Source organism: Pseudoalteromonas sp. AOP31-A2-14 (assembly GCF_052378035.1).
Lineage (GTDB): Bacteria > Pseudomonadota > Gammaproteobacteria > Enterobacterales > Alteromonadaceae > Pseudoalteromonas.
In genome coordinates, this window is record NZ_JBQSXI010000001.1 from 2,176,946 (window position 1) to 2,234,616 (window position 57,671).

General features: G+C 40.4%; 51 protein-coding genes, 16 tRNA genes and 1 pseudogene (1 of these 68 cut by a window edge). 31 read left to right on the forward strand and 37 right to left on the reverse strand.

Features of this window, described 5'->3' with window-relative positions:
* The first annotated feature begins 638 nt into the window (after window positions 1–638).
* Window positions 639–1,798 (forward strand): IS3 family transposase gene (locus tag ACT3S9_RS09945; protein WP_086962489.1). Its coding sequence is split into 2 segments (ribosomal slippage): window positions 639–912 and window positions 912–1,798, totalling 1,161 coding nucleotides; the frame shifts between segments, so codons are not numbered across the junction.
* A 247-nt stretch (window positions 1,799–2,045) separates the two neighbouring features.
* On the opposite strand, the gene ACT3S9_RS09950 is transcribed toward ACT3S9_RS09945, so the two are convergent.
* From ACT3S9_RS09950 to ACT3S9_RS09960, 3 genes are all read right to left on the reverse strand, one after another.
* Window positions 2,046–2,366, reverse strand: coding sequence for a hypothetical protein (locus ACT3S9_RS09950; RefSeq protein WP_444750930.1), 321 nt, complete (start codon window positions 2,364–2,366; stop codon window positions 2,046–2,048).
* 116 nt (window positions 2,367–2,482) lie between these two features.
* Window positions 2,483–2,899 (reverse strand): nuclear transport factor 2 family protein, encoded by a 417-nt coding sequence (locus ACT3S9_RS09955; RefSeq protein ID WP_444750874.1) that lies wholly within the window; start codon window positions 2,897–2,899, stop codon window positions 2,483–2,485.
* A gap of 92 nt (window positions 2,900–2,991) precedes the next feature.
* Window positions 2,992–3,363, reverse strand: coding sequence for a hypothetical protein (locus tag ACT3S9_RS09960; RefSeq protein ID WP_444750931.1), 372 nt, complete (start codon window positions 3,361–3,363; stop codon window positions 2,992–2,994).
* Window positions 3,364–4,014: 651 nt separating this feature from the next.
* On the opposite strand from ACT3S9_RS09960, the gene ACT3S9_RS09965 reads away from it, so the two are divergent.
* The 3 genes from ACT3S9_RS09965 (at window position 4,015) to ACT3S9_RS09975 (ending at window position 5,312) form a co-directional block, all read left to right on the forward strand.
* Window positions 4,015–4,449 (forward strand): SulA-like leucine-rich domain-containing protein, encoded by a 435-nt coding sequence (locus ACT3S9_RS09965; RefSeq protein ID WP_441835472.1) that lies wholly within the window; start codon window positions 4,015–4,017, stop codon window positions 4,447–4,449.
* A gap of 37 nt (window positions 4,450–4,486) precedes the next feature.
* Window positions 4,487–4,966: a YchJ family protein gene (locus ACT3S9_RS09970; protein ID WP_441835473.1), complete on the forward strand. Its 480-nt coding sequence runs from the start codon at window positions 4,487–4,489 to the stop codon at window positions 4,964–4,966.
* 103 nt (window positions 4,967–5,069) lie between these two features.
* Window positions 5,070–5,312: a hypothetical protein gene (locus ACT3S9_RS09975; protein WP_441835474.1), complete on the forward strand. Its 243-nt coding sequence runs from the start codon at window positions 5,070–5,072 to the stop codon at window positions 5,310–5,312.
* 17 nt (window positions 5,313–5,329) lie between these two features.
* Here the strand turns inward: ACT3S9_RS09975 and ACT3S9_RS09980 are convergent, their stop codons facing one another.
* Genes ACT3S9_RS09980 through ACT3S9_RS09995 form a run of 4 tightly spaced genes read right to left on the reverse strand, consistent with a single transcriptional unit; the run spans window position 5,330 to window position 10,338 of the window.
* A complete protein-coding gene (locus ACT3S9_RS09980; RefSeq protein WP_441835475.1) occupies window positions 5,330–6,022 on the reverse strand; it encodes a tRNA (adenine(22)-N(1))-methyltransferase TrmK in 693 nt (230 codons plus the stop codon).
* A 10-nt stretch (window positions 6,023–6,032) separates the two neighbouring features.
* Window positions 6,033–6,968, reverse strand: a complete 936-nt coding sequence (locus ACT3S9_RS09985) for a class I SAM-dependent methyltransferase (protein ID WP_441835476.1) — start codon at window positions 6,966–6,968, stop codon at window positions 6,033–6,035.
* Complete coding sequence (gene uvrB, locus ACT3S9_RS09990) at window positions 6,968–8,962, reverse strand: excinuclease ABC subunit UvrB (RefSeq protein WP_441835477.1); 1,995 nt, start codon at window positions 8,960–8,962, stop codon at window positions 6,968–6,970. The genes ACT3S9_RS09985 and uvrB overlap by 1 nt, the downstream gene beginning before the upstream one ends.
* A complete protein-coding gene (locus ACT3S9_RS09995) occupies window positions 8,962–10,338 on the reverse strand; it encodes an MATE family efflux transporter (RefSeq protein ID WP_441835478.1) in 1,377 nt (458 codons plus the stop codon). Before ACT3S9_RS09995 ends, uvrB begins: the two co-directional genes overlap by 1 nt.
* A gap of 609 nt (window positions 10,339–10,947) precedes the next feature.
* On the opposite strand from ACT3S9_RS09995, the gene ACT3S9_RS10000 reads away from it, so the two are divergent.
* The 14 genes from ACT3S9_RS10000 to gloA all read left to right on the forward strand — a co-directional run bounded on the left by ACT3S9_RS10000 (window position 10,948) and on the right by gloA (window position 21,943).
* Window positions 10,948–11,649, forward strand: a complete 702-nt coding sequence (locus ACT3S9_RS10000) for an IS1 family transposase (protein ID WP_443489204.1) — start codon at window positions 10,948–10,950, stop codon at window positions 11,647–11,649.
* 574 nt (window positions 11,650–12,223) lie between these two features.
* A tRNA-Asn gene (locus ACT3S9_RS10005) sits at window positions 12,224–12,300 on the forward strand.
* Between the two features lie 21 nt (window positions 12,301–12,321).
* Window positions 12,322–12,398: transfer RNA gene (locus ACT3S9_RS10010), tRNA-Asn, on the forward strand.
* Window positions 12,399–12,417: 19 nt separating this feature from the next.
* Window positions 12,418–12,494: transfer RNA gene (locus ACT3S9_RS10015), tRNA-Asn, on the forward strand.
* Between the two features lie 29 nt (window positions 12,495–12,523).
* Window positions 12,524–12,600, forward strand: a tRNA-Asn gene (locus ACT3S9_RS10020).
* A gap of 142 nt (window positions 12,601–12,742) precedes the next feature.
* Complete coding sequence (locus tag ACT3S9_RS10025) at window positions 12,743–14,686, forward strand: EAL domain-containing protein (protein WP_441835479.1); 1,944 nt, start codon at window positions 12,743–12,745, stop codon at window positions 14,684–14,686.
* A 154-nt stretch (window positions 14,687–14,840) separates the two neighbouring features.
* On the forward strand, window positions 14,841–15,422 hold the full coding sequence (gene rsxA / locus ACT3S9_RS10030) for an electron transport complex subunit RsxA (protein WP_441835480.1): 582 nt from the start codon (window positions 14,841–14,843) through the stop codon (window positions 15,420–15,422).
* A gap of 1 nt (window position 15,423) precedes the next feature.
* Window positions 15,424–15,978, forward strand: coding sequence for an electron transport complex subunit RsxB (rsxB, locus tag ACT3S9_RS10035; RefSeq protein ID WP_441835481.1), 555 nt, complete (start codon window positions 15,424–15,426; stop codon window positions 15,976–15,978).
* A gap of 8 nt (window positions 15,979–15,986) precedes the next feature.
* Window positions 15,987–18,482: an electron transport complex subunit RsxC gene (gene rsxC, locus ACT3S9_RS10040; protein WP_444750932.1), complete on the forward strand. Its 2,496-nt coding sequence runs from the start codon at window positions 15,987–15,989 to the stop codon at window positions 18,480–18,482.
* Window positions 18,479–19,537, forward strand: coding sequence for an electron transport complex subunit RsxD (rsxD, locus tag ACT3S9_RS10045; RefSeq protein WP_441835483.1), 1,059 nt, complete (start codon window positions 18,479–18,481; stop codon window positions 19,535–19,537). Before rsxC ends, rsxD begins: the two co-directional genes overlap by 4 nt.
* Window positions 19,534–20,172, forward strand: a complete 639-nt coding sequence (rsxG, locus tag ACT3S9_RS10050) for an electron transport complex subunit RsxG (protein ID WP_441835484.1) — start codon at window positions 19,534–19,536, stop codon at window positions 20,170–20,172. The genes rsxD and rsxG overlap by 4 nt, the downstream gene beginning before the upstream one ends.
* Window positions 20,169–20,867 carry an electron transport complex subunit E gene (locus ACT3S9_RS10055; RefSeq protein ID WP_441835485.1) on the forward strand — a complete coding sequence of 233 codons (699 nt, stop codon included), beginning with the start codon at window positions 20,169–20,171 and terminating at the stop codon, window positions 20,865–20,867. The genes rsxG and ACT3S9_RS10055 overlap by 4 nt, the downstream gene beginning before the upstream one ends.
* A gap of 38 nt (window positions 20,868–20,905) precedes the next feature.
* Window positions 20,906–21,544, forward strand: a complete 639-nt coding sequence (gene nth / locus ACT3S9_RS10060; RefSeq protein ID WP_444750933.1) for an endonuclease III — start codon at window positions 20,906–20,908, stop codon at window positions 21,542–21,544.
* Window positions 21,545–21,943 carry a lactoylglutathione lyase gene (gene gloA / locus ACT3S9_RS10065; RefSeq protein WP_441835487.1) on the forward strand — a complete coding sequence of 133 codons (399 nt, stop codon included), beginning with the start codon at window positions 21,545–21,547 and terminating at the stop codon, window positions 21,941–21,943.
* Between the two features lie 67 nt (window positions 21,944–22,010).
* Here gloA and ACT3S9_RS10070 read toward each other — a convergent pair whose 3' ends face one another.
* From ACT3S9_RS10070 to ACT3S9_RS10105, 8 genes are all read right to left on the reverse strand, one after another.
* Window positions 22,011–24,848: a M16 family metallopeptidase gene (locus ACT3S9_RS10070; RefSeq protein ID WP_441835488.1), complete on the reverse strand. Its 2,838-nt coding sequence runs from the start codon at window positions 24,846–24,848 to the stop codon at window positions 22,011–22,013.
* Window positions 24,849–24,850: 2 nt separating this feature from the next.
* On the reverse strand, window positions 24,851–25,987 hold the full coding sequence (locus ACT3S9_RS10075; protein WP_008466968.1) for an ISAs1 family transposase: 1,137 nt from the start codon (window positions 25,985–25,987) through the stop codon (window positions 24,851–24,853).
* A gap of 435 nt (window positions 25,988–26,422) precedes the next feature.
* Window positions 26,423–26,498: transfer RNA gene (locus ACT3S9_RS10080), tRNA-Glu, on the reverse strand.
* A gap of 118 nt (window positions 26,499–26,616) precedes the next feature.
* Window positions 26,617–26,692: transfer RNA gene (locus ACT3S9_RS10085), tRNA-Glu, on the reverse strand.
* Between the two features lie 118 nt (window positions 26,693–26,810).
* A tRNA-Glu gene (locus ACT3S9_RS10090) sits at window positions 26,811–26,886 on the reverse strand.
* A 116-nt stretch (window positions 26,887–27,002) separates the two neighbouring features.
* Window positions 27,003–27,078: transfer RNA gene (locus ACT3S9_RS10095), tRNA-Glu, on the reverse strand.
* 259 nt (window positions 27,079–27,337) lie between these two features.
* Window positions 27,338–27,413 (reverse strand) — tRNA-Glu (locus ACT3S9_RS10100).
* Window positions 27,414–27,450: 37 nt separating this feature from the next.
* Window positions 27,451–27,526, reverse strand: a tRNA-Ala gene (locus ACT3S9_RS10105).
* 703 nt (window positions 27,527–28,229) lie between these two features.
* Here ACT3S9_RS10105 and ACT3S9_RS10110 point away from each other — a divergent pair.
* From ACT3S9_RS10110 to ACT3S9_RS10140, 7 genes and pseudogenes are all read left to right on the forward strand, one after another.
* A tRNA-Val gene (locus tag ACT3S9_RS10110) sits at window positions 28,230–28,305 on the forward strand.
* 136 nt (window positions 28,306–28,441) lie between these two features.
* Window positions 28,442–28,517 (forward strand) — tRNA-Val (locus tag ACT3S9_RS10115).
* A gap of 28 nt (window positions 28,518–28,545) precedes the next feature.
* Window positions 28,546–28,621 (forward strand) — tRNA-Val (locus ACT3S9_RS10120).
* 36 nt (window positions 28,622–28,657) lie between these two features.
* A tRNA-Val gene (locus tag ACT3S9_RS10125) sits at window positions 28,658–28,733 on the forward strand.
* Window positions 28,734–28,773: 40 nt separating this feature from the next.
* Window positions 28,774–28,849: transfer RNA gene (locus ACT3S9_RS10130), tRNA-Val, on the forward strand.
* Window positions 28,850–28,870: 21 nt separating this feature from the next.
* A tRNA-Val gene (locus ACT3S9_RS10135) sits at window positions 28,871–28,946 on the forward strand.
* 167 nt (window positions 28,947–29,113) lie between these two features.
* Window positions 29,114–29,536 (forward strand): annotated as a pseudogene (locus tag ACT3S9_RS10140) (response regulator); the annotation flags it as partial.
* 40 nt (window positions 29,537–29,576) lie between these two features.
* Here the strand turns inward: ACT3S9_RS10140 and ACT3S9_RS10145 are convergent.
* From ACT3S9_RS10145 to ACT3S9_RS10185, 9 genes are all read right to left on the reverse strand, one after another.
* Complete coding sequence (locus tag ACT3S9_RS10145; protein WP_086959932.1) at window positions 29,577–30,545, reverse strand: IS30 family transposase; 969 nt, start codon at window positions 30,543–30,545, stop codon at window positions 29,577–29,579.
* A 277-nt stretch (window positions 30,546–30,822) separates the two neighbouring features.
* Entirely contained in the window at window positions 30,823–31,263 is a 441-nt protein-coding gene (gene msrB, locus ACT3S9_RS10150; RefSeq protein WP_441835734.1) for a peptide-methionine (R)-S-oxide reductase MsrB, read from the reverse strand.
* A 544-nt stretch (window positions 31,264–31,807) separates the two neighbouring features.
* Window positions 31,808–32,248, reverse strand: a complete 441-nt coding sequence (locus tag ACT3S9_RS10155) for a hypothetical protein (protein WP_441835735.1) — start codon at window positions 32,246–32,248, stop codon at window positions 31,808–31,810.
* 13 nt (window positions 32,249–32,261) lie between these two features.
* Entirely contained in the window at window positions 32,262–32,753 is a 492-nt protein-coding gene (locus tag ACT3S9_RS10160; protein ID WP_441835736.1) for a DUF2919 domain-containing protein, read from the reverse strand.
* Window positions 32,750–33,094, reverse strand: coding sequence for a DUF3392 family protein (locus tag ACT3S9_RS10165; RefSeq protein WP_441835737.1), 345 nt, complete (start codon window positions 33,092–33,094; stop codon window positions 32,750–32,752). Before ACT3S9_RS10165 ends, ACT3S9_RS10160 begins: the two co-directional genes overlap by 4 nt.
* On the reverse strand, window positions 33,087–35,108 hold the full coding sequence (gene ligA / locus ACT3S9_RS10170) for an NAD-dependent DNA ligase LigA (protein WP_441835738.1): 2,022 nt from the start codon (window positions 35,106–35,108) through the stop codon (window positions 33,087–33,089). The genes ACT3S9_RS10165 and ligA overlap by 8 nt, the downstream gene beginning before the upstream one ends.
* Before the next feature lie 88 nt (window positions 35,109–35,196).
* Window positions 35,197–35,988 carry a cell division protein ZipA gene (zipA, locus tag ACT3S9_RS10175; RefSeq protein ID WP_441835739.1) on the reverse strand — a complete coding sequence of 264 codons (792 nt, stop codon included), beginning with the start codon at window positions 35,986–35,988 and terminating at the stop codon, window positions 35,197–35,199.
* Window positions 35,989–36,028: 40 nt separating this feature from the next.
* Window positions 36,029–39,439: a chromosome segregation SMC family protein gene (locus ACT3S9_RS10180; RefSeq protein ID WP_441835740.1), complete on the reverse strand. Its 3,411-nt coding sequence runs from the start codon at window positions 39,437–39,439 to the stop codon at window positions 36,029–36,031.
* Window positions 39,440–39,503: 64 nt separating this feature from the next.
* Complete coding sequence (locus ACT3S9_RS10185; RefSeq protein WP_441835741.1) at window positions 39,504–40,235, reverse strand: RNA methyltransferase; 732 nt, start codon at window positions 40,233–40,235, stop codon at window positions 39,504–39,506.
* A 432-nt stretch (window positions 40,236–40,667) separates the two neighbouring features.
* Here ACT3S9_RS10185 and ACT3S9_RS10190 point away from each other — a divergent pair, with 432 nt between their 5' ends.
* On the forward strand, window positions 40,668–41,168 hold the full coding sequence (locus ACT3S9_RS10190; RefSeq protein ID WP_441835742.1) for a hypothetical protein: 501 nt from the start codon (window positions 40,668–40,670) through the stop codon (window positions 41,166–41,168).
* A gap of 398 nt (window positions 41,169–41,566) precedes the next feature.
* On the opposite strand, the gene ACT3S9_RS10195 is transcribed toward ACT3S9_RS10190, so the two are convergent.
* Together ACT3S9_RS10195 and ACT3S9_RS10200 are read right to left on the reverse strand one after the other, a co-directional pair.
* Window positions 41,567–42,034 (reverse strand): GNAT family N-acetyltransferase, encoded by a 468-nt coding sequence (locus tag ACT3S9_RS10195; RefSeq protein WP_441835743.1) that lies wholly within the window; start codon window positions 42,032–42,034, stop codon window positions 41,567–41,569.
* Window positions 42,035–42,240: 206 nt separating this feature from the next.
* A complete protein-coding gene (locus tag ACT3S9_RS10200; RefSeq protein ID WP_441835744.1) occupies window positions 42,241–42,861 on the reverse strand; it encodes a sulfotransferase in 621 nt (206 codons plus the stop codon).
* A gap of 268 nt (window positions 42,862–43,129) precedes the next feature.
* Here ACT3S9_RS10200 and cysZ point away from each other — a divergent pair, with 268 nt between their 5' ends.
* Window positions 43,130–43,840, forward strand: a complete 711-nt coding sequence (gene cysZ, locus ACT3S9_RS10205; protein WP_441992721.1) for a sulfate transporter CysZ — start codon at window positions 43,130–43,132, stop codon at window positions 43,838–43,840.
* Between the two features lie 63 nt (window positions 43,841–43,903).
* Here the strand turns inward: cysZ and rlmM are convergent, their stop codons facing one another.
* The 11 genes from rlmM to hemA all read right to left on the reverse strand — a co-directional run bounded on the left by rlmM (window position 43,904) and on the right by hemA (window position 54,460).
* Complete coding sequence (rlmM, locus tag ACT3S9_RS10210; protein ID WP_441836357.1) at window positions 43,904–45,001, reverse strand: 23S rRNA (cytidine(2498)-2'-O)-methyltransferase RlmM; 1,098 nt, start codon at window positions 44,999–45,001, stop codon at window positions 43,904–43,906.
* A 13-nt stretch (window positions 45,002–45,014) separates the two neighbouring features.
* The gene (locus ACT3S9_RS10215) at window positions 45,015–45,383 is read right to left on the reverse strand and encodes a DUF423 domain-containing protein (protein WP_441836356.1); all 369 of its coding nucleotides are present in this window, start codon (window positions 45,381–45,383) and stop codon (window positions 45,015–45,017) included.
* Window positions 45,384–45,394: 11 nt separating this feature from the next.
* On the reverse strand, window positions 45,395–46,027 hold the full coding sequence (locus ACT3S9_RS10220) for an alpha/beta family hydrolase (protein WP_441836355.1): 633 nt from the start codon (window positions 46,025–46,027) through the stop codon (window positions 45,395–45,397).
* Between the two features lie 16 nt (window positions 46,028–46,043).
* Window positions 46,044–46,940 (reverse strand): transcriptional regulator GcvA, encoded by an 897-nt coding sequence (locus ACT3S9_RS10225; RefSeq protein WP_441836354.1) that lies wholly within the window; start codon window positions 46,938–46,940, stop codon window positions 46,044–46,046.
* A gap of 357 nt (window positions 46,941–47,297) precedes the next feature.
* Entirely contained in the window at window positions 47,298–48,152 is an 855-nt protein-coding gene (gene kdsA, locus ACT3S9_RS10230; protein ID WP_441836353.1) for a 3-deoxy-8-phosphooctulonate synthase, read from the reverse strand.
* 9 nt (window positions 48,153–48,161) lie between these two features.
* A complete protein-coding gene (locus tag ACT3S9_RS10235; protein ID WP_441836352.1) occupies window positions 48,162–49,415 on the reverse strand; it encodes a DUF819 family protein in 1,254 nt (417 codons plus the stop codon).
* Between the two features lie 14 nt (window positions 49,416–49,429).
* Window positions 49,430–50,248: a tetratricopeptide repeat protein gene (locus ACT3S9_RS10240; protein ID WP_441836351.1), complete on the reverse strand. Its 819-nt coding sequence runs from the start codon at window positions 50,246–50,248 to the stop codon at window positions 49,430–49,432.
* Window positions 50,249–50,372: 124 nt separating this feature from the next.
* On the reverse strand, window positions 50,373–50,747 hold the full coding sequence (locus ACT3S9_RS10245) for a SirB2 family protein (protein WP_441992719.1): 375 nt from the start codon (window positions 50,745–50,747) through the stop codon (window positions 50,373–50,375).
* A 518-nt stretch (window positions 50,748–51,265) separates the two neighbouring features.
* Window positions 51,266–52,108: a peptide chain release factor N(5)-glutamine methyltransferase gene (gene prmC / locus ACT3S9_RS10250; RefSeq protein WP_441834270.1), complete on the reverse strand. Its 843-nt coding sequence runs from the start codon at window positions 52,106–52,108 to the stop codon at window positions 51,266–51,268.
* A 2-nt stretch (window positions 52,109–52,110) separates the two neighbouring features.
* Entirely contained in the window at window positions 52,111–53,196 is a 1,086-nt protein-coding gene (gene prfA, locus ACT3S9_RS10255) for a peptide chain release factor 1 (RefSeq protein ID WP_441834271.1), read from the reverse strand.
* 7 nt (window positions 53,197–53,203) lie between these two features.
* The gene (gene hemA, locus ACT3S9_RS10260) at window positions 53,204–54,460 is read right to left on the reverse strand and encodes a glutamyl-tRNA reductase (protein WP_441834272.1); all 1,257 of its coding nucleotides are present in this window, start codon (window positions 54,458–54,460) and stop codon (window positions 53,204–53,206) included.
* An 82-nt stretch (window positions 54,461–54,542) separates the two neighbouring features.
* On the opposite strand from hemA, the gene lolB reads away from it, so the two are divergent.
* The 4 genes from lolB to ACT3S9_RS10280 form a co-directional block, all read left to right on the forward strand.
* The gene (lolB, locus tag ACT3S9_RS10265; RefSeq protein ID WP_441834273.1) at window positions 54,543–55,130 is read left to right on the forward strand and encodes a lipoprotein insertase outer membrane protein LolB; all 588 of its coding nucleotides are present in this window, start codon (window positions 54,543–54,545) and stop codon (window positions 55,128–55,130) included.
* A gap of 1 nt (window position 55,131) precedes the next feature.
* On the forward strand, window positions 55,132–55,995 hold the full coding sequence (gene ispE / locus ACT3S9_RS10270) for a 4-(cytidine 5'-diphospho)-2-C-methyl-D-erythritol kinase (RefSeq protein ID WP_441834274.1): 864 nt from the start codon (window positions 55,132–55,134) through the stop codon (window positions 55,993–55,995).
* 85 nt (window positions 55,996–56,080) lie between these two features.
* Window positions 56,081–57,028: a ribose-phosphate pyrophosphokinase gene (locus ACT3S9_RS10275; RefSeq protein WP_441834275.1), complete on the forward strand. Its 948-nt coding sequence runs from the start codon at window positions 56,081–56,083 to the stop codon at window positions 57,026–57,028.
* Window positions 57,029–57,182: 154 nt separating this feature from the next.
* On the forward strand, window positions 57,183–57,671 hold the 5' portion of the coding sequence (locus ACT3S9_RS10280) for a 50S ribosomal protein L25/general stress protein Ctc (RefSeq protein WP_441834276.1). It continues 129 nt past the right edge of the window; only the first 489 of its 618 coding nucleotides appear in the window; it begins with the start codon at window positions 57,183–57,185; its stop codon lies beyond the right edge, outside the window.

Sequence of the window (57,671 nt, forward strand, 5' to 3'; positions counted from 1 at the left end):
CGTTGCCGTGCCATCATGACATTCTAAAAGTCTTATGTGCCTTTACACTTTAAAACCACAGACTTGATTTAGTGTACTCGTTCATTGTTTTACAAACGGTTCGCGGATCCTTTGTAACCATTGAACATCTTGTTGTTCAACGGCTTTAATTGAGATAAAACAAACTATTGCTCTAAGTGACGCTTCAGCAATAGTCAGAGCATCATTAGCGTCATTTTTATTACCAATAAGAAAAGGTGGGGTGACTTTACATTATGGCTGAGCTTTTCAATTCAGCGTCCCACGGATTAACACCACTGAGAGAGATTTGGATACATATTCATCACATTACAAGAGATGTCCCCCCATCGCAGTTCCTGTTCATAAAAAGCACATGATCGGTGGTGTGGGGGCTGGAAGTTAGAGACCTCCGGCTACCCGATTATGTGATAGCTGCTCACTCTGGCAGCCCCTCGAATTCTGGCACAGAATCTAAACCTTTATCCCAAAAAGCTTTGCTAGATGCAAAGATGTGAGCTGTTGGTGACATAGAGACCTCTGTATCCAAACACCCGGCGGGAATGCTGAGCAGATGTAATGGTCTAATGAAACTGGACAGGTTTATAGCGTAAAATGAGCTAAACCCAAAAGGTATCACTATGACCAGAAAATCAAAAGTAACACTCAGTGCACAACAAAAACTTGAATATGCCAAATTAATGGTAGAAGAAGGTTATACCAATAAGCAAATTGAAGAGATGTCTGGCGCAGGAAAGTCAGCAGTATCACGTTGGAAGCAACAATATCTATCTGAGCTAGATGGTAAGAGCCCGGGAAATGTACAAGCACTCACACCAGAACAGCAACGTATTCAATTGCTAGAGAAGCAGCTACAGCGAGCTTTAAGGGATAATGATATATTAAAAAAAGCCACCGCTTTCTTCATTCGCGACAATCAAAATTTAAAGTAATTAAAGCGTTGAAGAAAGCGACCCCAAGCTATACGGTATCTGAGTTGTGTCGTGCTTTAGAAGTCAGTACAAGTAGTTATTACTATGCGCCCGTCGCGCCAAATAAGTCAGAGCAGGCACTGCTGGAGTTAATTAAATCTATCGCTGACGATTCTGGTTATACGTATGGTAGACGCAGAGTGAACGTTGAACTGAATGCGTTAAATCATACGATTGGAATATATAAAACAGCGGCACTGATGAAAAAGTTGAATATAAAAGCCATCAGGCCGAAGAAAAAACATTACTACCCTAACTCAGGTGATGAACATAAGTACGCACAGAACCTCTTAAAACGAGAGTTTAACCCTGATTCACATAACACGCATTGGGTCGGTGATATTACCTATATCAGGAACCATCAAGGGTGGAGCTACTTGGCCTGTGTGTTAGACTTATCAACGAGGGAAGTTGTAGGGTATGCCTTATCAACAAGCCCAAATGCTGAATTGGCTATAGCAGCATTGAATAATGCTATTAAGCGTCAACAGCCGGTTCTTAATCAACTGATGTTTCATTCCGATCAGGGGTGTCAGTATTCTGCGGCCTCGTTTAGAGCTCGGTTATCACAACTAACTATAACGCAAAGTATGAGTCGTCGAGGTAATTGTTGGGATAATGCAGTAATGGAGCGATTTTTTAGAAGTTTAAAAACAGAGCGACTGAATCGCCTGTCATTTATAAATCATCATTCAGTTATAAGTGAGGTGGACAATTATATTCAGTTTTACAATTACAAACGTAGGCATTCTACGCTTAATTATATGACGCCACATCAGAAATATAATGAATTAAAAAATGCCGCTTAGAATCTCTACAGAATTTGTTGACCATTACATATAGACTTTCGTCTAGCACCGGCATTAAGCATTGCAGCAAACTCTTCCATCCTATCTTTATTCGACACCCAAGACGGATATAGTGCATCGCCTCCTTTGCATAACTCTCTTTCAACTCGAAGTTTGTTGGCGTAATGAATTCGTGCCCTAGCTTTTAGATACGACCATCCCAAGAACACAACAATTAATCCTATTATTATTTCCATATTTTATTATCTTACCTTAGGCTATTGAATGTACCGCGAAGAAGTTGCCTTTCTTCTTCATTTTGGATGTGGTATCCAGAAAGGCTTTCGAAACCTTTGAATTTTACCATCATAAACATTTTAATTTTCACACAAGTTAAATAGTCTGGGTTTTCTGGGCACTCCATCACAACTCGCCATTTACCCTGACAAAGCAAGTTAATATGTGGCCCATAATGATGTTTTTTCCCACAAGCACAGTCGTAGTCTCCGTCGTATAGCGAGAGATCCATTCTTACTCTCATAGCTACACCAATTGATTCCAGAAAGGCATCCATATTGTTACTTTTCATCGCTTATCCTCAAGTATTACTAACAGTTTGAAAGATGACTAGCACCTAACGCCTGAATTCAGCCGCCGGCCGCTGGCGCAGCCAGTGGACGGTCGGCTGGAATGAATTGTTAGCCATCAACTCGAATTCTTCTTTAGAGCAGACGCTATTAGTTGGCTACAACCGAACCAACCCCAATAGATTCTATGGTTCATGATTTTGTAGTCAGAAATCTGCATGACTTCGAGAATGTCGATTTGATCGCCTTCAGGAGTTTCCCTCGGGTACTCCCAAATAAGGGTGTCACCGTTGATGAAGTATTTGCCTGTTCGATGCCAACGAACTAGATCATTGGGTCTTCGCTTAGTACCCTCCTCCAAGAAGCGAACAATCTCCTGCCGCCCCCGAAGAACGCCAGAGTCTTGATCTAGGATGGCTGGCACAAGCGGGCTTTCGAAGACAGCATCTTCAGCGTACAGATTGATGAGGGATGGAACATCCCGACCCTTGGCATATTCGTGCCATTTCTCATAGATGGTTTCAAACTCGTTCATATCTCTCCCATGAAGGCTAACGCCGCCAGCACGCGCGGCTTTGTAGTGGAGGCGAAGCCGCAACGAAAAAGCCGTCGCTGTGCCTGGCCTTGTTAGCTGTGTGCATTCTGCCGCACCGCACTGATAAATAAGATAAAAATACCCACAGCCACGAGTACCGATGTTGCAAGGCCTACCTTGTCAAAGTGATAGTGAGTGACACCGGTCTGGACGCTCATGACAGGAATTAAGATACCCACAAGATTTAATTTCCAGAAAATGGTGCTACATTTTTTCTGCCCGCTCAAATAGAAAAACCATATGGTTGTGATTAATACCAATGGAGCGGTAACAACCAAGTGCATAAGCAACTGCATGCCACTTGGCTCATGCACCACCAACCAGCCATGGAGTGATAAGTAGATTATGGCTGCGTAAATCAGATTAGCTAATGTCAGTATTACTGCTGATGCAAGATTTAACATGGCTTTCCCTACCGTACAGCTAACAATTTAATAGTGCGCTCATCGCGCATATTTCTACCGACTGCACGCTCATTTATCTACATTATGTATGTTTTAACAAATAACCTAAAGCATTACTGCCAATAAGTTTTCTATAACTTTAAAGAAAACTTAAATAGAACAATATGCGCGCAGCGCTCATTTTCATGAATATATGCGCAAAGACCAGCTTGACCAATCAATTAACTATTATATTTTAGCTAACCTCATAACCGCCTTACTACATTTTTTGCGTCAATAGCCTTGTCCGAAGATCCCCTGCTTTTAATAAGAGGTGCAACAATAAACCGCTATCCATACAGTATTAAATCAAAAAAGATAAAGTATGAAATTTTAAATTGGAATCTGTGTTTGATGTTTTAATTAGTTTAAGCCTAAAAACCAAATTCCACACTTTATGATAAAGACCTAAATAAGGAACAGCAACACCATCGCTGCAAGCCCTGCCACATATGGCTCTTCATTCCAGATGTGTGACAAACTATTCCAAAACCGAATGAGAAAGAACATAACTGAACAATCGTTTAAAAAAATAGCAAAAGAAACCTTGCACACTAGCACTGTATGAACTACTGTATACAAGTACTGTATAAACAACCAGTGAGCAAAATTATGTTACAGGCTATTACCGTAAGAACAGTTAAAAGTTATCAACAAGATAACCAAAGTTCATCTGTCAACTTAATTCAGATTGAAGATGAGATCTCTGCAACCTTTGAATTACTGAAAGTTTTACACCATTATAATAATCAAAGCGCTTGGACATTACTGATTGCACCGGACCATGTTCCTAGTAAAGCATTACTCGACTCATGCTCAATTGATACCAGCAAACTACTCGTTATACGTCAAAAACACTTAGTCAATTTAGAGTATGTTTTAAATTCAGCATTACATAACGGTAACTTTGCCGCCGTAATAACGTGGACTGGTATCATCAAAGATAAACAAATTACTGACTTATCACTAAACCTAGAACAAGCCAGTGCCAAGCTTTATTGCTTTACTAAAGCAGCGCAAACACCTGAGATAGCATTTGCGCAATAAGCTGGTAAAATACGCTTTTTATTAAAAAGTTGTTTTTATGATCCAACCCACTAACGGCGCGTGTCTATGCGGTAGTTTACAAAATTATAAAGATTGCTGCGAGCCGCTGCACTCAGGAAAAAGTTCAGCACTAACGCCTGAGCAATTAATGCGCTCTCGTTATGTTGCCTATGCGCTAAAAAATGCCACTTACATTCACAAAACTTATGCACAAGAAAAGCAAGCCCAAAACCCAATAAAAGAAATTGCTGACTTTGCTAATAGCTGCCGCTTTAGCGAACTTAAAATAATTGCCAGCTCAAGTGAGGAACAAACTGGTATTGTTGAATTTTGCGTTAGTTACTTTTACCAAAACTTGTATTGCCAACTACATGAGAAATCGTCATTTATTAAAGAAGATGGGAATTGGCGCTATCTAGATGGCGAAATTTACCCAATAGCTGACATAAAAGTCGGGCGTAATGATGAGTGTCCCTGCTTAAGTGGAAAAAAATATAAAAAGTGCCATAGTGTTTAAGAAAGTTAAAATCTACTTTTTGTAACTAAACTGTGGTCATGCCCTAATATTTAATTTCCGCTATATATTAGGGCTACATCACTTAAATAATTAAGGAAGGATTATGTCGGGCATGACTATGGTGGTATTAATTGTATTAATCTCTGTTGGTTCGGGGGTTATTTACGATATGTATAAAAAGTACCTAGAATTTAAAAGGCGCACATTCCTTGATAATAAAGAATCAAACGGGCAAATTGCCGCGATGGCGGATGAAATATTAGCACTTAAAGAACGTGTACAGACTTTAGAAGCTATTGTCACTGACTCAAGCTATAAAGTTAAACAAGATATTAATAATTTATAACCGTCTGAATTTAAGCTTTAGAGAAGATTGTTATACTGCGTTATCACATCAGCATAATAGGCTGCATTTTTATTTTGCATTTGCTGATAATGCTTTATCAGCTTTGTGTGATATTGCTTATGTGAAGGTTGGTTAAAATCCCACATTTCACCGGTAGCCGTTATTTCTGTTTTTGCGGACTGGCTAAGATGTAATACTTCATAAAATCTTTTATTTTCAGTAACTATTGATTCGTACTTTAACCCAAGCCCCAGTTCATTCAATCCTGAGCGTAAGGTGTAAGCATGGTGCACAGGGCAAACTATAAACTCTAATGGCTGAACTTGCGCTTTAGTAAACGATAAAGTTGCCTGAGTATAATAAGCTATTATTTGTTGCACCAACCAAAGTAGTAGTTCACCACCGACACCTGCAATAATAATAATATTTTTCTGTGAAGGGCTCACATTAATAGCGGCCACATCTTGGCAATAAACTTGCCAATGCGGCTCATTCTGCCAAGGGCTAAACTGACTCAACTTACTCTCAAGTTCGTCCATTAAGCTTGGCACAATATCAACAAAGTTCACCATAGGTGCAGCTTTGCGTTTTAACAGCTCGATGCCCAGTAACCCATGATCGCAGCAGCAGTCCCAAATCACATCATAATATTTATCACCACGCACATCGATAAGTGCATCAATTTCAAATAAACGTCTACTAAGCGCCATAGACTAAAGCTTATTCACTTACCGCACTTTCGTACACGAGCGCTTTTAAGCTACGATCAGCGTCTACTTCAATAAAACCCGCTGTTGCATCAAGTCGCTGTTTAAAGACAATACTACCTTGTGTGTGCTCGTTAATCAGATCTTTAAATGCTTGTTCAGATAACTCAGGACTATTAGCACAAAGCAATATTTTAGTTTGACTATTTAACAGTTCAGGTAAACGGCGCAACACCTTTTGATAGTCTTTAGTTAATATAAAGCTCCCCTTTTGAAAGCTAGGCGGATCAATAATGATCAAATCAAACGGAGCTGCTTTTTTTAACTTACCAAATGACTTTAAAATATCGTGAGGTAAAAAGCTTACTCCGCGGTCAAAATTATTTAACTGGTGATTTTGTTTTCCAGTTCTAAGTACACCTTTATTCATATCCATATTCATTACAGAATCTGCACCACCATGCATTGCAGCCACCGAAAAACCGCAGGTATATGCGAATAAATTAAGTACCTTGGCATCACGACTATGGTCCATAATAAACTCACGGCCACTTCGCATATCAGGAAATATCCCGGTGTTTTGGCGGCTTAATAAGTCAACATGAAATGCAATGCCGTTTTCTTGTACTGTATGTTTTTCGGGTAAATGGCCGAAAACTAACTTATTAACTGTATTTTGTCCTGCGCGCTGTTGATAAATTAATGCAGTAACAAGTTCAGGGGCATTTTTTGCTATCCAACTTTCTACTTGTTCAGTCAACTGATTAAGTTCATCATCAGCGATTTCTTGATACGACACTAAAAACAAAGCAGGTGGATAAAAATCTATATTTAGATGACTCAGACTTTCAACACTATGTCCTCGACCATGAAACACTCTACATAATTCGTTAGCTGAGAGAGGCGCCTTATCTAAAGCTGATAATATTTCTGTAAAATTGCTTGTCATTAGTTGATCAACTGTTGTTGTAGTTCATGTATTTGGTCACGTATTGAGGCGGCTTTCTCAAACTCTAAATCGCTTGCGTAGGCATGCATTTTTCCATCAAGCTCTTTAATTTGGCTAGCAATCTCTTTTGCACTAAGTACCTTATTTGACTCTTTTCGGATAAGTCTAAGGTTATCTTTAGGCTGCGCGTCTTCACCTACATCCATTATATCAGTAATGCGTTTCACAAGTGCTTGCGGCTCGATGCCGTGCTTTAAATTGTGCGCATGCTGTATGGTTCGACGACGCTCAGTTTCATCAATCGCTTTGGCCATTGATTTAGTAACACGGTCGCCATATAAAATAGCGAGGCCATTTAAGTGACGGGCAGCACGACCTATGGTTTGAATAAGTGCACGTGCGGAACGTAAAAAACCTTCTTTATCTGCATCGAGTATTGCAACTAATGATACTTCAGGCATATCTAAGCCTTCACGTAATAAGTTTATACCCACTAGCACATCAAATACACCGGCTCGTAAATCGCGAATAATCTCAACTCGCTCCACGGTATCTATATCTGAATGTAGGTAACGCACTTTGACACCATGCTCACTCAGGTAATCACTTAAATCCTCAGACATACGCTTGGTTAAGGTGGTGACTAGCACTCGCTCATTTACGGCTACTCGTTTATAAATTTCAGAGAGTAAATCATCTACTTGGCTTGCAACTGGACGAACTTCTATTTGCGGGTCAAGTAACCCGGTTGGGCGAATAATCTGCTCGGCCACCTCACCATTTGAACGTTCTAACTCAAAATCTCCTGGTGTCGCTGAAACATAAATTGTTTGTGGAGCAATCGCCTCAAACTCTTCAAATCGTAGTGGTCTATTATCAAGCGCCGATGGCATTCTAAAGCCATATTCAACTAAGTTTTCTTTTCGGCTTCTATCGCCTTTGTACATGGCACCAATTTGCGACACAGTGACATGAGACTCATCGATAATCATTAACGCATCATCAGGCAAGTAGTCGAGTAATGTCGGCGGAGGATCTCCCGGTGTACGTCCCGACAAATAACGACTGTAGTTTTCTATTCCTGAGCAATAGCCCAACTCTGTCATCATTTCAATATCGTACTGCGTACGCTGCGCTATACGTTGCTCTTCAACCAATTTATTTGCACTGAGTAATTGCGCTCGACGCTCTTTTAATTCATCTTTTATTTTTTCTATAGCGTCGAGTATTTTTTCACGTGGGGTTACGTAATGTGTTTTTGGGTAAATGGTGGTACGCACGAGGTGTTTTTCGACGGCCCCGGTTAGGGGATCAAATATACTTAAACGTTCAATTTCATCATCAAACATTTCTACCCGAACTGCATAAGTGTCAGACTCAGCGGGAAAGATATCAACCACTTCGCCGCGTACCCGGTATGTACCTCGGCTAAACTCTATATCATTACGGGTATATTGTATTTCTGCTAAACGGCGCAACATGTCGCGTTGATCTATTTTTTCGCCTACTTTAAGTAGCAACATCATCCTCATATATGATTTGGGATCGCCCAAACCATAAATAGCCGATACTGAGGCCACAATAATGGTATCTCGGCGCTCGAGTAACGCTTTGGTGGCGCTTAAACGCATCTGCTCAATATGCTCGTTAATCGAGGCATCTTTTTCAATGAATGTGTCACTGGAAACCACGTAAGCTTCTGGCTGATAATAATCATAGTAAGAAACAAAATACTCAACCGCATTATTTGGGAAAAACTCTTTCATCTCTCCGTAAAGCTGCGCCGCAAGCGTTTTATTGTGCGCCATGATGATAGTCGGGCGATTCAAATCATGAATAATATTGGCCATAGTAAAGGTTTTACCTGTACCCGTTGCCCCCAATAATGTTTGCTGTGCCAGCCCTGCTTCAAGCCCTTCACAAAGCTGTGCAATCGCAGTGGGCTGGTCGCCTGCCGGTTTAAAATCAGAAACCAACTGAAAATGGTCACTCATTAATGACACTCCTGTAAAGATTGATTACTTAACTTTTCAAGTTCTTTCATAAACCACTTATACGCAACAAGCGCAGTAAATAGATTACCTATGGCTGCGCCAATAAATAACCCGGTGAGGCCTGCAATTTCATTGCCAAAATAGGCAAATGGTACATAAAATACAAATAATCTAACGACACTCAAAATCAATGCATTCATCGGCTTATGCAAAGCATTAAAAGATGAGTTAGATAAAATAATAATACCTTGAAAGCCGTAACTAAGGGGCAGTATATAAATAAACAATTTAATCACTTCAACCACAGCTTGCTCTTTTGCAAATATTTCACTAATAAAACCAGCGCTCGCAATTAATACTAAATAAATAATAAATTGCCACACCATGACAAATTTTAAGGTGGTGGAGTAAGCTTCTTTTACGCGACAAAATTTCGCAGCACCAAAATTTTGGCTGATAAAAGGCGGCAATGTCATAGACAGTGCTAACACCACTAAGCTTGCAATTGATTCAATTCGACTACCAACACCAAATGCTGCAACCGCCTCTGGTCCGTGGCGAGCCACTAACGCGGTCATCACTGCCATAGCCACTGGGGTAAGCATATTAGCGCCTGCTGCTGGCAAGCCTATTTTTAAAATCTTTCTAATCGCCCCAGTTACGGTTTGATTATTTGCTTGTAAACTTAATAAACCTTTTTTTACGGCTAAAATATATAAAATAATCACCACAGCTACAGACCAAGCAATAACACTTGCAATAGCGGCCCCTTTAATACCCATCGCCGGTATTGGTCCAAAACCAAATATGAGCATCGGGTCTAAAAACGCATTAATCAGTCCAGCCCCACCCATAACAACACTCGGGGTTGTGGTATCACCACTGGCCCGTAGCACAGAATTCCCGACCATTGGGGTAATTAAAAAAATGCTGCCAATAAACCAAATGCTCATATAGTCATGAATTAATGGCAGAACTTGCTCCCCTGCCCCGAGCAATTTAAAAATAGGCTCAATAAATAGGTAACCGCTAAATGATAATATGCACACCATCACAATAGCTATCATCAGTGCAATACTGCCATCAAAGCGAGCTTCATCTAACTTATTACTACCAAGCGCTCTGCCAATAACTGCCGAAGTACCAATGCCCAACCCAATAGCTAAACTTATTACTGTAAAGGTAACCGGAAAAGTAAAGCTTACGGCGGCCAGAGGCTTTGTACCTAATAAACCAATAAAAAAAGTATCTACTAGATTAAACATCATTAAAGTAATCATGCCGAAGATCATCGGTATCGTCATTTTTTTTAGGGTCGGCAGTATAGGATCGTTTAAAAGGTCGGTATTTGAATGTGTCTGCAAGGTTGCGCGCATAGGAATAAATTAGCCTTCTTCAAATGAACCGATTATTTTAAAGCATCACGGCTGTTCTAGCCATGCATTTATGAACTGATCGAGAATTATAGTGATAATAATGAAGAAAAGTGTGCTTTTAGCCTCTTAAGCTTAAATTATAAACGAATACGTCATAAAACAATAAAAATACATTTTAATTACGTTAATTACACAAAAATAGCGTATCCAGGCTTATTTTTACACAATAATTGCGCCTTTCTAATCGTAACGAATAAACTTTCTCATCAAACTAGAAGCAAACAAAATGAAAACATAACCAATTGTTTTTAAATAAGTAAAAAAAAACATTTGAAATGCTTGAAATCCTTGTAGCGCCCTAAAAACCTAGCGTTGCCAAGGTTCTTAAAGTTTCATAAACAGAGTTATCCACAGAAACCGTGGATAACTCATCCAACCGCCCATTTATAAAGGCTTAGCAGAGTGCTAATTTTTCTTGAGCAGTTTGAATATTGGTAAATACTTACTTTATTTAATTTAACACAACTCAGTGAATAGGTGGTGTGTCAGAAAGTATGCTGAAGAAATAAAGGAGGGTGACAGCCAAAGCAAGATGATATATTTGAGGTTATGAAGACACAAATAGATATCAGCTGCCCCGACTGTCACAGTCCCAGTTTAAAGAAAAACGGCATAAAAAGCTATGGCAAGCAGAACTACCAATGCAAGGACTGCAAACGTCAATTCATTGGTGACCATGCCTTAACTTATAAGGGCTGTCACTCTAAAATAGAAGACATCATACGGCTAATGACGGTGAGAGGTTGCGGTGTTAGAGACATAGCTATTATAGCCTCAGTCAGTATCGGTAAAGTATTGGGCACCATAGGCTCATCTGTTTATAAGATCGCGCCTAAGAAGCGCTACTATGAACGCTTAGAGGTTGATGAGTTCTGGACTTACGTGTATCGCAAGAAGCGTAAAGTCTGGCTCATCTACGCTTATGACCGTGCTACTAATGAGATTGTCGCTTATGTCTGGGGCAAACGTGACTTAAAAACAGCTAAGAAGCTAAGAGCACGTTTAAAGCAACTTAAAGTAAGCTATGGCTCTATCAGTATGGACAACTGGGATAGCTTTAAAACCGCCTTTAAAGGTGATCACAAACAGGTTGGCAAACAGCATACCATAGGTATAGAGGGTAATAACTGTCGCCTTAGACACCGATTAAGACGAGCGGTTAGAAAGACTTGTTGCTTCTCAAAAAAGCTTGATAATCATTTTAAAGTGTTTGATTTGGTGTTCTTTTACATCAATTATGGCTACGTCTGATGCCAGCATACTTTTTAGAACACCACCAGTGAATAAACTCCCAATACTTCAGTAAAGGTTCTATCATCACCTAGGACAGATTTTACACTCCCGACAGATTACCGCCTAAGTAACTGATAAAATAGGACTATTAATTTAATTCTCCATTATGACCTGGCAATAAATAGCTCACATGTATTATTTTTACATACTGCGACCAAGCTTAACTATATCTACACATTGCCAATTTAAATATAAGCGATACAGTGCAAAAATTATTTATATGACGCTGTAATGCTAAATATCAAAAAATTATAAGATCTATTCTTTTTAAACCTAAAAGCTAAAAAGTGTAATTTTTAATTTATTTAGTCTTTTCCTCACTCAATTTGGTGGTCATTAATCACTCAAAATAAATTGCTTGAGCTTTTAGATGCCTTTATTTTTAGCTTAATTTTATAAATAAAGAGCAATCAAGCACTCAGATTGAGCATAAAAACAACGAATAAGCTATTTTTTTAAGTTTATGAAGTTTATATGTTGACACTTGGCGGCGCGGTCATTAATATTTCGCCCCGTTGAAAGGCATGACGCTTCCCCCTTAGCTCAGTTGGTTAGAGCGACGGACTGTTAATCCGCAGGTCCCCCGTTCGAGTCGGGGAGGGGGAGCCAAGTTTTTCAGCCATAAACGATTCCCCCTTAGCTCAGCTGGTTAGAGCGACGGACTGTTAATCCGCAGGTCCCCTGTTCGAGTCGGGGAGGGGGAGCCAAGTTTATGAATATGATTGTTCCCCCTTAGCTCAGCTGGTTAGAGCGACGGACTGTTAATCCGCAGGTCCCCTGTTCGAGTCGGGGAGGGGGAGCCAAATCATATAATCTGCAACACTCAATTTGTTCCCCCTTAGCTCAGCTGGTTAGAGCGACGGACTGTTAATCCGCAGGTCCCCTGTTCGAGTCGGGGAGGGGGAGCCAAATTAAACAATCCATTAGACTTTATTCTGTTACTACACTACCCTAACAAGCAATGATTATATTTTAGACTTGCACTAGTTTAAATTCTATAATCGTGATCATGGATCCGAGCTTTCCCTTTGCTTAAGAATAAGAACTAAACATGGCTGGCTTTAAAAAACTCATATTTATACAATTAATATCTTGGTTGTTATTTGCAACGCTCGGTGCCTACTTTATTGCAGTGGGGTTTAATTCAGCAGTGAGTAATGCACAAAAAAAAGCGCAACTAGTGGTCAATAATTATATTAATAGCCATACGATTGAAGAAATTTCTCCTAAAAACATTCAACATGCCCTATCAGACGGTACCGTATTTTCAAGCTTTATAGTTCGTAATCATGACGACATTGAAGTCGTCAATGTGCAATCCCCTACTTCCTTATCTGCTGTTGCACAGTTAGTTGAGTCGGCTTTCGACTCAATTAGACCACAATTTGCGGTTAATCAAACGGCTGATATCAAAGTAGAATTTATAATAAGCGCAAACAACTTAGCAGCCTTATTACAGCAATCCCTACTCATTGTTATTTTAATCGCCGCGTTAATGGCCGTAATCCCGCTCATTTTTATGAAAGCTATACTTAGGCGCTTAAATAGAAATATAAGTATGACGGTAGCTGAAGTCATTGATGTGTATATTAATCAAAATCAAGTTAATGATAATCTTGAGTCAGCAATTGATAACACAAAAATAAAACAGTTCGGTGCTGATTTGATACCTAGCTTTAACCGCCTATCTCACTTTTTAGAATCAAAACATGAAGATATAAAAAATGCAGCTCATTCAATAAAACAAGAAGCTTACAAAGATATTGTTACCGGGTTAGGTAATCGAAATATGTTTGTTGAATATTACAAAAAGAATATTGAGAGCAGTGATAAAAGTAACTTTGGTGCTTTAGCGATGATCCGCTGTAGTGAATTGCAAGCTATAAACCAAACCCGTGGTTATCAAAAAGGTGATGAATATATTAAAGGTGTGGCTGATGTTATCAAGCATGTTAGTGGTACTTATACTGCAAGCAAGGTGTTTCGCTTAACCAGCTCTGACTTTGCCGTGGTACTTCCCAATGTACCTTTAAAAGAATCTGAACATTTTGGTGAAAACTTACAATCTCGTTTTACTCAGTATCAGCAAAACCAAGAGTTAAGCTCCGTAGCAAACACTGGTATTGTGGGCTATGAAAAAGGAAAGCCCCTTGGAGAGTTACTCTCTATTGTTGATAACGCTATGAGCCTGGCACAATCTAAACAAGCCAATGCATGGCATGTACAACGTGAAACAGATCTTATGCATAATGCTAGTGCCGGCTTTGGTAATCAAAACTGGCGTAAAGTTATTAATGAAGTTATCGAGACTGAACGGGTCCACTTGGTCATGCAAAATATAATGCCATTAAGTAAAAACGTTAAAGCTTATGCAGAAATACAAGCGCGCTTCAAAACAGCAGAAGCTCAAACCTTACCAACCGCTTCATTTTTAGCGATGGCCGAAAAGCTCGATATGGCAATGGAGATTGACCGATTAATAATTGACTCTTCCCTTGAAAAGATCAAAAACCTTAACTTCTCAGAGAAATTTTTTGGTCTGAATGTCACCCCATCAAGCGCTCATAATGATCAGTTTTTTATTTGGTTAGAACGACGATTATTAAAAGACACTAATATCGCTTCAAAGCTAGTTTTTGAAGTCAGTGAATTTGGCTTACAGCAAAATATTAAAGCAAGTAAACGTTTCATTGAGATGCTCCATCGTGTTGGTGCACGTATCACCGTTGAGCGATTTGGCGTTGGCTTAACATCATTTAAGTTTTTTCGTGACTTGAAGCCTGACTTTATCAAAATGGATGCCAGCTATACGCGTGGCCTAGAAGATGATAAAAACAATCAGTACTTTATGCGCTTGATGGTCGATCTTGCTCATCGTATAGGCGTCAGTGTTATTGCTGAGGGTGTAGAAAGCCAAAAAGAAAAGCATATAGTCGAAATACTCTGTTTAGATGGCGTACAAGGCTATTATATCGAGAAACCTAAAGCTATATAACACTTCGCTAGCTTAACAATGAACACTTACTGTTGTGCATTTACTAAGCAATGTCCCGCCTACTGCTTATTTCTTTCGACTATCCGTACAGACCTGTTGTTAAACAACCCAGAAAAAAGGATAATGTAGGCGTTTTTAATCGCGCGAGGCAAAAATGACAGAATACGTCTTGTTATTGATAGGCACAGTCCTTGTCAACAACTTTGTACTAGTACAGTTTCTTGGTTTATGCCCCTTTATGGGCGTATCGGGTAAGCTCGATACCGCTATTGGTATGTCACTGGCGACTACTTTTGTATTAACCCTTGCGTCAGTGTCGAGCTACTTAGTAAATCACTACATTTTAATCCCTCTAGATATCGGTTTTTTACGCACTATGAGCTTTATTTTAGTGATTGCCGTGGTCGTTCAATTTACTGAAATGGTAGTGAGAAAAACGAGCCCGACTCTATATCGTTTGTTGGGAATATTTTTACCGCTTATCACTACTAACTGTGCGGTACTCGGTGTTGCGATTTTAAATATCAAAGAAAATCACTCATTTTTACAATCGGCTGTTTATGGCTTTGGTGCCGCGGTTGGTTTTTCATTGGTGCTTATTTTATTTGCCGCACTACGCGAACGCTTAGCTGCAGCAGATGTACCTATGCCTTTTAAAGGCGCATCCATTGCCATGATCACTGCAGGTTTAATGTCGATGGCTTTTATGGGCTTTACCGGATTAGTGAAATTTTAATATGACCTTGATGTACGCTTTAATAGCGCTGGGTTCATTAGCGCTTATATTTGGCTTAATTTTGGGCTTTGCTGCAGTGCGCTTTCGTGTGCAAAGCAACCCGATTGTCGAACAAATTGATAATATTTTACCGCAAACACAATGCGGTCAGTGTGGTTACCCAGGCTGCCGCCCTTACGCTGAAGCGATCGCAAACGGCGATGAAATTAACAAATGCCCACCTGGTGGTGACTCCACGGTAAAAAATCTCGCTGATCTAATGGGCGTAGAGGCCAAGCCTTTAGCCGGTGGTGAACAAGCCGATCCAGTAAAAACAGTCGCTTACATTCGAGAAGACGAATGTATCGGCTGTACTAAATGTATACAAGCATGCCCAGTAGATGCCATTGTTGGTGCGACTAGGCAAATGCACACGGTGCTAATTGATGAATGCACTGGGTGTGATTTATGTGTTGAACCTTGTCCGGTTGATTGTATTGATATGTTGCCTTTAGAAACCACCAAGCAAAGTTGGAAATGGCAACTCGACGCAATTCCAGTCACCCAAATAGATTAAGGCCACGCATGGAAAAGTTAATTGAACAAATAAAACAAGGTAAAGTGTGGCCTTTTCCAGGCGGGATTCATCCGCCTCAGCAAAAATCACTGTCTAATACACATGCAATAATGCGGTTACCTTTGCCTGATAAGCTTGTAGTACCACTAAAGCAACATATAGGTGCAAACGGCAAGCTTATAGTCACTAAAGGCGAGCAGGTGTTAAAAGGGCAAGCTCTAACTAAGCCTGCGGCCAATTGGTCAGTACCTATTCACTCCCCTACTTCAGGTACTATTACTGATATTTGCCTTATGCCTTCTGCGCACCCATCAGCATTACCTGAGCTAAGCGTAATTATTACCCCGGATGGTGAAGATACTTGGTGTAAACTTTCCCCAGTTAATGATGTAACTAAACTCGACCATGATCAACTCGTCGAAATAATCCATCAAAGCGGTATCTCCGGGATGGGCGGCGCTGGTTTTCCAGCCTATGTTAAAGCCGATAGCAGAAAGCCTATCGAATATTTGTTAGTCAATGCTGTTGAATGTGAACCTTACATTACTGCCGATGACTTACTCATGCGTGAGCACGCAGAGGGTATAATTCGCGGTATTGAGTTAATGCAACAAATACTGACCCCCACGTTAACTATTGTTGGCATTGAAGATAATAAACCAGAGGCCATTGCCGCTATGCAAAATGCAGCGGCTCACAATGACCAGATTATCATTCAAACAGTACCAACGATTTATCCATCCGGTGGCGAAAAGCAACTAATAAAGCTGCTTACTAATAAAGAAGTTCCAAGTGGCGGCATTCCAGCAGATATTGGTGTACTAATGCACAATGTAGGCACTTTATTTGCTATCAATCAAGCCGTATATGAAGGCAAACCACTGATTGAGCGAGTGATCACAGTAACCGGTAATACTATTCATAACCCCGGGAATGTGTGGGCGTTAATAGGTACTGAAGTTAAGCATTTGCTCGATTGCCAAGGGTTTTCGCCTATTCCGCAGCAATGCGTAGTAATGGGTGGGCCAATGATGGGCTTTACGCTACCAACGGTCAGAATTGGCGTGATTAAAACCACTAATTGTATTTTGGCCCCTGATCACCATGAGCTTGCTGAACCAGGCGCTGAGAAAGCCTGCATTCGTTGTAGTGCCTGTGCCGACGCTTGCCCTGCATCATTATTACCACAACAACTACAATGGTTCGCCAAGTCAAAAGAATACGATAAATTAAAAGACTACAATTTATTTGATTGTATTGAATGTGGAGCCTGCGCATACGTATGCCCGAGTGAAATACCATTAGTGCAGTATTATCGCGTCGCTAAAGTTGAAATTAAAGAACAACAAGCTGAACAAATTAAAGCTGAGCGCGCAAGAGAACGTTTTGAAGCCCGAAAAGAGCGATTAGAACGTGAGAAAAAAGCAAGGCAAAATCGCCATAAGCGCAAACCTGCGAGAAAATCAGCAGATGAAAAGCAAAAAGTAACGGATGCCTTAGCTCGAGTTAAAAAAGACTCAAGCAGCGATAAAGACGATAAATCAGCAGTTGCCGCGGCCATTGCACGTGCTAAAGCTAAAAAACAAAATACTGATGCTGCTGAACTAGAGCCTGATAACAGCGAAGTTGTAGCAGAACGTGCAGCGCGTAAAGAAAAGGCGCGTCAATATAAGGCACAAAAACAAGCGCAGCAAAGCGAAACGCAAACAGATGAAGTGGATGATAAAAAGTCCGCTGTAGCTGCGGCTATTGCCCGCGCTAAAGCTAAAAAAGCAGCGAAAGAAACTGAAGCGGCACCTGAGCAACATAGCGAAGTAAGTGAAGCGCCTGCTACGGACGATAAAAAAGCCGCTGTAGCCGCCGCAATTGCTCGTGCTAAAGCTAAAAAAGCAGCAAAAGAAACTGAAGCGGCCACGGAGCAAAGTAGCCAAGCCGATGAAGCATCTGCCGCGGATGATAAAAAAGCCGCTGTAGCCGCCGCGATTGCCCGTGCTAAAGCTAAAAAAGCAGCGAAAGAAACTGAAGCAGTCACGGAGCAAAGTAGCCAAACCGATGAAGCATCTGCCGCGGATGATAAAAAAGCCGCTGTAGCCGCCGCTATTGCCCGCGCTAAAGCTAAAAAAGCAGCAAAAGAAACTGAAGCGGCCACGGAGCAAAGTAGCCAAGCCGATGAAGCATCTGCCGCGGATAATAAAAAAGCCGCTGTAGCCGCCGCGATTGCCCGCGCTAAAGCTAAAAAAGCAGCAAAAGAAACTGAAGCGGCCACGGAGCAAAGCAGCCAAGCCGATGAAGCATCTGCCGCGGATGATAAAAAAGCCGCTGTAGCCGCCGCGATTGCCCGCGCTAAAGCTAAAAAAGCAGCAAAAGAAACTAAAGCGGCCACTGAGCAAAGTAGCCAAACCGATGAAGCGTCTGCTGCGGATGATAAAAAAGCCGCTGTAGCGCGTGCTATTGCCCGCGCGAAAGCTAAAAAAAATCAACCAGAAGGAAGTGATAAGTCATGAAGCTTACCATGGCCAGTTCTCCCCATAATCACAACCATAAGTCATTAAGCCGACTGATGCTGACGGTTATTTTAGCTTGCCTACCGGGATTTATCGCACAGCTATATTTTTTCGGCTTTGGGGTATTAATACAATTAGTGATTGCCATTATTACCGTAAGTATTTGCGAAGCCGCTGTTATGCGTCTGCGTAATCGTCCTATTTGGCCTGCACTTAATGATGGCAGTGCATGGCTGACCGGCGTATTATTAGCATTAAGCATTCCTCCCCTAGCCCCTTGGTGGGTGATGGTAATTGGTTGTGCTTTTGCTATTGTAATTGTTAAACAATTATACGGCGGACTAGGCTTTAATTTATTTAATCCAGCAATGTCCGCCTATGTCTTACTATTAATTTCATTTCCTGTACAAATGACTAGTTGGCTACCTGTCAGCGAGCTCTTAGCAAACTCACTTAGCTTATCCGAGCAGCTGAGTGTTGTATTTAATGGTTTTACTAGCGCCGGTTTTAGCCTTGATCAAATCCGTGTTGGTATTGATGGGCTGACTATGGCAACCCCTCTTGATACTGTTAAAACCGATGTTGCTCACGGTTTAACGACTTCTGAAAGTATGAGTAAAGCGCAATTTAATGAATGGCTTGGACTAGGTTGGGGCTGGGTAAACTTAGGTTTTTTACTCGGGGGGCTTTACCTTCTTAAAGCCAAGCTCATAAACTGGCATATTCCAGTGAGCTTTATAGCATCATTAGCACTGTGTAGCGGCATTGGCTTTATTGCTTCACCAGGCACTGAGCCTGGAGTTGTTTTTCATTTATTCAGTGGTGCTACCATGCTTGGAGCATTTTTCATTGCCACAGATCCGGTGTCTGCTGCAACGACAAATCGAGGTCGTTTAGTTTACGGCGCCTTGATTGGTTTATTAATTTACCTTATTCGTACCTTTGGTGGCTACCCAGATGCGATTGCATTTAGCGTATTACTTATCAATATGGCTGTGCCACTGATTGATCACTATACTCAGCCCCGCACTTACGGTCATGGAGTAAGCGAATGATTTTTTCTTCAATGGCAAAAAATGGCACTATTTTAACCCTATTTGCCTTAGTTACTACAGGCTCTGTCGCAATCGTGCAGTCACTAACCAAGGATCGCATCGAAGAGCAAGCGCGTATTCAGCTATCGGCTCAACTACAAGAAGTGTTAGACCCACACTTTTATGATAATGAACTTCACAACGATTGCGCCATAATCACAAATTCATTACTTGGTCCTTATGATAATCAAGTAGTTTATCGCGCTCGTAAGAATGGAGAACCTGTTGCGTTAGTCATGCGCCACACTACTCCACGCGGTTACAGCGGCGATATAGCGTTATTAACCAGTGTATTTGAAAACGGCGAAATTACCGGCGTACGAGTAACTGAGCACGAAGAAACCCCCGGTTTAGGTGACAAAGTAGAGATACGAAAGTCTCCTTGGATCACTACATTTAAAGATAAAACCGTATTGAACGAAAACGATGAGCGCTGGGCGGTAAAAAAAGATGGCGGTAGCTTTGATCAATTTACCGGTGCAACTATCACTCCAAGAGCAGTTGTTGGCTCGGTAAAAGATGCGGTATTATTTTCAAAGCAGCAATTTCAAGTCGTATTTAATGCGCCAAATGCCTGTGCAGAGAGTAAACTATGAGCGAAGTCAAAGAGTTAATAAATCAAGGAACATGGAAAAATAATCCTGCCTTAGTACAATTGCTGGGTTTGTGCCCGTTACTTGCCGTTACCTCGACCATTACCAACGCACTAGGGTTAGGGCTGGCAACATTACTGGTATTGGTAGGCTCCAACGTCACTATATCAGCGGTTAGAAACTGGGTACCTAAAGACATTCGTATACCGGTTTTTGTTATGATAATTGCCGGTTTTGTAACTATCATTCAACTATTAATGAATGCTTACACTTTTGGTTTATACCAGTCTTTAGGAATATTTATTCCACTTATTGTCACTAACTGCGCCATTATTGGTCGCGCTGAAGCGTATGCCTCAAAAAATCCAGTTCATCTTTCTGCATTAGATGGTTTAATGATGGGCGTGGGCTTTATGCTGGTATTGGTTGTATTGGGCTCGATGCGTGAGCTTATTGGTCAAGGCACCCTATTTGATGGTGCAGATTTATTACTTGGATCATGGGCTGCTATATTACGTATTGAAGTATTCAGCTTCGATAACCAATTTTTATTAGCTGTTTTACCACCCGGGGCGTTTATTGGTTTAGGGTTATTAATTGCTGCAAAAAATATTATTGATGAACAAATAAAATCAAAGAAAACTGCACCGCCAGAAGCCGAAAAAGGCCCTCGAGCCCGTGTAACCAGCTTAACCTGAAGGAGGAGCACGCACCGTCACTGCGTGCTTTGTAGTTAATGAATAAAGAAAAACGCTACGAAATTTTATCTCGCCTGCGCGACAATAACCCGAACCCTGAAACCGAGCTTGAGTATTCAAGCCCGTTTGAGCTGTTAGTCGCGGTCACTTTATCTGCCCAAGCTACCGATGTTGGGGTTAATAAAGCCACTCGTAAAATTTTTCCAGTCGCAAATACCCCACAAGGCATATTAGACTTAGGGCTTGAAGGCTTACGAGATTACATTAAAACTATTGGTTTATTTAATTCAAAAGCTAATAACGTGTATAAGATGTGTGGCATGCTTGTCAATTTACATAACAGTATTGTGCCTGAAAACCGTGAAGCCTTAGAAGCTCTGCCAGGCGTTGGACGTAAAACAGCTAATGTAGTCCTTAACACTGCCTTCGGCTGGCCAACAATCGCTGTAGATACGCACATATTCCGTGTATCAAACCGTACAAAGCTGGCTATGGGTAAAGATGTGGTTGCGGTTGAGCAAAAACTTGAAAAAATAGTTCCCAAAGAATTTAAAGTGGATGTACACCACTGGCTTATTTTACATGGCCGCTATACTTGTGTAGCCCGTAAACCTAAATGTGGTAGCTGTATAATTGAAGATTTATGCGAATTTAAAGACAAAACAGAGGATGCTTAAATGCGCTTATTACATACAATGTTGCGAGTCGCTGATTTAGATAAATCAATTGAGTTTTATACCAAAACTCTGGGTATGAAAGAGCTACGTCGCGCTGATAATGAAGAGTATCGATATACCCTCGCCTTTGTTGGTTATGGCGACGAAAAAGATACGACTGTACTCGAACTTACATATAACTGGGATCCTAAAGATTATGATTTGGGTAATGCCTACGGCCATATCGCGATAGAATTTGATGATATCTATAAGGCCTGCGACGATATCAAAGCTGCTGGCGGTACTGTTAGTCGTGAACCCGGCCCTGTAAAAGGCGGCACAACTGAAATTGCTTTTGTTAAAGATCCTGATGGTTACTCTATCGAGTTTATTCAGAAAAAAGATTACAGTACTTTATAGCCTTTTCATTTAATAAAGCGGCTAAAATGAAGCCGTTTTATAAAGTGATAAAATTAAGTAATAAAAGTTACAAGCTGTAGTCGACAACTTTCATACCTAGCTTTTCAAGCTCAGGGCGTAATGTTTTGGCATCACCAACCACTAAATACACCATTTCTTTAGTATTTAAGTGTTTAGCAGCCAACTCATTAACCTGCTCCTTAGTAATTGTACTGACAATTTTATTGCGCTCTTTAACAAAGCTTGGCGCTAGGTCATGCTCTAAAATTTGTGCTAAAAAGCGTAATTTAGCATTAGGAGTTTCATATTTTAAAGCATCTTTTTGGTTAATCGCCTGACGCATAAACATAAGCTCTTCATCACTAATGCCATTTTTAGCATAGTTATTAAGTTCTTTGTTAAATTCAGTGATAGAAGCAACTGTCGCATCAGCACGCACAGCGGCTGATGCAGTAAAACCACCTGATGTTTCACCCCCCCAAAAACGCGTTCGAGCGCCGTAGGTATAACCTTTATCTTCACGCAGATTTAAGTTAATTCTGCTATTAAAGTTGCCCCCCAGTGCAAAGTTCATTAAGTTAGCTTTGAAAAATTCACCCGTTATGTCTTCAGCAATATCGCGCTTACCAATACGAATTTCAGACTGTGGTGCATCAGGCTTATCGACTAAATAAATAACATTCGTAGCTACTTCTGGTTCTGCAAAACTTGCCGTTGCTGCAGGCGACTGCCCTTGCCAATCATCAAGCGTACTCACGAGCTTTGGTTTTAGTTCACTTTTATCAAGATCTGAAACCACAATAACCTCAGTACCTGACGGTTTAAAGTGGCTATTGTAAAAGCCTTTGACATCATCAAGTGTGATCGCAGCAATACTGTCTAAAGTACCGCCGTTAGGAAGAGCTGCAACACTATCACCGTATAATAGTTTGCTATAAGCATTAGACGCTAAGTAACCGGCATCTTTTAATGCATGTTGAATATTTTGTAAGCTTTGTTGTTTATTGCGATTAAAATCTTCTTCATTAAACGCGGGTTTAAATAGCTTCTCTTGCACTAAAGCAAGGGTCGCATCTAAGTTTTTAGTTAGGCTTGAAACAAAAATATTAGTATGGCTATTAGCGGCTGAGATACGAATAGTGCTGCCTAACTTTTCAAGTGCATTACTCATTTCTTCAGTGCTGTAATTTTGAGTTGACTCATTAAGTAAAGCCGCGGTGACAGAGGCAAGACCAACTTTCTCGGCTTGCTCATGATACAACCCTCCTGGCACTTTGATCAGTAATGATGTGGTCGGTGTTTCTGTGCTTTGCGTACCTAAAATATCAATATTGTTAGCTGTTTTACTTTCCCAAAGACTAGGTATTTCTACCGCGGGGTTTACATCTGCTTTTGGCGTTTGACTGCGATCAAAAGTATCAACAGCTCTTCGAGCGACTAAATCGTCTGAAGTGGTTGTTGATGGACCACCAAAGTCATGAGCTACGGGAGTAAAGTTATCCTTTGCTGCAATTAGTTGAGTTTGACCTTCTGGTACTACGCTCATAATAACTGATGCTTTATCTTTAACATATTGATTAAAAACACGCATAACATCTGCTTTGGTAACCGCGTTGTAACGAGCAATATCATCTTTAATATAGCTTGGGTTTCCGGTAAACGTTTCAAAAGCGGCGAGTTGAGACACTTTGCCTGATACGCTTTGTAATCCAAAAATAGCGGCAGATTCTATTTTTGCTTTAACTTTATCCAAGTCATCTTGCGTTACACCACGCTTTTCAAACTCGCTAAATGAGTCCCGAACAATTTTTTCAATATCTGCAAGCGCTTTACCTGAGGTTGGATTTGGTAATGCGTAAATGCTTAACGAACAAGCAAGCTCACGACACGGGTGGCTAACCCCAGCTTGTACTGCTATTTGAGTTTTTACTAAGTTTTTATAAAGTATAGAGTTATTACCCCCGCCTATGATCTCAGCAAGGATATCGAGTGGAGCTTCATCTTCATGGCGCGCATAAGTCGTTGGAAAGTTCATACTTAGTAATGGTAAATGTACTTTATCTTCCATTGAAATATAGCGGTCTTCGTCAAGAGTAACGGCTACTTTGGGTGCATCAACAACCTCAGGTCCTTTAGGTATAGGCGCAAAGTATTTACTGATCAGCGGTAATACGTCTTCAGCGCTTATATCACCACCAATGGTGATTGTGGCATTATTTGGCCCGTACCAACGTAAAAAAAACGCTTTTAAGTCATTAACGTTGACGCGATTTAAGTCGTCCATATAACCAATTACAGGCCAAGAATACGGATGCCCATCAGGGTAAAGTGCTTGTGATACACGTTCATTTAAGCGGCCGTACGGACGATTATCAACTCGCTGCCCTCGTTCATTTTTAACCGTTTCACGTTGTACTTCAAATTTTTCTTGAGTAACAGCATCAAGTAAAAAACCCATTCGGTCAGCTTCTAACCAGAGCATTTTTTCTAATTGATTAACCGGGACGGTTTCAAAATAATTTGTTCTATCTGAATTAGTCGTACCATTTAGCGTGCCACCCGCTTCGGTAATAACTTTAAAGTGCTCTTCATCAGCTACATTCTCTGAGCCTTGGAACATCATATGTTCAAAAAAATGAGCAAAGCCCGATTTGCCCAGCTCTTCACGAGCCGAACCAACATGATAGGTTACATCTATATGTACTAGCGGATCAGAATGATCTTCATGAATAATAACTGTTAAGCCATTATCTAATCGATATTTTTTATAAGGAATGCTTATTTCAGCTGCATTACTATTGTTCACTGAATCAATTAAAGTAACGCCTGGAATTGTACTTTTAATACTACTAGTTGCAGAGTCAATTGTATTTGTTGTGTTATTGCTACACGCCGCAAGACCCACGGCTAGCGCATTTTAATCCCAGACTCTAGCAGGGTTGAGCGGTAATCATCGTCTAGCCCTGCCATTTTCTTTTTCCTCGCCATACTTGCTGACTTAGATGCATCTTGTTTAAAAAGCGCCATGGCTATCTTTCGCATTACATTAAACATTAATGGCCCTTGAAGTTTGCGTATTCTCGATTCATCTTCTCTGAAGTTCATATCAAGCATCCAATGCATGCTTTCAACCTGCCAGTGACTGCGTACTGCATTGAGTGCTTGCGCTGCATTTAAGTCTAATGAACTTATATACCAGCGTGTTTCAGTGGTATCCGACCCTGCCGACTTATCATGAACTTCAGCCCTGACCTTAATAATACTCGTTAAGCCAGGCCAACGATAATCCTTGCCTAGCCAGCTTTTATCTATAAGTAACTGCTGGCATGTACGTGTTTCAACACGCCCATGTCCTGAGCTTATTTCGGTATGTTCATCACAATTATGCTTAGTTAACCTTTCACGCTCGCACTTGTGCCACCACGCTTCTAGTTCCTTTTGCATGCCTGAATGATTACCTTTAAGTGCAAGAATATAATCTGCTTTTTGTTGGATGATTTGTTTTGCTATTTCTTGTTGGCATCCCATCGCATCTAACGTAATGATACTGTTTTCAATATCGAGCAGGGTGAGTAATTCTGGTATTGCGGTGATTTCATTTGTTTTATTATCAACAGCCGTCTGCCCAAGCACTAACTGGTGTTGGCAACTCCATGCACTGACCGTGTGTAAGGCACTTTTTCTGTCTTTTGTGGTAAATGAACGCCGTGCGGTTTTGCCATCGATAGCGATGATATCTGCACCTGTAGTTTCAATCAGTGATGATATCCAAGATTGAAATGCCCTTTCTATTTCATTTGCTTTTAACCGACACATGACGCGAGCAATCGTGTCATGTTTTGGAATTCCTGCGTTGAACGTGCCGTATTTTTTTAACCAATCAAGCTTTAGGTGCCCAAAGTCTTCAATATCTTCCCATCCTTCTGCACCAGAGAGTACAGCGCTAATAGCAAGGAGAAGAATATCGATAAGTTCATGCTTTTTACAACGTTCAATGCGAGGATCTGTAATTGAATTAAAATGTTTCAGAAAAGTAGTGCTCATATTTATGCGACCAAGTAATTATTATGCCTTGATCTGATCACTACTTGCTCTATAAGTTCAATTTATAATGATCTTGCCGTGCCGCAAGACCCGAGCTCAATAGCACTGCAATTGCTATTTTTGTTAATTTCATTTAGTGGTCCACTTTTTTATTATCTACTTGAGTTTAAAACTTAATAAATAAAGGGACAAGCGTAGTAATCGCTTTGCTAGTATTGATTTGTAACGAAGTATGAATAGCAGTCAAAAAATGAGGGAATAATATTTTATAAAGGGTAAATGGGTAAATAGTTCGATATTACAGGTAGATTATTTGAAGTGTATTGCATGAAGTTTTTTGAATTTAAAGTGATATGCTTAAAAAGATTTCTTTTTTACAATTATGCATAGCTAATACCGCTATACAAATACCACTATAACTTTCAATTAAGAAAGTGGCGTCCCCAAGGGGATTTGAACCCCTGTTACCGCCGTGAAAGGGCGGTGTCCTAGGCCTCTAGACGATGGGGACGCAGTATTTATTCATAAGCCTAAGCTTATTAAAACTGTGTCACTAGGACGACTGAATAGTTAAACTCGTTTCAGGCGAGTTGACTTAATAACACCCTACTCTTTTATTATAAAAAGAGTGGCGTCCCCAAGGGGATTTGAACCCCTGTTACCGCCGTGAAAGGGCGGTGTCCTAGGCCTCTAGACGATGGGGACGCAGTATTTATTCATAAGCCTAAGCTTATTAAAACTGTGTCACTAGGACGACTGAATAGTTAAACTCGTTTCAGGCGAGTTGACTTAATAACACCCTACTCTTTTATTATAAAAAGAGTGGCGTCCCCAAGGGGATTTGAACCCCTGTTACCGCCGTGAAAGGGCGGTGTCCTAGGCCTCTAGACGATGGGGACGCAGTATTTATTCATAAGCCTAAGCTTATTAAAACTGTGTCACTAGGACGACTGAATAGTTAAACTCGTTTCAGGCGAGTTGACTTAATAACACCCTACTCTTTTATTATAAAGAGTGGCGTCCCCAAGGGGATTTGAACCCCTGTTACCGCCGTGAAAGGGCGGTGTCCTAGGCCTCTAGACGATGGGGACGCAGTATTTATTCATAAGCCTAAGCTTACTAAAACTGTGTCACTAGGACGGTTGATAATTTAGACTCATATCATGAGTTTAAGGTTGTTACTTAATAATACAAATAAAGACTTGGGCTTTAATTGTTAAGCTATTTCCTCGGTATAAACCGCCTTACATTAAAAGTTAGCTAACATACTCAAGAGATTAATACTCTTAATTATGCCTTATAGAGCCCACAATGTTATGTGCATTACTCTAAATTAACTTAAAAAATAAGTGGCGTCCCCAAGGGGATTTGAACCCCTGTTACCGCCGTGAAAGGGCGGTGTCCTAGGCCTCTAGACGATGGGGACGCAGAAAACTGCAACCCTAGGACAAACACGAATGACTTGGTGGAGCTATGCGGGATCGAACCGCAGACCTCTTCGCTGCCAGCGAAGCGCTCTCCCAGCTGAGCTATAGCCCCAAATCATTTGCAAAACACCACAGGGTTAACCATGTCGTGTATCGCTGAGTGCGGGGCGCATTCTATGCAGCCGCCAAAATAAAGTCAACAGTTTTTTCCGCAACTTTATTTAAATGATTTAATTTTCAACAAACTGAACACTGAACAAGCACTCCTAACAAAAAAGACTGTAAATAAAGTATTAAATGCAGTTTTATTACACTAACTCTGTGCACTGACTCTAACTATACTCGCCCTAACCATGGAAGTTAACTAAAGCTGCTGATTACTCAGTTAGATTAACAGCTTAATATTTTCAGGCTATGAACAAGCAAAACTAATCATGCTAAACACTCACCACACTAAACAGTGATTTGGGGTATACATTTATATGCAAAATAGCTTTCTTTCACTTTCTGCCTTTCTAATCGTTCTGATACACAGTCAAAATAGTACTATCAGCAAAGATAAGCTTAGCTGACTTAATAGAAGTACAAAACGTAAGTTCACTTTATACTCCCAGTCTGTATTATAATTATTAAGTTCGATACGCAAGAAAGTAGCCTATTAACTAATTAACGCTTATAAAATAGCCTACCCGACTCTCTTTGCCTATAAAACCCGCATCTAAAACATTTTTACGCATTCAAGTATTGACACCTTTACAACTCTATCTATAATAGCGCCCCACAACAACGCAGCTATGTGTTGCTGAATTCTATATGGGTGATTAGCTCAGTTGGGAGAGCATCGCCCTTACAAGGCGAGGGTCACTGGTTCAAGTCCAGTATCACCCACCATATAGAATAAATGTAATATGGTTATAAACTCTGTTACAAAATGAGAGCATCACCGACTTTTACAAGTAATGGCGATGTTCACTGGTTAAAGTCCAGTACTGTCTATAGTGATAGTAGCGTGTTTAAGTTGTAATTTGGGTGATTAGCTCAGTTGGGAGAGCATCGCCCTTACAAGGCGAGGGTCACTGGTTCAAGTCCAGTATCACCCACCAAATTACAATAAACACAAATAATCTAAATGGGTCGTTAGCTCAGTTGGGAGAGCATCGCCCTTACAAGGCGAGGGTCACTGGTTCAAGTCCAGTACGACCCACCATTTTTAAAATGGTGTTTTCATTTAGATATTCTTTGCGGGTCGTTAGCTCAGTTGGGAGAGCATCGCCCTTACAAGGCGAGGGTCACTGGTTCAAGTCCAGTACGACCCACCATTTACTAATATAATGGTGATGCAAAGAAACAGATTATATGGGGTCGTTAGCTCAGTTGGGAGAGCATCGCCCTTACAAGGCGAGGGTCACTGGTTCAAGTCCAGTACGACCCACCATTTAATCAAAAATTTATATGTGGGTGATTAGCTCAGTTGGGAGAGCATCGCCCTTACAAGGCGAGGGTCACTGGTTCAAGTCCAGTATCACCCACCACATATAAAACCTTTTCAGTTAATTCTTCTATATAACGACCAGCTAATGCTTCGAAAAATCAGTAATATCCTATTCGAATACCCTATTCGTTAGTAACTGTAATATAAGCTTAGATTCCCTGATCGCAGACTAGACTGTTTATTATAGTCACAGTCATCTAAATTTGGTTGTTAGTTCATTGCCTACAAATTTTTTCGAAAGTAAAAATACTTATAGTTATAGTTGAGGAACAACCACTTGCTCAAAACTATATGAAACAATCCATAGAACGGGAAAGCTTTCGGCAAAAGGACAATATTTAGCCGAAAACTTTGATTTAATAGTATGCTCATTCAACCTTACTAAGCGCCAAGACGGTTATCAATTGTATGAAGAACTTCGTTTTAAACGCCTAATAAAGCACTCTACTGGCTTTATTTTTATTTCTGCCCAAACATATAACCCACTAGTACATAGCGTCTTAGAATTACAGCCAGACGACTTCCTTGTTAAACCATTCACTAATTTACTATTTAAAAGAGCGTATCGAACGAGTTTTACTTCGTGAGCGCGATTTACAACTAATTTATAACTATATTGATGATAACAACACTTAAAAGCATTCTTGAATTCAAGTATTAAGTGCAATCATTATGCAGCCACCAGAACTTCTGATTGCCCCGTAAATAATTCATGAGGGGTTTTATACCCTCTTGTTTTTCTTGGCCGATGGTTGAGCTTATCAACTGCCGCCTGTATCTCTGCTTCACTTAGCGCCATAAAGTCAGTTCCCTTGGGGAAGAAGCGTCTAAGTAAGCCGTTGGTATTCTCATTTATGCCCCGCTCCCATGATGAATAGGGATGAGCGAAATACACATCAGCTTCTAATTTTTGTGCAACATGCTCATGGTGAGCAAACTCTTTTCCATTATCTAACGTCACGGTAATAACCTTACCTTTATATGGTGTCATACACGTGATCAGCGCATCGGCTGTTATTTTCGCATGCTTGCTTTCAATTCTGTGAACGACTGTATATAACGTTTTACGTTCAACCATTGTGACAAGCGCATTTTTACGCCCTTTACCTATCACTGTATCGCCCTCCCAATCACCAATCCTAGACTTTGAATCCACAATACTTGGGCGTTCATCAATGCTGACTCGATTAACTATCTGTCCACGTTTATCATAGCTTCCATAGCGTTTTTTATACTTTTTACATGCACGAGTGAGTGTCTTATGTAGCTTGCCACCACGAGCCTTGTCTCTGTAAATATATTGATAAATTGTTTCATGATGTAAAACGACCTGTTTCTCTAAAGCTAAGCGGCCTGCCACTTGCTCAGGGGAAAGTCCGTCATGCAACAATTTATTAATCCAGTGAGTGACGTCCTCTGTTAACTTACTTGCTTTGAAAGATGACTTACGTCTTTGTTCAGCAAAGTTATTGGCTTGGTTAGGCCGATAGCCTTTAAGTCCTTTATTGCGTTTTAGCTCTCTAGAAATAGATGACGGTGAACGAGTTAGTTCTTCAGCTATCTGCTTTTGGTTATTTCCTGCTTTTATTAACGCGTAAATCTGGTATCTTTCTTCTTGTGTCAGCTGTTTATATTTCATTAAAGCAATTTCCTTTGGCGAGAAAATGGCCGAATTATAACAGCTGGCCATCTAATCTGAGAAATTGCACTTATTATCCGAATTTAGGATTAAATTTAATTAACCTCAGCCCTGAAAATAAACGCAGTACTTTTTCGTCTCAAAGGGGATGTATTACTCAGCTTAAATAAAAATGAGGACGCCAAAGCTTTTTTAGATCTGTGCTTACATTCAAAAACTCACTTGGCGTGTGTTACCCACTAATTAGCTTGGCACGTTGTAACTCGAAACCTATAAATTATAGCTTTTTTAGTGCTACCGCATTGATACAGTAACGCAAACCACTTGGCATAGGTCCATCAGGAAACACATGCCCAAGATGGGCATTACACACATTACAAACCGTTTCCACACGCTGCATAGCAAGGCTTTCATCGCTGTAATAGGCAATAGAGTTTATCTCTGCCGGCTGCGTGAAAGACGGCCAACCAGTGCCACTATCAAATTTTTCATCACCATCAAACAGTAAATTGTTACAGCAAATACAAGCATATTTGCCTAGTTCAAACAAAGTACAGCTGTCTGAGCTATGAGGTCTTTCTGTGCCATGATTACGCGTCACATAATAAGCTTCTTCGCTTAACTGTTCGCGCCACTGAGTATCTGTTTTTTCTACCTTCCTACTTGGCTCAGGGTTACCGTTACTTGCAAAATTTATAATATCATTCCAGTTCAACATGGTTGACCTCACAAAGTTAGATGAGAAAGTTTATTACTGTCTACATTATCACGATAATGCGTCAATAATTTTATAACTTAGGATTTATTCGTACCTTATAAAAAGGTTTTTGTAGGTTGCTATATTAGTGGTTTTGATACTTTCAGGTGAGCTTTTAAACTCACCAACCGGGAATGCTTGTGTATTAAGCCCTGACTGTATCAGATTTTTTAGCATTAATAGCTTGGTTTGCTCTGTGCTAAATGTATAAACCGCTGACCGGTACTTATCTGGTATGCTGTAAATAGTAATTAAATAAGTTAAATTGATGATGTCAGAGACAAAAGTGACTCTTGCGGCTTTACTAAAATCACTAACTATACCAGCAACGTAAAACCAACCTTAATCGACCGGCCCCTTCTTAAGGATGAAAATATTACTTCAGAGCCCTTCCAACACACCTATAATTTGCAGCATGAGTACGCTGTTATGCAGCCCTTAGCTCTGTTTTAATAATCAGTGTATTTAATTACTCAAACTATACCGATTAAGTCTTGTTTTTGTTTCAAACCAAGGTGATTTTTTGTAATTCTTTACGGGTAAAAAAGCGCTTTAGGTACTCTTCAAGCTCGGCTTTGCTTGCTGGTAAGTTCACTTTAAAATCACTTTCATCATGATTATAAAAACATATAAAATTATCTTTCGTCTCAATACTGTCAATACAGTCAATAACTAGGCAGTGCGGGCCGTTTTTACTATCAAAGAAGCCATTGAGGCTAAATGCTAACACATGCTGGGTATCCCGCTTTAAGAACTCACTGACCGGGTTACGCTTTTTAAAAAGTGACGTTAACCGATAACATGCAGAGCAGAAAATAAATCCCCACAGAGCAATCACAAAAATAAACCACGGTTGTTGCCATACAGGCGTAAAAACAGCGCCTAATATCAGCAGTAAACCAATAGCAAAAACCACCAGTGCGATACGCAGGTTAATATTGCTCATACATTCCCTATTTTTATTTTTCATCCGTTATTGGATCAGGCCAGTCTTTAAAAAACACCGTTAAATAACGGCTTTTCATAAGGTACAGTAACACCCATAAAACAGCGACCATTTGCAGCGCTAAAAAAAACGAAAAAACATAGTTACTATGAGCTGCTTTTATCACCAGCCAAGTTAAATCAAGTGCGGCACACAATAATAAAGGCCAACGCATAAAGCACCAAAGTTTAGCTAAGCGCGCTGCGGTCTGGGTATTTTTTTGTGGTCTTCGCAGACAAAAAACCAGTGCCGGGATAATAGCCACAGCGCCAATTGCCAACGCTTTAAAAAAATCTTCTTTGGTAGTAAAAGCCAACGACATTATATCAAGCTCAGGACGCCGGCTTAGCGCTGCAACAATCCAAATAAAATAAGCTCGCAATAATACTAATAAGCTTAAATGAAATGCTATCGGTGTGCGGTAGCTACCATGTTTATCCCAATATTCAGGGCCAAACCGCATCATAGCTGATTTTTCTTATCAGCAATAACACCTAATACTATAAAGGCCATTAATACTGTTACCCCAAGCCACTTGATACCTAGCATCATTAATAACTGACTCAAAAGTGGCGTCACAAAAACCACCATTAACCCAAAACCAAAACCGGTTACTAACACAAAACACGCTACGCGAATAATGAAGTGCCGCCTTACCACAAAGCGTTTCGTAATTTTTATTATATCATTGGCATACAATGAAATTAAACACACTACCAGCAACAACGAAATATTGTATAAATGCGGCGCTAGCCACTGCCCAAAGGCAATTGCAACCTGGCTAAATGTATTAATAATACTATCCATTATGCTTTGCCAGCAACGCGATTAAATCGGCTTCAGTTAAAATCTCAATGCCGAGACCTTGTGCTTTAGTCAACTTAGAACCGGCTTTTTCACCAGCAATTAACCCATCAGTTTTAGCCGACACACTACCTGATACTTTAGCGCCTAAGACCTGTAAGCGAGCCTTAGCATCATTACGATTAAGCTCACTTAGTGTCCCGGTAAGTACATAAGTAAGCCCTGCTAATGGCTGTGACTCTTCACTTGGGACACTTAACGCAGGCCAATGTATACCTTGTTCGATAAGAGCATTAACCACGTCCATATTATGGGCTTCATTAAAAAAACCGCATACATGAGTGGCTACGATGTCGCCTACATCACTGACTTCTATAAGTGCTTCACTGCTTGCAGTTGTTACTTTATCAAGAGTTAAAAAATGCTGAGCTAAATTTTGCGCAGTCGCCTCACCCACTTCACGAATACCTAGTGAGTATAAAAACTTTGCTAAGGTCGTTTGCTTTGCATCGTTAAGCGCGGCCACTAAGTTTTTAGCTGATTTCGGTCCCATACGCTCTAATGATTCAAAGTGGCCTTGTTTTAAAATGAATAGATCAGCGGGAGTTTTTATTAGTTCGCGATCCACTAGCTGATCAACTATTTTGTCGCCTAGGCCATCAATATCCAACGCCTTACGTGAAGCAAAATGCTTAATTGCCTGTTTACGCTGCGCTTGGCAAACAAGTCCACCAGTACAACGTGCTACAGCTTCCCCCTCAACCTTTTCTATGTGAGAGTCACAAATTGGGCAGTTTATTGGAAATACAATATTTTTAGCATCATCAGGGCGACGCTCATGCACCACTTGGATAATTTGTGGGATCACATCACCTGCACGTCGAATAATGACCGTGTCACCAATTTTAACACCAAGTCGTGCTATTTCGTCTCCATTATGCAAGGTTGCATTTGAGACCGTTACCCCCCCAACAAAAATCGGTTCTAAACGGGCTACAGGTGTTATTGCGCCTGTGCGCCCAACTTGAAATTCCACATCTAAAAGTTGTGTTATCTCTTCTTGCGCTGGGAATTTATAAGCAATTGCCCAGCGTGGCGCACGAGCCACAAAACCTAAACGTTCTTGGTGCTTTTTGTTATTTATTTTAATAACTACACCGTCTATTTCATATTTAAGCTCACTACGGCGAGTTAAAATATCTTGATAATAATCAAGTGCCGCTTGCTGGCCTTCAACTAATTTAGTTTCTGGGCAAAGGGGTAAGCCCCAATCAGTCAGTTTTGCGAGTTGCTGGTAGTGCTCACTAGGTAATTCACCATCTGTTACTACGCCAATACTGTAAGCATAAAACATCAGTGGCCGCTTAGCCGTAATTTTAGAATCTAATTGGCGCAAACTACCCGCGGCTGCATTTCTTGGGTTAACAAATACTTTTTCGCCATGTTTTTCGGCTTCAGCGTTAAGCTTGTCAAATCCACGGCTATCCATGAATACTTCACCGCGGATTTCAATTTCGCTAGGGAAATCCTCCCCCCGCAATTTAAGAGGTACGTTACGAATAGTTTTAACATTTTGCGTAATATTCTCACCAATATGGCCATCCCCACGAGTAGCTGCCTGCACTAATACGCCATTACGATATAAAATAGACACCGCTAAGCCATCTAACTTTGGCTCACAGCAAAAAGTAAGCTCATCATTATCCATTAAACGCTCTTTAATACGACGATTAAAGGCTGCGAATTCTTCTTCGCTAAAAGCATTGTCTAACGATAACATCGGCACTCGATGCGACACCTGCTCAAATTTATCCAGTGCAGCGCCCCCCACTTTTTGAGTTGGTGAGTCAGGGCTTTGAAATTCAGGGTTGGCTTGTTCAAGTTCGCTTAATTGGCGTAATAATCGGTCATACTCAGCATCAGGAATGCTGGGGGTATCGAGCACATAGTAATTATGATTATGCGTTTCAAGTACGCTACGTAACTTATTTACTTGCTCTAGAATAGGGCTGGACATGAAAACCTCAGAAATTTACATAAAAAAAGCCACTTTAACGAGTCATCATTAAGCGGCTTATTAAAAACTTAACTTTATTTAAAAATAGTTACACTGAAAAACTACGCACTTTTTCAACATACTCGCGCACACTATCGACGCTCATTTCCTGGCGCTTTGTATCTAAAATAGTTGCGCCAAATTCATCGGCTAGCTTTTTAGCTGCGCTGTGTAGCATATTAAATGCGCTAAGCCCATCACCATCACACGGCAAGGTCATAAATAGACTCACTCCTGCGGTGCTAAACTGCTCCATATTATCAACATCAAACGTGCCTGGGTTGTACATATTCACCAAACGAAACAGTACTGGCCCATGCCCTGCAGGATCTAAATGACGATTAAAAAAGCCTTCTTCTGAATATTTAAAGCCAAGAGTGTTCACCGCAGGTAATAACTTTGAGCCTTCCATGGTAAGGCCATCAGGCATCTGAATGTGTACAATAATAAAATCGCTTGGCTGAGCAGGCTCTGGGGCGTCATTAACTTCAGCACTGCTCTCATCCGCAGTATTTGTTGCGTCACTTGCTGTATCATTGTGTTCTTTTACCGCTTCACCATCGCTATTAGCATCAGCTTGAGAGACTAACGGGTCATTGTGCTCATCTTCGGCACTAAAATTAATATCGCCAAACTGCGGTTCGTCACGTTCTTGCATCATTGGTTCTGTCTTTGGTTCGCTATCATGCACCGCAGCGACAGACTCTGACGGCTCTACGCGTTCGCTATGAGATGGCATGGGCGCATCTTTTTTACGTACTGACCATAAGCCATGTATTAATAACCCACCAATGACAACTACACTGATAATGATTAAAACCCATCTTAATTCTTCGGCCATCCCCTCACCTTTTCTTATTTGATCTGCCTAAATTGTAAAATTATACGCGTGCTAATTGCACCGCTTGTTCGATATCTACCGCCACCATCCGCGATACGCCTGGCTCAGCCATAGTTACACCGGTCAACCGCCCTGCCATTTCCATAGCAATCTTATTATGACTGATATAAATAAATTGTACTGATTGTGACATTTCTTCCACTAATCGGCAAAAACGCCCAACATTCGCATCATCAAGTGGTGCATCCACTTCGTCCAGCATACAGAAAGGAGCTGGATTGAGCCTGAATATTGAAAACACTAATGATAATGCGATCAGTGCTTTTTCTCCACCACTTAACAGATGAATTGTTGAATTTTTCTTTCCCGGTGGTCTTGCCATTATACTAACACCACTTTCGAGTAAGTCATCACTGGTTAATTCAAGATACGCACTGCCACCACCAAAAACTTTAGGGAATAACTCTGAAAAGTCTTTATTAACTTGCTCGAAAGTCGTTTTAAAGCGACTTTTGGTTTCCCGATCAATTTTTTGAATAGCCCCTTCTAACGTGCTAAGTGCTTTGGTTAAATCATCTAATTGATTATCAAGATACTGGCTACGTGTTTGTGCTTGTTCAAACTCATCAATAGCGGCTAAATTAACTGCCCCTAAATCAGCTAACTGCTGAGATGTTTTATTAAGCGCACTTTGCATAGTTGCTAAATTAACTGACTCTGGGAGTGTATCAAGTACAGTTTTTAAGTTTTGTGCTAATTCTTCAAGTGGCTCAAGCGCAGCTTGCGCCTTAACCATTAAACTTTGCTCTTCAATGGCAAGCTTTTGGCTTCGCTCTTGCAACGTTATCAGCTCACCTTGAGAAGACTTAAGCGCCGCCTGTTTATTAATTAATTCTTCTTTAGCCTCGGCTAAGTCCGTTTTTAATTTACTTATAATATCTTCAAATTGCTGGTGTTCACCAAGTAATAATTCAATTTTCTCAGCGACTTCTTCTAACGGAATGACAAGATCTTCAAGTTGCGTTGTCAGATCTTGCACCGCTTCATTTGCATTGCTACTGGCACTTAAGGCATGCGCAAGTTTGGTTTCACTTAACTGACATTCACTGCGCGTTTTTTGCTCGCTTAAATTGGCTTGATGGGCCTGCGTTTTATATTGCTCTAGTTGATCACTTAACTGCTTTAATTGCTGCTCATCATGTTCTAGATCACTCTGCGCGGCTGCTAACTTAGCTGCTAACTTATCACGTTGTCCATTTTCTAAGTTTAGCTGCTCACTGTGCGTAACAATAACTTTATTAATTACTTTGCGCTCTGCCTCAAGCTGCTGCTGTTTTTGTACAAACTTGTCGTGTTGCGCTTGCCATTGTGACTGCTGCTCTTTAAGCATATCGCGTCGCGTGCTGGCTCCCGCTATTTGCTGCGCTAATTGGTGTACCGCTTCTTTATGAGTATCTAATTGCGCTAAAAAGCTATTATATGTACCTTGCTGCTGAGCTTCGCGTTGCTCTGCCTTTTTAAGTTGTGTGCTTAACTGCTCAACAAGTTCAGCACTCTCGTGAAGTTGTTTATGCTTTAGTAATAATGAATTTTCGCTGTTGGTGGCGGTCTCTTTTTGCCAGTTATGACCATAAACATTACCTTTAGAATCAATTACTGCAAGCCATTTATTATCTAACGAGTCAGTGCTTTTCACGCCCTGTTGGAAGCCAATTTTGTTTAGTAGATCAGGGTAAACACCAAGCTCGATAAGCGCCGCTACAGACCCCTTAGTCACTTTAGCATTGTTTGGCCACACACTATTATGTGCTACAGTTTTGCTTACATTTAGGTGTTCAAGCCCCAGTAAAGCTTGTTCTACTACGTGTTCATAACCACTTTTAACCTCCAACTGAGCTAAAATATTCCCTGAGCCCTTGAGATCATTTTCACCTAATGTATAGCCGTCTAATAAACTACTTAAAGCGGCTGTTTTGGCTTTGTTTTCATTTAATTGCTGTGCGATATGTTGTTTACTTTGTTGTTCTTTTTTAAGTTCACTGGTAGCAAGCTCTGCGCTAGTTTGTAACTTATTTAATGCAGTTTGCTTTGTTGCTAACTGCTGGGTTAACGTTTGCATTAGTTGCTGTTGCTGGTCTAGTTGGCGACTTACCGGACTGCTTGTCAGTTCTTCAAGCGCTTGAGTAGTTTCAGCATACTGGCTATTGATATAATGTAAATTTTGCTGTTGCTGAGTAAGCTCACTTTGTGTTTTAGCATACGTTTCATTTAATTGCTGCGAACGCTCATTCAGCTGCTGCCAATACGTAGCACTTTGCTGTTTTTTATCCTGTAAACTAGTGACTTGCTCACTCATTTCTTCAACTTGCTCATTACACACTAAGCTGTATTCTAGCGCCTCTTGTAAGACGTGTTGAAGTTCATCACAAGCACCTTGCTGAGCTAATTGCAGCTCATGATTTTGCTGCTGCAATTGCTGTTGTTTAATAAGGTTTTGATTGGCAACTTGCTGCTGCTGCTTTAAATTTATTTTCTGCTGCTCAGCGCGAGTTAGCTCGGTGTGTATGGTGTGTTGTTGTTGCTGGGCATCGTTTAGTTTTTGTTGTTGTAACTGTGCCTGGCTTTCAAGGCTAGCTAATACATCGTCGTGCCCTAAATGCGCTTGCTTAAAAAAGTCAATTTGCTCATTTAATTTTTCTATTTGGTTAGTTTTATCAGCTTGTTGTTGATGCAACTTTTGCCACTTTAACACCGCTATCTGGCCTTTAAGCGTGCGCTCGGTTGTTTTAAATTCGCGATACTTTTTAGCGTCAATCGATTGCACGGCTAATTTATCAAGCTGAGCTTGTAACTCTTTTCGTACATCTAATAAACGTTCTAGATTTTCGCGGGTACTTTTAATCCGAGTTTGGGTTTCGCGGCGTCGTTCTTTGTATTTTGAAACACCAGCGGCTTCTTCTAAGAATACGCGAAGCTCTGCGGGTTTACTTTCAATTAAACGCGAGATCATACCTTGCTCTATTATCGCGTAACTGCGAGGACCAAGCCCAGTGCCTAAAAAAATATCGGTAATATCACGCTTGCGGCATTTGCTGCCATTTAAAAAGTATAAGGATTGACCATCACGAGTGACTAACCGCTTAACGGCCACTTGGTTACGATCAGCAAATGTGCCGGGTAAATGCCCTTGGGTGTTGTCAAAAGTGAGCTCAACTGAAGCTTGGGAAATTGGTTTGCGATTAGTTGAGCCATTAAAAATAACATCGCTCATGGCATCACCACGTAAATTTTTTGCTGAGCTTTCACCTAGCACCCAGCGCACCGCATCTATCACATTAGACTTGCCGCAGCCGTTTGGGCCGACAACGCAGGTCATTTGATCTGGAAATGGGATTTTAGTCGGCTCTACAAACGATTTAAAACCAGCTAATTTTATGGTGCTTAAGCGCATCTAGTTGTTTTACCACCTTTTATTACTTTTAAGCGCTAAGCTTAACCTAATTTATGTTAAAAGGTTAAGCTTGGCGTTTAAAATTATCTAAAATGATCCCGGTCGCCATCGCAACATTAAGAGATTCTGCCATGCCATACGCTGGGATAGTTATTTTGTCACTAATAAGTGCGGCGCATTCATCGCGGATACCATGAGACTCACTTCCCATAAGTAACACGGCTTGCTGTTTAAGTGGTGTACTATGGATGCTTGTACCTGTTAAAAAAGCGCCATAAACCGGTAGTTTCAAAGCCTTTAAATAGCTTGGTAAATCCACTTGGCTCACAGCAACGCGGGCAAACGAGCCCATTGTGGCACTAATCGTTTTTGGACTGTAGGCATCGGCGCTATCATCACTAGTAACAATATGACTAATGCCATACCAGTCAGCAACACGAATAATAGTGCCGAGATTACCCGGGTCAGATACGCCATCTAGAGCTAAAATCAAACCATCAGGCGCTGGTAACTCAACATCAGACATTGTAACAATTGCAACAGCAGCATTGTTTGATACCAAGGTGCTGGCTTTTGATAAACTGGCTTCATCGGCGAAGGTGACTTTGTGGCCTTGCAGTAAAGCTTTGTTGTCATTTATAAAGTTTTCAGAGCCAAAAATTTCAACCACCGACAAACGACTATCAAGTAACTCTAGAACGTTTTTTTCACCTTGCACAAGGTATTGATTATATTGCTTGCGGTACTTTTTTTGACCTAATGCACGAATTAACTTGAGTTGGTTTTTTGAAATCATAGCAGCCTCATATTTTGACGCCCAGAGTATATACCCAAGTTACCTTAAGATGCGAGCATCGTTGGAATTAAAAGCGATTTAGGCAAAGTACTTATTATCCGAATTCAGGCTCTAAAAAATGGCTATTCCTTTATGGAATAAATAGCGATGTCGATGAATATTACTGAGCTAATTATCCAAAATTAATTAACCAAGAATATTCCATTCTTGATTTAATTTATGTTTTTGGTTAAGTTATCCTTACTTATGGACAAGGGGTAATAAACATGGAAATAACCTCTACCCAATAACAGATACGAATCCAGAATTAATCAGCGAAAATACTTACTCGTATAACAGCCGAAATGCTTTTCTCCTTCGTTTTAACGGTTATGTTCGCTTGTTGGATAAGCCACTAACGTGTTCGGTATATTACTAACATAAGGAAGTTAAATGCAAATACAAGGACAGTATTACTATCCTGCGAGCAGCAAAAGTGAAATGCGCATTGCTCATATAAACAATAACCATATTAAGCTACTTGATTTACGCGATGAGCTTAAATTCGAACAAGCTATTGCACAGCTTGCGCTATCAGCAAATTTACCGGGACTTGCCGTTGAACTTAACTTTACCGATGGTGGCCGCTTTGTGCCTGACGATCCGCAGTTTCGTTGGCCTTTTACAACGAAGCAACAAAGCTTAGCGAAGCGCATTACTAAAAATAAGCTGTTAATTGTATGCACACTCATATTTATAGCTGTTCTTGTTTGGCTCCTGCTGTATAAAGCTATGGCAAATAATGTAGTTGAACGAATGAGTGAGCAAAGCTTTTACGTTATTGAGGAAATGGTTCTTGAGCCAACTAGTATAGGTGATGAGCAACAAGAAAAATCACAATTACAATGGGCTCAGATACTAGATGCGTTAAAACTTGATGCTAAACACTTTTAAGTTGTCTATTCATAAATATAGTTATTTAGCCACAGCGCGTTTCCTTACCTCATGGTCGACTGATGCGTGATCTCCGACAATCGAAAATAAACCAGGGCCGCTGTAAGCGATTATCCCTCATGAAGTGGCCATATTCAGCATGTATTCCTATGGTCGTGTAATTTTCTAGTACAGCCGTAGTACTGGCGGTTATAGTTGCTAATTTAGAAGGTGTTGCTGGGGTAAAGTGGCGAAACCGACAGCTCTTGACGAAAAGATTTATCAACCCGCCGAAGTAAGCTAGACAGATAGAATACACAAGAAAATACAGCTTAGCTTGACTGAGCTAAGCGTTAGCGTTTTTTTATCACTGATAAAAGTACCCGAGGTTCTGCCCTACACAGAAAGCGCCGGGGTCATTAGGTGAACGACTTAAGTCCAAGTTCCATAAATACACTCTGTGGATTATCGGTATATGTACCAAAACTACCACATCGTTCAAATCCTAAGTTTTCATAAAGATTAATTGATTCAGTTTGCTTAGGGCCTGTCTCGAGTCTGATGAGTGGAATTTGCACTTCACCGGCATAATGCAGCAGAATTTGCATAATACGTCGAGACAATCCTTTACCACGATAACTTGGTTTAACATAAAGGCGGCGTATTTCACCGTATAAACAAGTATCAAACTGCTTAACTATCGCACCACAGGCAACAATACCATCTTCATTTTTTAAACCAATTGCGTAAACATCTGGGTGATTCAACTCGTCAAGCGTAAGCGACTGCGCACAGGCAACAGGATATAAAGAGTTTATAAGTCGATCTATATCAGCAAAGACATTTATTGCATCTTGGTCATTCGAATTTAAATCGACTAACTGCATAGAGTATTTCAACTTTATATTAAAAATTTGTTTCAGACTATACGCAATTGTAACAAATGAACAACCTCATTCAGCCTATTTTTTGCTTATTTAAACGTTTAAATGGGCCATACTTCTATATAGACTCCAAAAATGCTTAAAAAATGCCGCCAAATAACTATATTGACTGCTTATTACTCAACTATCGAAAGGAAACTATTTTTTATTTAAATATAATCTAAAAACTTTCGATGCTCAATGCCTGCTAAATTAGCGTTTACTTTATTAGGATGCTTGTATTCTCGCCAATTAGCGACATTGCGGCCAATATTTAATTGGGGAAAATCAACATCACCTTCTACTGACAGCCCTAAAAATTTCTTCAATACTAATAAGCTCCCCTTCTCACTAACATCAATTGATAAAAAATCATCACGTCCTGCAAAGTAGCTAAATACTGCTTGTTGATGTTTTATATAGCAATTAGTTAAATCACTCTGGGTCAAAGGATGTATTGAAGGAAAAGTATCATGAAAACTCCGCTTTAAAACAGGACTAAAGTGTCCCCCTTTAAGAGCTAGATGTGGTGCCATTTTCTCAAGCAGCATAGTAATTGAAGGAAGCCACTTTGCTAAATCCCTATTTAAATAAACAAACTTTGAACCGGGAAATAATACATCTAGCTGCCTATAATCACTAAAGCAAGGCGCATCAGATACCGCATCAGCGACCTCAAATGCTTTTTTTGTAAAGGCTGTATGTGCAACTGACAACCCCATTTCCAGCAATGCTACACTGATGCTAGTAGTGCCCGTTCTGGGCAGACCAATTATAAATACCTTAGACATCATGCAACCTATTTGAAAAGAGGAAGTATTATATACCCATATACAGGCATATACCTAGCCCACTAAAAACAACATAAATAACACTCTAAGAGCAAAAATATTAACATCTGAACTGAAGTCTGAGGCAATATTCACAATCAGTTTTTCAGTATGTCATTTTAGCTAAACACTTTGTTACGCAAAAAGTCTGTTCAAAATGATTAAGCATTTTTATAATGGCTGATATAACAAAATAATTTGAGGTGCTGACGTGCAGTTTACCCAAGGTATGGAATACTTTTTTTCTGGTTTTAAATTGATCTCGCAAAAAGGATTAAAACGTTTTGTGCTTATTCCTCTATTAATCAATATTATACTTTTTGGTAGTTCGCTATTTTTTTTATATGGTTGGCTAACAGACGGGTTTGCTTATTTAAATAGCCTACTACCTGAATGGTTAAGTTGGTTAGAGTGGTTAATGTGGCCGATCGCGGTGATGGTGATTTTATTTAGTTACAGTATGCTATTTACGGTGATCACCAACTTTCTTGCCGCTCCGTTCAATGGCCTACTCAGTGAAAAAGTAGAAATGCATTTAACGGGACAAAAAATTAATGACGATGGTTTTGCTGATCTTCTAAAAGATGTACCTCGAATGTTAGGCCGCGAGTGGACTAAACTTTGTTATTACTTGCCTCGCGCTATTGGTTTTTTTATTCTGCTTTGGATTTTACCGCTAATAGGGCAAGTCTTATGGATATTATTTACTTGCTGGATGTACGCAGTTCAGTATAAAGACTACGCCTTTGATAATCATAAAATCAGTTTTAATGAAATGAAAAATGATTTGACCGAAAAGCGCAGTTTATCGTATGGGTTTGGCTTAGCTGTAATGTTATTAACAGCTGTACCATTTGTGAACTTAATTGTAATGCCCGTCGCCGTATGCGGTGCTACACGCTTATGGGTTGATAATTATCGCTCTAAATACCGTGATTGAATAAATTTTTAAACGTGTATCTAAAAGCACACCATTACTTGATGTGCTTTTATCTGGTAGGTGCTAGCTATACAAATTTTGCGGTACTTTCGTGACATTTAAATGAACGGTGATTTCTTCTCGGTCATGATAAAGGTGCTTCGCTTGTAGCTCATAGCTAATACCATATTTATCAAGCTCTTCTCTGATCATAGTTAAACACTCATAAACACTATCGAAGCGTTTTTTCATGGGTAACTTAAGATTAAAAATAAGTTCTTTTGCATAGGCATTTACCGCCCAATCAATCATAAGGCTCGTTACTTTAGTCGGTTTTTCTACCATGTCGCATACTAACCATTGAATATTGCGTTTTTCTGGTCGGTATTTAAACCCATCGGCGCGAAAATGCTTTACTTGGCCGGTTTCCATTAAATTTGCATTCATCGGGCCATTATCAATAGCACTGACAAACATACCACGACGCACAAGCTGATATGTCCAACCACCGGGGCAAGCGCCTAAATCAACACTACGCATGCCAGGCTGAACACGTACTTCCACCTCGTTAGGCGGGATAAACACATTAAACGCCTCATCAAGTTTTAAAGTTGAACGACTTGGGCCATCACTTGGCATCCGCAAACGTAAAATCCCCATAAAAAATGGGGAGTTGTTATAGCTATAAGAATGCCCAACATACGCAGTATTATTAGCTAAAAATAATACATGCATAACAGGACGATTAGCTTTAGCCTCACCTTCTTTACTACGTAATAAAATATTTTGTTTTTCTAAAGCCTTTTTTAACGGTGTCGATATTTTTTTACAAAAAGTCAGTAGCTCTTTACCTTCATTGGTGTCGGGGGTTTCAACTCTAAGCTCTGAACATAAAGGGAAATCAGCAGCAGCACTTTTAATCGCTCCTACTCTATCTTCAATTGCCATGTTTTCAAGCAAAGTACCTGCGAACCACTGCCGTGCAAATACCATATTTTTAAAATCAACTTTTTTGATTATTTCGTCGCTGTGGGAAGCTTCAAAACACTCATAAACGACATAGCCCGTATTTGGCTTAGCTTTAACATAGCCTGCAAAACCTTGCTCTGCAGCATGAAAGGTTATTTCAGCAGCGGCATCATTTTCAAAACCACTACGACAATAAATTACTACACTCGACATATTAATAACCTATCTAAAACTTAAAACGTGCAACTTGCACGAGTAGAACTGCCCAGCCAATCACAAAACAAACACCACCAATGGGCGTAATTGGCCCAAGCCACTTGATGCCTGTAAGAGCAAGTAAATACAAACTACCACTGAATAAAAGAATACCTGCGATAAAAAAGCCTCCCGCCCAGTTAAGTGTTAGCCCCCACTTGATAAGTATCGCCACAGCAATTAGCGCAAGCCCATGAAACATTTGATATTCAGCGGCGGTTTTAAACACCCCTAAGGCATATTCTGAAATACGACTTTTTAAACCATGAGCTGCAAATGCGCCTAATACCACTGACAACATACAAAAAATACTGCCTGTCATTAGAAATAGTTTAATCATTTATTAACACCTTACTTGCTGAATAATTTTATAAATTTTGCAGCACTGTGCGCTGCGAATTGGCGATTATCACTCTCACTAACCCCACTTTTTTTGCGGGGCTTTAACGAGTGGTCGCCATCTGTTAGCCAAGTAAATGTTGGCGAATGAGTTAATTGCATTGCTGAAATTTCATCTTTAGTACCAAACGTATCGCGTTCCCCTTGAAGCACTAAAAAAGGACAAGGAATATCAACAAAGTGTTCTGTACGGAGCTTTTCTGGCTTAGCAGGTGGGTGAAACGGATAGCCAAATACCAATATTCCTTTAATCGGCTGTGTACTTTCACATGCAAGCATAGATGCCATGCGCCCGCCCATTGATTTACCACCAATAAATAACGGTAACTTAGGGTTTGCGTGTGTAAGTACTTTTTCAAAATAAGTTAGTAACTTTGGTGCGCGCTCTGGAGGCCGGCGTTTGCCTGTTTGCTTTGCTATTTGCATATATTCAAAATCAAACAAACCAACATCAATGCCTTGCTCACTTAACCGTGTTGCCATATTTTGCATAAAGTCTGAATCGCTGCCAGCCCCTGCCCCATGTGCAAATATAAACTGTGCAGCCGCTGGTTGCTGACTACTTTTAAACCACTCAATTAACATAATTCTATTACCATTATTAGTACTCTTGTTCTTGCTCAACGAGGCCAAGCATCCACTCTTTAAATGATACGATTTTACCCAGCTCAGTTTGCGATTCACGGATTACTAAATAATAGGCATTTTTACTTTCTAAACTATGGCTAAATGGTATCACTAAGCGCCCTGCATCAATATCAGGTTTAGCCAGTACGCTATTGCCAATTGCCACACCTTGGCCATGTACCGCAGCTTGCAGCACCATTGATGAGTGACTAAATATAGGGCCTTGGTTAACTTGTACATTACGAACGCCGGCGGTTTTCATCCAGGTTTTCCAGTTTTTACGAGTAGTATCGTGTAATAGTGTATGGTTAGCTAAATCACTGGGTTGGTTAAGAGGTTTAAGCCCGGTAAGTAACATAGGGCTACACAGTGGCACTAAATATTCGGTGTGTAACTTATGTGTTTGCACGCCACTCCAATGCCCACGACCATAATAAATAGCAATGTCTACATCATCGGTCAGGGAATTTTCGTCTTGATCTTGGGCTTTTATTCGCACATCAATTTCAGGATGTAACTCATTAAATAAACTAAGTCGCGGCACCATCCACTGAATAGCAAAGCTTGGCGTTAAACTTACGGTTAATGAACCTTTTGCGCCGCGTGCTAGCAGTTTATCGGTGGCATCAATTAGCTGAGTAAAAACTTCTCTAATATCTAAAAAATAACCTTGGCCTTCTTCGGTTAATAATAAAGACCTATTTTTACGTAAGAACAATTTTAAGCCTAAATGCTCTTCCAGGGTTTTTATTTGATGGCTAACTGCGGCTTGCGTTACATAAAGCTCTTCTGCGGCTTTAGTAAAACTTAAATGGCGTGCAGCTGCTTCGAACGCTTTGAGCGCATTGAGAGGAGGAAAACGTCGCGACATACACACCAAACTTAGAATTAGTTTTTCTTATGGAATGAATTATACCCAAACCATCTCAAGATGCGAGTTTCAGTTGGAATAAAAAGCGATTTAGGCAAGCAATGATTACGAGTAATAGTAGCTCTGTTGTTAAAATCAATAACCTAGTATAAATCGCTTTTAAACAACCCCTTTGAACGTTTAACAGAGACTTACTCTCATCGTTGTTACTGCTTAAAAAGACTGCCATTGTTGCAAAGTAACGTCTTGGATATTATGCCCCTGTAAAACCCTGAATTCTGCACTATGAGGTAGCTTGGATATATATTCGACATTAAAAAAGCGACCAGAGTCGCTTTTTTCAAACCTTAGTACCACTTATAAGTTATCGGCACTGGTATCAAGTGGTGCAAGACTTTTTATCAACTCATCAACCGCTTTCATTTGACTCAAGTAGCCTTCTAACTTACTAAGCGCAAGTGCACATGGGCCATCACATTTAGCTTCATTTGGGTTTGGATGCGCTTCAATAAATAAACCTGCAATCCCAAGAGCCATACCGCTTCTTGCAAGTTCAGCAGCTTGAGCACGACGGCCATCAGCCGAGTCACTACGCCCACCAGGACGCTGTAATGCATGAGTGGCGTCAAAAATAACCGGAGCCATCGGTTTCATATCATCCATGCCTAGCATATCAACCACTAAGTTATTATAACCAAAGCTTGAACCACGCTCACAAAGGGCGATGTTATTGTTACCAGCTTCATTAAATTTAGTAATGATATGACGCATTTCGCGTGGCGCTAAAAACTGTGGTTTTTTAACGTTTATTACTGCCCCCGTCTTTGCCATAGCCACAACCAAATCAGTTTGTCGTGCTAAAAAAGCAGGTAACTGGATAACATCAACTACTTCTGCCACAGGTGCTGCTTGATGAGGCTCATGAACATCGGTAATTAAAGGCACATTAAACGTATTCTTTATTTCTTCAAATATTTTTAGGCCTTCTTCCATACCCGGCCCGCGATATGAATTTATTGATGAACGATTCGCTTTATCAAATGAAGCTTTAAAGACATAAGGAATATTAAGCTTATTGGTTACTTCAACATAATGCTCTGCAATGCGCATAGCCATATCACGCGATTCCAACACATTCATGCCACCAAATAATACAAATGGCTTTTCGTTCGCCAGTTCAATATCGTTAATTTTAATTAGCTGATTATTCATATTTATTCCTTAAGGAGCAACAGCTTGTAACATTAAGCCACAAATGTAAGCCATATATGTACCCACACCATAGCCTAGTACGGCAAGTAATACACCTACTGGCGCAAGTGATGGGTGAAATGCAGAGGCTACTACTGGCGCAGATGCAGCCCCTCCTACGTTAGCTTGTGAACCCACAGCCATATAAAATAATGGAGCTTTAATTAATTTAGCCACCAGCAACATTAAGCTGGCATGCGTAAGCATCCAAATAAGGCCAATAACAAAGTACAGTGGTGTTTCAAAAATAGCTGTAATATTCATGTGCAAGCCAATTGACGCCACTAAGATATATAAAAAGCTAGAGGCCACTTTAGAAGCGCCAAAGGCTTCAATATTTCGTACTTTAGTAAATGAAAGAGAAATACCAATGGTGGTTGAGATAACAATTAGCCAAAAGAACTTGCTGTTTAGGCTGTACTCTTGTGCCCATGGGAAATTAGCGCCAAAGTACGGGCCAAGGAAGTCGGCACAAAAATGTGCAAGGCCTGTAATACCAAATGCAATGGCAATAATAGTCATATAATCATTAAGCGTAGGCATACGCGCATGTTCAGCATGAAACTTTTCAACACGTGATTTTAGCTCTTCAATTGCACTAGTGTCGGCGCCTGTTTTAGCATCAATGGCCTTGTGGTTCGCTGCCATCAATAATAAAACCGCCATCCATAAGTTAGCCACTATCACATCAACAGTAACCATTGCTGAGAAAATATCGCCGCCAACGTCGAACATTTCTTTCATTGACGCTTGGTTAGCACCACCACCAATCCAGCTACCAGCAATAGTTGTCATACCACGCCAAACAGCATCAGGGCCATGGCCACCTATCGCTTCAGGAGCTACGGCACTCATAATGATAATAGCCAGCGGACCACCAATCACAATACCAACGGTACCGGTTAAAAACATGATTAATGCTTTAGGACCAAGATTTATAATCGCTTTTAAATCAATACTTATGGTAAGTAAAATTAAACAAGCAGGGAGTAAGTAACGCGATGCTACAAAGTAAACATTTGATGCATGGCCATCAACAATACCAAAGGTATTTAATAACGAAGGTAAAAAGTAGCACAGTAGTAACGCAGGCACGTATTTGTAAAACTTCTGTAGTGTCGGGTTTTGACTATGCGAGGTTTTAAAAATAAAGCCTAAAATAACTGCTAATAAACCAAATACAACTGCATCATTGGTAATTAGCGCAGTATGGGTTTCAGCCATGGGATTTCCTCAAATTAATGGTGAGTTTTGTTGTTGTCTTCAATTTCTTCAATTTGATGCATGATAATTTCAGTTGCAGGATCATCAGGACACTCATCAACGAAAAATTGCAAATCATCTCGCGCCATTTTAGGGCAATCAAGTTGATTAAGTAAATAACCGCGATCGCGGCGTTCGTACGGATCATCGCCAATCATAGCCATAAGCATATCTACACATGATAAGGCGTGACCAAACTTATTCTCAGTTATAAACGCCCATTTTTGCTGAGCCAAATAAAGTTTGTACACTTCATCGTCAAAGACTAGTTCTAACGGCTCTTGTGCATCGCCGTTTTCTTCACTGGCATTTTCAGGAGTAATATACCAGCTTTGCTGACCTGAACTTGGCTCTAATAAATAGCCTTCTTCATCACTGATTGCCACATGTACGTTTACTTCGCTTTGGTTAATACAGACACCGGCATCAAAGCCTGCATGTTGAAGCAAATGGCACAATAAAACCCCCAAGCTAGTTGGTGAGCCACTGCGCATGGCTAGCGTGTAGCTAAAGCTATTTAAAGTATATTCAGGCACTTTTAAGCTCGAGACACTAAACAGCCATTGCGTATAAAACATATCAACAATCGCATCTAGACATTCATGTTGATCATGATGTTGTTCACACACTTCGCTTACTTGATTTTCAAAGTCGCTGATCAATGCAAAGCTTTCACTCAACGAAGATTGAGGATCCCACTTCAATTCAGCACTAATACAACGATAAAGCGGAGCAGGAGTAAACGCATCATCTTGATAGGATTCACTTTGATCTTCAAACCAAGGAGTGGTCATTAATACTGCACATCTTTTATTAGAAAACGATGCGCTAGTTTACCTAGTTTTTAACTGAGTTACCAACGCATGTTAGGGTTTCCCCAATCAGCAACTAAAAAGCGCTCATTGGGGATAAGAATAATTAAAGTATAAGTGGGGTTTTAACTACGGCTAAATAACCTATTGCTAAAATAACCGCGGTTGTTACAAGTAAATAAGCAACTTTAGCTGTCATCGCTTGTTGTTTACTGGCAATAATACCGAGTGCAATGTAAGCAATAACTAAAATAATTTTCTCGAGTAACCAAGGCATTTCTAGTGGGTTAAAGCCGGCCATTACGATTAATGTTATGGCTGACACCAGCAGCAATGTATCTGTTACGTGGCTGCCAATAAAAACCAGTTTGTTTTTTGCAATAGCACCTGTGCCTATTCGTGAAAAAGAACGCACATAAAATAATAATACGCTAAGTACGGCAATTGCCATGTGAGTGTGTTTTACTGCTAAATAATCCATATACCCCTAGTGACTCTTAGTTAAATAATTAATCGGGAAAACGCATTAATACGTCCTCAAGTTCATTAACTGACTGATTAAATACATCAACCAGTTTAGGTTCGAAATGTTTACCTTTTTGTTTATTTCGTCTACTACTTATTCAATCAAGTAAACAAGCCGTTTTATAACAGCGTTTATGGCGCAATGCATCATAAAAATCTGCCAAAGCAGCAATTCGACTATAAATATGTACTGGCTCTTTTCAGACCTTCGGGAAGCCAGTACCCTCTCATTTATCTATGGCGATCACGTGCAATTATATTGTACGCGAGGAGTCTTTTAAAATCGCGTGACTTTTTTTCTATGGGTTTTCGTTATCTCCCACTCATCTTGCTCAAGTTTCGCAGGCTTATTTAAAATACTACCTTGATGTACCGACTTTAACCACACCATTTAATTCTTGCTGCGGTTCATCTAAAAACAAAAAATCATCCAGCATAACGAGTCTTTAGCTATACTTTTGTTAGGCATTACTTTTATTCTGGCCATTGAGCAAGTGTTACACGATCATTATTACCTAAGTCTTTAACTGTGAGTATATTTATATATGCCATTTCTGTAAAAACACGTCGTACTTTAATGCTTTGTTCAAAACCATGCTCTAATAAAAGATAACCATTTTTTTGTAAATAATCACGCGATTGAAAAATTATATGTTTAATATCTGCCATACCATCGTCTTCAGCCACTAATGCTGAAAGCGGTTCAAAACGCAGATCACCTTGGTTGAGATGAATATCATCCGACTCAATATACGGAGGATTACTTACTATTAAGTCAAACTGCTGCTTAGTAACGGCGCTCATCCAATCGCTTTGCAAAAAAGTGACATTGTTAAACCCGAGGCGCTGTTTATTAATATTTGCAAGCGTAACTGCATCACTTACCCTATCGACTCCGGTTATTTGCCAGTTTGGCATTTCGCTGGCAAGCGCAAGGGCTATAGCACCGGTGCCGGTACCTAAATCAAGTACCTTGGCATTATCAGGCAAACTTAAGCTAAGTGCATGTTCAACCAGTGTTTCAGTATCAGGACGTGGAATAAGCGTAGCAGGATTAACTTGTAGCGGAAGACTCCAAAATTCTCGAAGCCCGGTAATATGTGCCACCGGTTCGCCATTTACACGGCGCTTGCAGTAGTCATTAAATTGTATTTTTTGCTCTGTGGTTAAATGCTTTTCAGGCCACGTAAATAAATAACTGCGTGGCTTTTGCAAAACATGCAGTAGCAAAACTTCGCTATCGAGTTTTGCACTGTCGCTGGTATTTGCTAACTGTTCAACAGCGTTAGCAAGCGCTTGCTCAATACGAGTGGGCACGCTTATTCGTCACCCATTGCAGCCAGTAAATCTGCTTGATACTCCTGCATCAATGGTTCAATAACGGCGCCTAAGTCACCGGCAACCACTTCATTTAAACGATATAAAGTAAGGTTAATACGGTGGTCTGTAATACGCCCTTGTGGGTAGTTGTAAGTGCGAATACGCTCTGAACGGTCACCACTTCCCACTAAGTTACGTCGTTCAGACGCTTCAGCCGATTGACGTTTTTCGTCTTCAGCTTGTTGTAAGCGTGCACCGAGTACTGACATCGCTTTAGCACGGTTTTTATGCTGCGAACGCTCATCCTGACACTCAACTACCACACCACTTGGTAGATGGGTAATACGAATAGCTGAATCCGTTTTATTAACGTGCTGACCACCCGCTCCTGATGCGCGAAAGGTATCTACTTTTATATCTGCGCTATTTATTTCAATTGCTTGTGCTTCAGGAACTTCAGCCATTACTGCCACAGTACAGGCAGAGGTATGCACTCGCCCTTGTGATTCGGTTTCTGGCACGCGTTGCACTCTGTGAGCGCCTGATTCAAACTTAAGTTGACCATAGACACCTTCACCGCTGATGTGAGCAATTACTTCTTTGTAACCACCGTGTTCACTTTCGTTGGTACTAACAATTTCCACTTTCCACTTTTTAGTTTCAGCGTAACGGCCGTACATACGAAATAAGTCACCGGCAAAAATAGCCGCCTCATCACCACCCGTCCCTGCACGAACCTCTAAAAATACGTTGTTATTATCTTTCGGATCTTTTGGCAACATTAATACTTGTAGTTCGTCTGCTAAGCGAAGAACCTGCGCTTTTGCTTCTTTAAATTCTTCTTGTGCCATCTCGCGCATATCAGGATCATTATCTTTAAGCATTTCTTCAGCACTGGCCACGTCATCTTGCGCTTGCTGATAAGCTAAAAAGGTTTTTACAATTTCTTCTAACTCCGAGTACTCTTTTGAAAGCGTACGAAAACGATTCTGATCGTTAATTACAGAGGGGTCACTTAATAGTGCTTGCACTTCTTCGTAGCGTTCTACTAAGGTTTCTAACTTACGATAAACGGACTCTTTCATTTAATTGCTATTCCTGATCAATACCTAACATTTTCTTTAATTGGCGTAACTGAGCCACTTCACCTTTTTTCGCTGCATCTTGAATAGCACGTGTAGGCGCGTGCATCAGGCGATTGGTTAATTTGTTGGCTAGTTCTAAAATTACTTTTTCAGCGTCTTTACCGGTATTTAATTGACCTATTGCTTTGTCTACCAGTTCAGACTTTACATCTTGTACATCTTTACGATAATGACGAATTAACCCCACTGAATCGAGGGAGCGCATCCACATTGCAAATTCAGCGCTTTTATCGGCAATAATAATTTGGGCTTGCTCGGCTGCGTGCTCACGAGAGGCAATATTCTCGCTTACAATGGCTTGTAAGTCATCAACTGAATATAAATACGCCGCGTCAAGCTCTCCAACTTGGCTTTCTATATCCCGTGGTACAGCAATATCAATAAACAACATCGGTTTGTGACGACGCTGTTTAAGTGCTTGCTCCACCCCCCCTTTGCCAATAATAGGCAAGGTACTAGCGGTTGAACTAATAACAATATCTGCTTGATGGAGTCGCTCAGGCAATTGTGCAAGAGCAATTACATCACCGCCTACGCTTTCGGCTAAGCCTTTAGCTCGCTCAATGGTGCGATTAGCAACCGTAATTTGTTGTGGGCCACTTTGGTAGATATGTTTAGCAACTAACTCAATAGTTTCACCAGCACCAATTAGCAGCACTTTGGTTTTATCTAACTTACCGTAAATATGCTTAGCTAAATTTACCGCTGCATAAGCAACAGATACCGCGCTGGCACCTATTTCAGTCTCAGTTCTAACTTGCTTGGCTACTGAGAAGGTTTTTTGAAATAGACGATCAAAAACCAAACTGACAGACTCGTGGTTTTTCGCACTATTATAAGCTTGCTTGATTTGCCCTAATATTTGTGGCTCACCTAGTACCAGCGAATCAAGCCCACACGCGACCCGCATCAAATGGTTAATCGCATCATTATCTTCATAACAATAAATATTACTGCCTAGTTCTTGTTCATCTAAACCATGAAAATCTGCAAGCCATTGCAACAGTGTTTGGGAATTCTGTTGCGCGAGGCTACAATAGATCTCTGTACGGTTGCAGGTAGAGATAATCACCACCTCATTAAATTGGGCATGACTACTCAATTGCTGTAACGCCTCAGACAACTGCTCAGGCGAAAAGGCGACCTTTTCACGTAAATCTACGGATGCTGTTTTATGATTAATACCAAGTGCTACTATGGTCATATCTGCCAAATATTGCTAAGCCCTGCTCGAAAGGCAGCATTTTACCAAAATTCATTGGAATATGGAAAGTAAGGAACGACATTTGATTCGACATAATTTGATTTTACTACTATTTTTTTTATTTTTAGGTGGTTGTGCGCAAAAAATAAATCAGCAAACAGTCCTTTATGATGACTGGAAAGCACAATTAGCGATACAAAATAACTGGAAAGTTGAAGGTAAACTGGCTTTTATAAGCCCAGAAGAACGCCAATCTGCCAATTTAAACTGGCAACAGAAGCAGACGCTGAACGAACTGGTATTAACCAGTTTTATTGGTACCCGCATTTTAGGTCTCAAGCAAGACGCATCCGGTGCAGAGCTTAATTATGACGGCGAAACCTATCACGATACTAATGCAAGTCGTCTCTTATCGCGCTTGACCGGCTTTACTATTCCACTTGATAACGCCAAGCAGTGGCTAAAAGGTACCGTAACTGACGGTGACATTAAACTTGACTCATTAGGGCGCACCCAACAAGTTAGTTACACAGATAGTTCTGGCTTAAAATGGCTGATTCAATATAACGAATATCAGCAAATAGACGGTTATTGGTTGCCAAAAAATCTCACTTTAAAACACCAGCAACTAAAAATTAAAATCCAACTTTATCAATGGCACTTTAATTAATATGAACTCTCAGAATACTTCTCCAACTTCTTTTTCATTAATGGCTCCTGCCAAACTTAATTTATTTTTGCACATTAATGGGAAGCGCAGTGATGGCTATCACGAGCTTGAAACATTATTTACGTTTTTAAATTTTGGTGATGAACTAACATTTACCCAAACAGAAAATAATGAAATTGAAGTATCGGGTGATACTCATAACATTGAACTTCACGACAATTTAATTTACAAAGCCGCTTTATTACTAAAAAAACACACTCAAATTGATAAAGGCGCAAAAATAAATTTAATTAAAAAACTCCCTATGGGCGGTGGTGTTGGTGGTGGCTCATCTGATGCAGCAAGCACTTTATTAGGCCTTAATAAGTTATGGGATACCCGACTTTCGAAAGCACAGCTAGCCGAAATTGGCCTGCAGCTAGGCGCTGACGTCCCTGTATTCATTAACGGTAAAAGTGCCTTAGCACAAGGCGTAGGTGAACAGTTAAGCGAAGTTATCCTACCCGAAAAGTGGTACTGTGTGGTGCACCCGAAGCAACATGTTAGCACCGCGCAAATTTTTACTCATCCTGATTTAAAACGCGATACAAAAAAATTAAAAGGTGAATGGCAACAACATCATGTATGTAACGATTGCGAGCCATTAGTTAAAAAGCTCTGCCCTGAGGTTGAAAAAACCCTTCAGTGGTTGCTAAAATACGCTCCGTCAAAGATGACTGGCACAGGTTCTTGTTGTTTTGTGGAATTTTCAACTCAAAAAGAAGCGCAACAAGTGCTTGCAGACCTCCCTCATAAATGGGATGGTTTTATTGCTAATAGTGTTAATTTATCTGCCGCCCATACGCAGTTGAATGCTATACTTTGAACAACGAAGTAACGTACAAGTAAACTAGTTAATTAACTCTCATGAGTTGATTGGTCCAAAAATTCAGTGCCTGAGGAACCCTACCGTGCCTGACATGAAGCTCTTCGCTGGTAACGCAACACCTAAGTTAGCTCAAAAAGTTGCAAAACGTTTATATATTGAATTAGGAGATGCTGTTGTTGGCCGTTTTAGCGACGGTGAGATCAGTGTTCAAATTAAAGAAAATGTCCGTGGCTCGGATGTTTTTATCTTGCAATCAACCTGCGCCCCTACAAACGATAACTTGATGGAGCTTATCGTTATGGTTGATGCATTACGTCGTGCATCGGCCGGTCGCATTACAGCTGTAATCCCGTACTTTGGTTATGCCCGTCAAGACCGTCGAGTACGTTCTGCACGTGTACCAATCACAGCTAAAGTTGTTGCCGACTTCTTATCAAGTGTCGGGGTTGACCGCGTATTAACGGTTGACTTACACGCTGAGCAAATCCAAGGTTTCTTTGATGTACCAGTAGATAACGTATTTGGTAGCCCAGTATTACTAGAAGACATGAAAGATCGTGACTTTGATGATGTAGTTGTCGTTTCGCCAGATATTGGTGGCGTAGTTCGCGCACGTGCTATTGCAAAGCTATTACACGATACTGACTTGGCTATTATTGATAAACGCCGCCCACAAGCGAACGTTTCTCAAGTAATGCATATTATTGGTGATGTTGAAGGCCGCGATTGTATTATCGTTGACGATATGATCGATACCGGGGGGACATTGTGTAAAGCAGCTGAAGCATTGAAAGAGCATGGCGCAAAACGCGTATATGCTTATGCAACGCACCCTATTCTTTCAGGCAAAGCAGCTGAAAATATCCGTAATTCAGTAATTGATGAAGTGATTGTAACCGATTCAATTCCTCTGTCTGAAGAACTAAAATCAATTGAAAAAGTGAAAGTATTAACACTTGCAGACATGTTAGCGGAAACAATTCGTCGCATTAGCAACGAAGAATCTATCTCAGCGATGTTCGAGCACTAATTTAGTTTTTCTACTTCGCATGATAAAAGCACCTTTAAGGTGCTTTTTTTATAGCTGTTGTTTCTTTTACCTAGGGGGGGTGGTATGATAGCGCGCCTTTTGGCTAGGGACCTTGGTCGCAAAGGCCCTAACACTTTTAATTATTGGAGACATCATGTCTGAGAAAAAATACACTTATAGCGCTGAACTTCGCGTAGAAACTGGTACTGGTGCGAGCCGCCGCCTACGTCGCGAAGACAAAGTTCCTGCGATCCTTTACGGTGCAGGTAAAGATGCTGTGGCACTTACTTTCGCTCATAAAGATATGAACAAAGCACAAGAAGACGAAGGTTTTTACACGCATATTCTTACTGTTGATATTGCTGGCGAAGCTACTGAAGTTATCTTAAAAGATATTCACCGTCACCCATTCAAGCCTAAGATCACTCACCTTGATTTTCAACGTGTAGATGCAACACATAAACTTCACACTAAAGTACCTTTACACTTTATCGGTGAAGAAATCGTAGGTAAGTTAGGTGCAACTGTTGTTCACCAATTAACTGAAGTTGAAATCACGTGTCTACCTAAAGCACTTCCAGAATTTGTTGAAGTAGATGTTTCTGATCTAGTAGCTGGTGATTCAATCCATCTTTCTGAGCTT

What these genes read in the sequence shown, in the direction of transcription:
- ACT3S9_RS10025 (WP_441835479.1), top strand. Translation starts at nt 12,743, where the DNA reads ATGGCTGGCTTTAAAAAACTCATATTTATACAATTAATATCTTGGTTG.
- ACT3S9_RS10165 (WP_441835737.1), bottom strand. Translation starts at nt 33,094, where the DNA reads ATGGATAGTATTATTAATACATTTAGCCAGGTTGCAATTGCCTTTGGG.
- rsxC (WP_444750932.1), top strand. Translation starts at nt 15,987, where the DNA reads ATGGAAAAGTTAATTGAACAAATAAAACAAGGTAAAGTGTGGCCTTTT.
- ACT3S9_RS09965 (WP_441835472.1), top strand. Translation starts at nt 4,015, where the DNA reads ATGTTACAGGCTATTACCGTAAGAACAGTTAAAAGTTATCAACAAGAT.
- ACT3S9_RS09985 (WP_441835476.1), bottom strand. Translation starts at nt 6,968, where the DNA reads ATGACAAGCAATTTTACAGAAATATTATCAGCTTTAGATAAGGCGCCT.
- rsxD (WP_441835483.1), top strand. Translation starts at nt 18,479, where the DNA reads ATGAAGCTTACCATGGCCAGTTCTCCCCATAATCACAACCATAAGTCA.
- zipA (WP_441835739.1), bottom strand. Translation starts at nt 35,988, where the DNA reads ATGGCCGAAGAATTAAGATGGGTTTTAATCATTATCAGTGTAGTTGTC.
- ACT3S9_RS10160 (WP_441835736.1), bottom strand. Translation starts at nt 32,753, where the DNA reads ATGATGCGGTTTGGCCCTGAATATTGGGATAAACATGGTAGCTACCGC.
- ACT3S9_RS09955 (WP_444750874.1), bottom strand. Translation starts at nt 2,899, where the DNA reads ATGAACGAGTTTGAAACCATCTATGAGAAATGGCACGAATATGCCAAG.
- ACT3S9_RS09970 (WP_441835473.1), top strand. Translation starts at nt 4,487, where the DNA reads ATGATCCAACCCACTAACGGCGCGTGTCTATGCGGTAGTTTACAAAAT.
- ACT3S9_RS10215 (WP_441836356.1), bottom strand. Translation starts at nt 45,383, where the DNA reads ATGATTAAACTATTTCTAATGACAGGCAGTATTTTTTGTATGTTGTCA.
- hemA (WP_441834272.1), bottom strand. Translation starts at nt 54,460, where the DNA reads ATGACCATAGTAGCACTTGGTATTAATCATAAAACAGCATCCGTAGAT.
- ACT3S9_RS09950 (WP_444750930.1), bottom strand. Translation starts at nt 2,366, where the DNA reads ATGAAAAGTAACAATATGGATGCCTTTCTGGAATCAATTGGTGTAGCT.
- ACT3S9_RS10000 (WP_443489204.1), top strand. Translation starts at nt 10,948, where the DNA reads ATGAAGACACAAATAGATATCAGCTGCCCCGACTGTCACAGTCCCAGT.
- ACT3S9_RS10145 (WP_086959932.1), bottom strand. Translation starts at nt 30,545, where the DNA reads ATGAAATATAAACAGCTGACACAAGAAGAAAGATACCAGATTTACGCG.
- ACT3S9_RS10235 (WP_441836352.1), bottom strand. Translation starts at nt 49,415, where the DNA reads ATGGCTGAAACCCATACTGCGCTAATTACCAATGATGCAGTTGTATTT.
- ACT3S9_RS09960 (WP_444750931.1), bottom strand. Translation starts at nt 3,363, where the DNA reads ATGTTAAATCTTGCATCAGCAGTAATACTGACATTAGCTAATCTGATT.
- nth (WP_444750933.1), top strand. Translation starts at nt 20,906, where the DNA reads ATGAATAAAGAAAAACGCTACGAAATTTTATCTCGCCTGCGCGACAAT.
- rsxA (WP_441835480.1), top strand. Translation starts at nt 14,841, where the DNA reads ATGACAGAATACGTCTTGTTATTGATAGGCACAGTCCTTGTCAACAAC.
- ACT3S9_RS10185 (WP_441835741.1), bottom strand. Translation starts at nt 40,235, where the DNA reads ATGATTTCAAAAAACCAACTCAAGTTAATTCGTGCATTAGGTCAAAAA.
- rlmM (WP_441836357.1), bottom strand. Translation starts at nt 45,001, where the DNA reads ATGTCGAGTGTAGTAATTTATTGTCGTAGTGGTTTTGAAAATGATGCC.
- prfA (WP_441834271.1), bottom strand. Translation starts at nt 53,196, where the DNA reads ATGAAAGAGTCCGTTTATCGTAAGTTAGAAACCTTAGTAGAACGCTAC.
- ACT3S9_RS10075 (WP_008466968.1), bottom strand. Translation starts at nt 25,987, where the DNA reads ATGAGCACTACTTTTCTGAAACATTTTAATTCAATTACAGATCCTCGC.
- ACT3S9_RS09975 (WP_441835474.1), top strand. Translation starts at nt 5,070, where the DNA reads ATGTCGGGCATGACTATGGTGGTATTAATTGTATTAATCTCTGTTGGT.
- ACT3S9_RS09980 (WP_441835475.1), bottom strand. Translation starts at nt 6,022, where the DNA reads ATGGCGCTTAGTAGACGTTTATTTGAAATTGATGCACTTATCGATGTG.
- ACT3S9_RS10225 (WP_441836354.1), bottom strand. Translation starts at nt 46,940, where the DNA reads ATGTCGCGACGTTTTCCTCCTCTCAATGCGCTCAAAGCGTTCGAAGCA.
- ACT3S9_RS10245 (WP_441992719.1), bottom strand. Translation starts at nt 50,747, where the DNA reads ATGGATTATTTAGCAGTAAAACACACTCACATGGCAATTGCCGTACTT.
- kdsA (WP_441836353.1), bottom strand. Translation starts at nt 48,152, where the DNA reads ATGAATAATCAGCTAATTAAAATTAACGATATTGAACTGGCGAACGAA.
- msrB (WP_441835734.1), bottom strand. Translation starts at nt 31,263, where the DNA reads ATGTTGAACTGGAATGATATTATAAATTTTGCAAGTAACGGTAACCCT.
- ligA (WP_441835738.1), bottom strand. Translation starts at nt 35,108, where the DNA reads ATGTCCAGCCCTATTCTAGAGCAAGTAAATAAGTTACGTAGCGTACTT.
- ACT3S9_RS10195 (WP_441835743.1), bottom strand. Translation starts at nt 42,034, where the DNA reads ATGCAGTTAGTCGATTTAAATTCGAATGACCAAGATGCAATAAATGTC.
- ACT3S9_RS10190 (WP_441835742.1), top strand. Translation starts at nt 40,668, where the DNA reads ATGCAAATACAAGGACAGTATTACTATCCTGCGAGCAGCAAAAGTGAA.
- ACT3S9_RS10180 (WP_441835740.1), bottom strand. Translation starts at nt 39,439, where the DNA reads ATGCGCTTAAGCACCATAAAATTAGCTGGTTTTAAATCGTTTGTAGAG.
- ispE (WP_441834274.1), top strand. Translation starts at nt 55,132, where the DNA reads ATGAACTCTCAGAATACTTCTCCAACTTCTTTTTCATTAATGGCTCCT.
- uvrB (WP_441835477.1), bottom strand. Translation starts at nt 8,962, where the DNA reads ATGAGTGACCATTTTCAGTTGGTTTCTGATTTTAAACCGGCAGGCGAC.
- ACT3S9_RS09995 (WP_441835478.1), bottom strand. Translation starts at nt 10,338, where the DNA reads ATGCGCGCAACCTTGCAGACACATTCAAATACCGACCTTTTAAACGAT.
- ACT3S9_RS10200 (WP_441835744.1), bottom strand. Translation starts at nt 42,861, where the DNA reads ATGTCTAAGGTATTTATAATTGGTCTGCCCAGAACGGGCACTACTAGC.
- cysZ (WP_441992721.1), top strand. Translation starts at nt 43,130, where the DNA reads ATGGAATACTTTTTTTCTGGTTTTAAATTGATCTCGCAAAAAGGATTA.
- ACT3S9_RS10155 (WP_441835735.1), bottom strand. Translation starts at nt 32,248, where the DNA reads ATGAGCAATATTAACCTGCGTATCGCACTGGTGGTTTTTGCTATTGGT.
- rsxG (WP_441835484.1), top strand. Translation starts at nt 19,534, where the DNA reads ATGATTTTTTCTTCAATGGCAAAAAATGGCACTATTTTAACCCTATTT.
- gloA (WP_441835487.1), top strand. Translation starts at nt 21,545, where the DNA reads ATGCGCTTATTACATACAATGTTGCGAGTCGCTGATTTAGATAAATCA.
- ACT3S9_RS10055 (WP_441835485.1), top strand. Translation starts at nt 20,169, where the DNA reads ATGAGCGAAGTCAAAGAGTTAATAAATCAAGGAACATGGAAAAATAAT.
- rsxB (WP_441835481.1), top strand. Translation starts at nt 15,424, where the DNA reads ATGACCTTGATGTACGCTTTAATAGCGCTGGGTTCATTAGCGCTTATA.
- ACT3S9_RS10220 (WP_441836355.1), bottom strand. Translation starts at nt 46,027, where the DNA reads ATGTTAATTGAGTGGTTTAAAAGTAGTCAGCAACCAGCGGCTGCACAG.
- ACT3S9_RS10240 (WP_441836351.1), bottom strand. Translation starts at nt 50,248, where the DNA reads ATGACCACTCCTTGGTTTGAAGATCAAAGTGAATCCTATCAAGATGAT.